At 71.2% G+C, this 56,680-nt stretch carries 52 protein-coding genes and 3 pseudogenes (1 of these 55 only partly in view); 24 read left to right on the plus strand and 31 right to left on the minus strand.

Going from position 1 to position 56,680, the window contains the following annotated elements; genetic code table 11:
- From EAO75_RS26085 to EAO75_RS46055, 3 genes are all read left to right on the plus strand, one after another.
- On the plus strand, positions 1–1,975 hold a 1,975-nt coding region (locus tag EAO75_RS26085), incomplete at its 5' end, for a SpoIIE family protein phosphatase (RefSeq protein WP_147998077.1).
- Positions 1,972–3,057: a sugar ABC transporter substrate-binding protein gene (locus tag EAO75_RS26090; RefSeq protein ID WP_147997453.1), complete on the plus strand. Its 1,086-nt coding sequence runs from the start codon at positions 1,972–1,974 to the stop codon at positions 3,055–3,057. The genes EAO75_RS26085 and EAO75_RS26090, both read left to right, overlap by 4 nt.
- Positions 3,058–3,124: 67 nt before the next feature.
- Entirely contained in the window at positions 3,125–3,301 is a 177-nt protein-coding gene (locus EAO75_RS46055) for a hypothetical protein (protein ID WP_187284574.1), read from the plus strand.
- Between the two features lie 13 nt (positions 3,302–3,314).
- On the opposite strand, the gene EAO75_RS26095 is transcribed toward EAO75_RS46055, so the two are convergent.
- A complete protein-coding gene (locus tag EAO75_RS26095; RefSeq protein WP_147997454.1) occupies positions 3,315–4,538 on the minus strand; it encodes a TolB family protein in 1,224 nt (407 codons plus the stop codon).
- Positions 4,539–4,721: 183 nt separating this feature from the next.
- Here EAO75_RS26095 and EAO75_RS26100 point away from each other — a divergent pair, with 183 nt between their 5' ends.
- A complete protein-coding gene (locus tag EAO75_RS26100; protein ID WP_147997455.1) occupies positions 4,722–4,994 on the plus strand; it encodes a hypothetical protein in 273 nt (90 codons plus the stop codon).
- Between the two features lie 97 nt (positions 4,995–5,091).
- Here EAO75_RS26100 and EAO75_RS26105 read toward each other — a convergent pair whose 3' ends face one another.
- The 3 genes and pseudogenes from EAO75_RS26105 to EAO75_RS26115 all read right to left on the minus strand — a co-directional run bounded on the left by EAO75_RS26105 (position 5,092) and on the right by EAO75_RS26115 (position 8,428).
- Positions 5,092–5,829, minus strand: coding sequence for a hypothetical protein (locus EAO75_RS26105; RefSeq protein ID WP_147997456.1), 738 nt, complete (start codon positions 5,827–5,829; stop codon positions 5,092–5,094).
- A 203-nt stretch (positions 5,830–6,032) separates the two neighbouring features.
- Positions 6,033–6,967 (minus strand): annotated as a pseudogene (locus tag EAO75_RS26110) (LysR family transcriptional regulator).
- 162 nt (positions 6,968–7,129) lie between these two features.
- A complete protein-coding gene (locus EAO75_RS26115; RefSeq protein WP_147997457.1) occupies positions 7,130–8,428 on the minus strand; it encodes an SUKH-4 family immunity protein in 1,299 nt (432 codons plus the stop codon).
- 277 nt (positions 8,429–8,705) lie between these two features.
- Here EAO75_RS26115 and EAO75_RS26120 point away from each other — a divergent pair, with 277 nt between their 5' ends.
- The 3 genes from EAO75_RS26120 (at position 8,706) to EAO75_RS26130 (ending at position 14,307) form a co-directional block, all read left to right on the plus strand.
- Positions 8,706–11,006: a glycosyl hydrolase family 95 catalytic domain-containing protein gene (locus tag EAO75_RS26120; protein WP_147997458.1), complete on the plus strand. Its 2,301-nt coding sequence runs from the start codon at positions 8,706–8,708 to the stop codon at positions 11,004–11,006.
- Between the two features lie 36 nt (positions 11,007–11,042).
- Complete coding sequence (locus EAO75_RS26125) at positions 11,043–12,944, plus strand: glycoside hydrolase family 97 protein (protein WP_187284575.1); 1,902 nt, start codon at positions 11,043–11,045, stop codon at positions 12,942–12,944.
- 130 nt (positions 12,945–13,074) lie between these two features.
- A complete protein-coding gene (locus EAO75_RS26130; RefSeq protein WP_147997459.1) occupies positions 13,075–14,307 on the plus strand; it encodes a glycoside hydrolase family 88 protein in 1,233 nt (410 codons plus the stop codon).
- 18 nt (positions 14,308–14,325) lie between these two features.
- Here EAO75_RS26130 and EAO75_RS26135 read toward each other — a convergent pair whose 3' ends face one another.
- Positions 14,326–15,603 (minus strand): alginate lyase family protein, encoded by a 1,278-nt coding sequence (locus tag EAO75_RS26135; RefSeq protein WP_147997460.1) that lies wholly within the window; start codon positions 15,601–15,603, stop codon positions 14,326–14,328.
- A gap of 129 nt (positions 15,604–15,732) precedes the next feature.
- A complete protein-coding gene (locus EAO75_RS46720) occupies positions 15,733–15,933 on the minus strand; it encodes a hypothetical protein (RefSeq protein WP_222723983.1) in 201 nt (66 codons plus the stop codon).
- Positions 15,934–16,325: 392 nt separating this feature from the next.
- Here EAO75_RS46720 and EAO75_RS26145 point away from each other — a divergent pair, with 392 nt between their 5' ends.
- Together EAO75_RS26145 and EAO75_RS26150 are read left to right on the plus strand one after the other, a co-directional pair.
- A complete protein-coding gene (locus EAO75_RS26145) occupies positions 16,326–16,553 on the plus strand; it encodes a hypothetical protein (protein WP_187284576.1) in 228 nt (75 codons plus the stop codon).
- A gap of 50 nt (positions 16,554–16,603) precedes the next feature.
- The gene (locus EAO75_RS26150) at positions 16,604–16,993 is read left to right on the plus strand and encodes a luciferase family protein (protein WP_147997461.1); all 390 of its coding nucleotides are present in this window, start codon (positions 16,604–16,606) and stop codon (positions 16,991–16,993) included.
- A gap of 35 nt (positions 16,994–17,028) precedes the next feature.
- Here EAO75_RS26150 and EAO75_RS26155 read toward each other — a convergent pair whose 3' ends face one another.
- Positions 17,029–17,250: a hypothetical protein gene (locus EAO75_RS26155; RefSeq protein WP_147997462.1), complete on the minus strand. Its 222-nt coding sequence runs from the start codon at positions 17,248–17,250 to the stop codon at positions 17,029–17,031.
- 210 nt (positions 17,251–17,460) lie between these two features.
- On the opposite strand from EAO75_RS26155, the gene EAO75_RS46060 reads away from it, so the two are divergent.
- The gene (locus EAO75_RS46060) at positions 17,461–17,607 is read left to right on the plus strand and encodes a hypothetical protein (protein WP_261989405.1); all 147 of its coding nucleotides are present in this window, start codon (positions 17,461–17,463) and stop codon (positions 17,605–17,607) included.
- A 113-nt stretch (positions 17,608–17,720) separates the two neighbouring features.
- On the plus strand, positions 17,721–18,872 hold the full coding sequence (locus EAO75_RS26160) for a hypothetical protein (RefSeq protein ID WP_147997463.1): 1,152 nt from the start codon (positions 17,721–17,723) through the stop codon (positions 18,870–18,872).
- A 34-nt stretch (positions 18,873–18,906) separates the two neighbouring features.
- Here the strand turns inward: EAO75_RS26160 and EAO75_RS26165 are convergent, their stop codons facing one another.
- From EAO75_RS26165 to EAO75_RS26180, 3 genes are all read right to left on the minus strand, one after another.
- Entirely contained in the window at positions 18,907–20,442 is a 1,536-nt protein-coding gene (locus EAO75_RS26165; protein ID WP_147997464.1) for a serine/threonine-protein kinase, read from the minus strand.
- Positions 20,439–21,263, minus strand: a complete 825-nt coding sequence (locus EAO75_RS26170; RefSeq protein WP_147997465.1) for a serine/threonine protein kinase — start codon at positions 21,261–21,263, stop codon at positions 20,439–20,441. Before EAO75_RS26170 ends, EAO75_RS26165 begins: the two co-directional genes overlap by 4 nt.
- A 659-nt stretch (positions 21,264–21,922) precedes the next feature.
- On the minus strand, positions 21,923–22,531 hold the full coding sequence (locus EAO75_RS26180) for a TetR/AcrR family transcriptional regulator (RefSeq protein ID WP_261989406.1): 609 nt from the start codon (positions 22,529–22,531) through the stop codon (positions 21,923–21,925).
- Between the two features lie 100 nt (positions 22,532–22,631).
- Between EAO75_RS26180 and EAO75_RS26185 the strand changes: the two genes are divergently transcribed.
- Positions 22,632–23,069, plus strand: coding sequence for a nuclear transport factor 2 family protein (locus EAO75_RS26185; RefSeq protein ID WP_147997467.1), 438 nt, complete (start codon positions 22,632–22,634; stop codon positions 23,067–23,069).
- A complete protein-coding gene (locus EAO75_RS26190) occupies positions 23,066–23,944 on the plus strand; it encodes an NAD(P)H-binding protein (protein WP_147997468.1) in 879 nt (292 codons plus the stop codon). The genes EAO75_RS26185 and EAO75_RS26190 overlap by 4 nt, the downstream gene beginning before the upstream one ends.
- A gap of 137 nt (positions 23,945–24,081) precedes the next feature.
- Here the strand turns inward: EAO75_RS26190 and EAO75_RS26195 are convergent, their stop codons facing one another.
- From EAO75_RS26195 to EAO75_RS47605, 4 genes and pseudogenes are all read right to left on the minus strand, one after another.
- On the minus strand, positions 24,082–24,531 hold the full coding sequence (locus tag EAO75_RS26195) for an SRPBCC family protein (protein WP_147997469.1): 450 nt from the start codon (positions 24,529–24,531) through the stop codon (positions 24,082–24,084).
- Positions 24,532–24,657: 126 nt separating this feature from the next.
- On the minus strand, positions 24,658–25,071 hold the full coding sequence (locus EAO75_RS26200) for an alpha/beta fold hydrolase (protein WP_261989407.1): 414 nt from the start codon (positions 25,069–25,071) through the stop codon (positions 24,658–24,660).
- A 25-nt stretch (positions 25,072–25,096) separates the two neighbouring features.
- The gene (locus tag EAO75_RS26205) at positions 25,097–25,597 is read right to left on the minus strand and encodes a DinB family protein (RefSeq protein WP_147997470.1); all 501 of its coding nucleotides are present in this window, start codon (positions 25,595–25,597) and stop codon (positions 25,097–25,099) included.
- Positions 25,598–25,645: 48 nt separating this feature from the next.
- A pseudogene (locus EAO75_RS47605) lies at positions 25,646–25,783 on the minus strand (SAM-dependent methyltransferase); the annotation flags it as partial.
- Between the two features lie 139 nt (positions 25,784–25,922).
- Here EAO75_RS47605 and EAO75_RS26215 point away from each other — a divergent pair.
- A pseudogene (locus tag EAO75_RS26215) lies at positions 25,923–26,478 on the plus strand (XRE family transcriptional regulator).
- A gap of 66 nt (positions 26,479–26,544) precedes the next feature.
- On the opposite strand, the gene adh reads toward EAO75_RS26215, so the two are convergent.
- From adh to xylB, 7 genes are all read right to left on the minus strand, one after another.
- The gene (gene adh / locus EAO75_RS26220) at positions 26,545–28,068 is read right to left on the minus strand and encodes an aldehyde dehydrogenase (protein WP_147997471.1); all 1,524 of its coding nucleotides are present in this window, start codon (positions 28,066–28,068) and stop codon (positions 26,545–26,547) included.
- A 121-nt stretch (positions 28,069–28,189) separates the two neighbouring features.
- Positions 28,190–29,503: a GAF domain-containing protein gene (locus tag EAO75_RS26225; protein ID WP_187284577.1), complete on the minus strand. Its 1,314-nt coding sequence runs from the start codon at positions 29,501–29,503 to the stop codon at positions 28,190–28,192.
- Between the two features lie 83 nt (positions 29,504–29,586).
- Positions 29,587–30,186, minus strand: a complete 600-nt coding sequence (locus EAO75_RS26230) for an N-acetylmuramoyl-L-alanine amidase (RefSeq protein ID WP_147997472.1) — start codon at positions 30,184–30,186, stop codon at positions 29,587–29,589.
- Between the two features lie 75 nt (positions 30,187–30,261).
- Positions 30,262–31,272, minus strand: a complete 1,011-nt coding sequence (locus tag EAO75_RS26235; protein ID WP_147997473.1) for an acetamidase/formamidase family protein — start codon at positions 31,270–31,272, stop codon at positions 30,262–30,264.
- The gene (locus EAO75_RS26240) at positions 31,269–32,765 is read right to left on the minus strand and encodes an APC family permease (RefSeq protein WP_147997474.1); all 1,497 of its coding nucleotides are present in this window, start codon (positions 32,763–32,765) and stop codon (positions 31,269–31,271) included. Before EAO75_RS26240 ends, EAO75_RS26235 begins: the two co-directional genes overlap by 4 nt.
- A gap of 313 nt (positions 32,766–33,078) precedes the next feature.
- On the minus strand, positions 33,079–34,287 hold the full coding sequence (locus tag EAO75_RS26245) for an ROK family transcriptional regulator (RefSeq protein ID WP_147997475.1): 1,209 nt from the start codon (positions 34,285–34,287) through the stop codon (positions 33,079–33,081).
- Between the two features lie 14 nt (positions 34,288–34,301).
- Complete coding sequence (gene xylB / locus EAO75_RS26250) at positions 34,302–35,747, minus strand: xylulokinase (RefSeq protein ID WP_147997476.1); 1,446 nt, start codon at positions 35,745–35,747, stop codon at positions 34,302–34,304.
- A gap of 170 nt (positions 35,748–35,917) precedes the next feature.
- Here xylB and xylA point away from each other — a divergent pair, with 170 nt between their 5' ends.
- Positions 35,918–37,084 carry a xylose isomerase gene (xylA, locus tag EAO75_RS26255; protein WP_147997477.1) on the plus strand — a complete coding sequence of 389 codons (1,167 nt, stop codon included), beginning with the start codon at positions 35,918–35,920 and terminating at the stop codon, positions 37,082–37,084.
- A 533-nt stretch (positions 37,085–37,617) separates the two neighbouring features.
- Entirely contained in the window at positions 37,618–37,839 is a 222-nt protein-coding gene (locus tag EAO75_RS47610) for a hypothetical protein (RefSeq protein ID WP_147998079.1), read from the plus strand.
- Positions 37,840–37,927: 88 nt separating this feature from the next.
- Here EAO75_RS47610 and EAO75_RS26265 read toward each other — a convergent pair whose 3' ends face one another.
- From EAO75_RS26265 to EAO75_RS26275, 3 genes are all read right to left on the minus strand, one after another.
- On the minus strand, positions 37,928–39,274 hold the full coding sequence (locus tag EAO75_RS26265; protein WP_147997478.1) for an esterase-like activity of phytase family protein: 1,347 nt from the start codon (positions 39,272–39,274) through the stop codon (positions 37,928–37,930).
- A 253-nt stretch (positions 39,275–39,527) separates the two neighbouring features.
- Positions 39,528–40,811, minus strand: coding sequence for an SWF or SNF family helicase (locus tag EAO75_RS26270; RefSeq protein ID WP_147997479.1), 1,284 nt, complete (start codon positions 40,809–40,811; stop codon positions 39,528–39,530).
- Positions 40,808–43,660 carry a DEAD/DEAH box helicase gene (locus tag EAO75_RS26275; RefSeq protein ID WP_147997480.1) on the minus strand — a complete coding sequence of 951 codons (2,853 nt, stop codon included), beginning with the start codon at positions 43,658–43,660 and terminating at the stop codon, positions 40,808–40,810. Before EAO75_RS26275 ends, EAO75_RS26270 begins: the two co-directional genes overlap by 4 nt.
- A 302-nt stretch (positions 43,661–43,962) precedes the next feature.
- On the opposite strand from EAO75_RS26275, the gene EAO75_RS26280 reads away from it, so the two are divergent.
- Positions 43,963–44,145, plus strand: coding sequence for a hypothetical protein (locus EAO75_RS26280; RefSeq protein WP_147997481.1), 183 nt, complete (start codon positions 43,963–43,965; stop codon positions 44,143–44,145).
- Positions 44,146–44,148: 3 nt separating this feature from the next.
- On the opposite strand, the gene EAO75_RS26285 is transcribed toward EAO75_RS26280, so the two are convergent.
- From EAO75_RS26285 to EAO75_RS26300, 4 genes are all read right to left on the minus strand, one after another.
- A complete protein-coding gene (locus EAO75_RS26285) occupies positions 44,149–45,543 on the minus strand; it encodes a tannase/feruloyl esterase family alpha/beta hydrolase (protein WP_147997482.1) in 1,395 nt (464 codons plus the stop codon).
- A 337-nt stretch (positions 45,544–45,880) separates the two neighbouring features.
- Positions 45,881–46,822 carry a hypothetical protein gene (locus EAO75_RS26290; RefSeq protein ID WP_147997483.1) on the minus strand — a complete coding sequence of 314 codons (942 nt, stop codon included), beginning with the start codon at positions 46,820–46,822 and terminating at the stop codon, positions 45,881–45,883.
- A gap of 137 nt (positions 46,823–46,959) precedes the next feature.
- On the minus strand, positions 46,960–47,256 hold the full coding sequence (locus tag EAO75_RS26295) for a hypothetical protein (protein WP_147997484.1): 297 nt from the start codon (positions 47,254–47,256) through the stop codon (positions 46,960–46,962).
- Positions 47,257–47,465: 209 nt separating this feature from the next.
- Positions 47,466–48,074: a class I SAM-dependent methyltransferase gene (locus tag EAO75_RS26300; RefSeq protein ID WP_187284579.1), complete on the minus strand. Its 609-nt coding sequence runs from the start codon at positions 48,072–48,074 to the stop codon at positions 47,466–47,468.
- 143 nt (positions 48,075–48,217) lie between these two features.
- Here EAO75_RS26300 and EAO75_RS26305 point away from each other — a divergent pair, with 143 nt between their 5' ends.
- The 5 genes from EAO75_RS26305 to EAO75_RS26325 all read left to right on the plus strand — a co-directional run bounded on the left by EAO75_RS26305 (position 48,218) and on the right by EAO75_RS26325 (position 53,201).
- Positions 48,218–48,991, plus strand: a complete 774-nt coding sequence (locus tag EAO75_RS26305) for an MHYT domain-containing protein (protein ID WP_147997486.1) — start codon at positions 48,218–48,220, stop codon at positions 48,989–48,991.
- Positions 48,992–49,055: 64 nt separating this feature from the next.
- The gene (locus EAO75_RS26310) at positions 49,056–51,596 is read left to right on the plus strand and encodes a nitrate- and nitrite sensing domain-containing protein (RefSeq protein WP_147997487.1); all 2,541 of its coding nucleotides are present in this window, start codon (positions 49,056–49,058) and stop codon (positions 51,594–51,596) included.
- Complete coding sequence (locus EAO75_RS26315) at positions 51,593–52,030, plus strand: roadblock/LC7 domain-containing protein (protein ID WP_147997488.1); 438 nt, start codon at positions 51,593–51,595, stop codon at positions 52,028–52,030. The genes EAO75_RS26310 and EAO75_RS26315 overlap by 4 nt, the downstream gene beginning before the upstream one ends.
- Positions 52,031–52,052: 22 nt before the next feature.
- Positions 52,053–52,466: a DUF742 domain-containing protein gene (locus EAO75_RS26320; RefSeq protein WP_147997489.1), complete on the plus strand. Its 414-nt coding sequence runs from the start codon at positions 52,053–52,055 to the stop codon at positions 52,464–52,466.
- A gap of 129 nt (positions 52,467–52,595) precedes the next feature.
- The gene (locus EAO75_RS26325) at positions 52,596–53,201 is read left to right on the plus strand and encodes a GTP-binding protein (RefSeq protein ID WP_147997490.1); all 606 of its coding nucleotides are present in this window, start codon (positions 52,596–52,598) and stop codon (positions 53,199–53,201) included.
- A 50-nt stretch (positions 53,202–53,251) separates the two neighbouring features.
- Here EAO75_RS26325 and EAO75_RS26330 read toward each other — a convergent pair whose 3' ends face one another.
- A complete protein-coding gene (locus EAO75_RS26330; protein ID WP_147997491.1) occupies positions 53,252–53,680 on the minus strand; it encodes a PPOX class F420-dependent oxidoreductase in 429 nt (142 codons plus the stop codon).
- A gap of 97 nt (positions 53,681–53,777) precedes the next feature.
- Between EAO75_RS26330 and EAO75_RS26335 the strand changes: the two genes are divergently transcribed.
- Together EAO75_RS26335 and EAO75_RS26340 are read left to right on the plus strand one after the other, a co-directional pair.
- The gene (locus EAO75_RS26335; protein WP_147997492.1) at positions 53,778–54,191 is read left to right on the plus strand and encodes a roadblock/LC7 domain-containing protein; all 414 of its coding nucleotides are present in this window, start codon (positions 53,778–53,780) and stop codon (positions 54,189–54,191) included.
- Between the two features lie 126 nt (positions 54,192–54,317).
- Entirely contained in the window at positions 54,318–55,229 is a 912-nt protein-coding gene (locus EAO75_RS26340; protein WP_147997493.1) for a DUF6397 family protein, read from the plus strand.
- Here the strand turns inward: EAO75_RS26340 and EAO75_RS26345 are convergent.
- Positions 55,216–56,085, minus strand: a complete 870-nt coding sequence (locus EAO75_RS26345) for an acyl-CoA thioesterase (RefSeq protein WP_147997494.1) — start codon at positions 56,083–56,085, stop codon at positions 55,216–55,218. The genes EAO75_RS26340 and EAO75_RS26345 overlap by 14 nt on opposite strands.
- 19 nt (positions 56,086–56,104) lie before the next feature.
- A protein-coding gene (locus EAO75_RS26350; protein ID WP_147997495.1) for a DEAD/DEAH box helicase crosses the window boundary here: on the minus strand, positions 56,105–56,680 show its 3' portion. The gene runs 1,938 nt beyond the window's last position; the window shows 576 of its 2,514 coding nt (coding positions 1,939–2,514); its start codon lies beyond the right edge, outside the window; the stop codon is at positions 56,105–56,107.

The following is a 56,680-nucleotide window of genomic DNA, read 5'->3' on the forward strand; positions in this document are numbered from 1 at the left end:
GGCCCTTCGCGTCGCGCAGCACGCAGGCGACCGCGCCGGCGTACCGCTCCAGGAAGCGCTGTTGCCCGTCGTCGAAGCCGTCGGCGGAGGCTCCCACGACGACGAGGCAGCCCAGTCGCGCGCCTTCCCCGAGGACATGCCCGCCCTGATGTCCGTCCTGGAGCCGAACCTGCACCCGGTGCGCCGACGCGAGCTGGAATTCCGCGTCCGGCGCCCCGCCGGCGAGGTGATCTGGCTGAGCCTGAGCTGCCGGGTGCTCGCGGGCGCCGCCGACGAGCCGGGGCAACTGCTGGGCGTGGTGACGGCGACGCAGGTCAGGAGCCGCAGCGCCGACGACGTGTCCCGGATCCAGTGGCTCACCGCAGCCCTCGACGACGCGGCGACGGTCGGCGACGTCGGACGGGTCGCGCTCGCCGCGCTGCGCGAACCCCTGGGCGCCGACCGGGTGGCGCTCGCCGACGTACGCGACGAACGGCTGATGGTCACCCTGCTCGACCCGCCGGAGCAGGACGCCTGGCCGGAGCTGTGGCGCGCCCAGTGGCGCTCGGAGTGGCCCGACGCACCGGTCAGCGCCCTGCCCACCCTGCGGCTGGCCCTGCGGGACGGCCGGATGGACCTGTGGCCCGCCGGCACCGCCCTCGAACCGGGACTCGAAGGCGTCGGCCCCGGAGGCCTGGCCGTCCTGCCGCTCCCTGCCAAGGGCAGCGTCGCCGGTGTGTGCCTGGTCGGCTGGGACCGGCCGCACGAGTTCATCCCCGAGGAGCGGTCCCTGCTGACCGCCACCGCGGCACTGATCGGGCAGGCCCTCAAACGGGCGCACGCCCATGACGCCGAGCAGGAACTCGCGACGATGCTCCAGCGCAGTCTGCTGCCGCGCCGGCTGCCCGAACTGCCCGGCGGCACGGCCGTCGCCCGCTATCTGCCCGCCCGCCGCGGCCTCCAGGTGGGCGGCGACTGGTACGACGTCATCGCGCTGTCCGAGGACCGGGTCGCGCTGGTCATCGGCGACGTGCAGGGACACAGCGCCGGAGCGGCGACGATCATGGGGCAGATGCGCACCGCGGTCAGGGCGTACGCGGTGGAGGGCCACCCGCCCGACGTGGTCGTGTCGCACGCCAACCGCCTCCTCGTCGGCATGGAGACCGACCTCTTCGCCACCTGCTGCTACGTCGAACTGGACATGGAGGAGGGCACCACCCTCTTCGTCCGTGCCGGACACCTCTCGCCGCTGCTGCGCCATCCCGACGGCACCACCGAGGAGGTGCTGGTCGAGGGCGGGCCCCCGCTGGGCGTTCTCGCCGACGCCGAGTTCCCCCTGACCTCGGTCGCGCTGAGCCCCGGCACGGTGCTCGCCATGGTCACCGACGGCCTGGTCGAGGCGGCCGATCTGCCCCTGGACGCCGGCATGGAACGCACCCGCGTCGCGCTCGCCGCGGCCGATCCCGAGGACCCGGCGCGGATGGCCGACGCGCTGCTCGGTGACGGCCGCCGGCGCGAGGACGACGTGGCGCTGCTGCTGCTGCGCTACGACGGCATGAAGACCAAGCCGATCCGGGCCGGCTGGGTGGTGTGGCGGCTGCCCGACGCCGTCATGCACGCCCGCCGCTTCACGGCGCGCACCCTGCGCCGCTGGCACGTCCAGGAAGCCGCCGACGCGGTACTGCTCGTCGTGTCCGAACTCGTCACCAACGCCCTGGTGCACACCCAGGGATCGGTCCGCCTCGACCTGGTGCTGCGCGGGAACCGGGTCCGGGTCAGCGTGAGCGACTCCTCGCCGCGCGCGCCCGCGAAGCCCGTGATCGTGGACTGGGAGTCGACCGGCGGCCGGGGCCTGCTGCTGGTCGAAGCGGTGTCGGACGCCAGCGGCACCGTCCCGGTGGCCGGCGGGAAGCAGGTGTGGAGCGAGATCACGGTGCCGGAGGGCGAAACCGGTCACCGCGAACGTGAGGCTGTGAACGGAGGGGAGCTGCGATGAGGGCACATACGCTGCACACCGCCGTCGCGGCACTCGTCGCCGGACTGCTGGCGGTGTCCCTGGCCGGCTGTGGCGGAGACGGCGAGGCGGACACGGAGAGCTTCTCGGTGGGCCTGCTGCTCCCGAACACGGTGACGCCCCGCTGGGAGCACTCCGACAAGCCGCTGATCGAGAAGCGGCTCAAGGAGCTGTGCGCCGGCTGCACGATGGTGTACGCCAACGCCGAGAACGACGCCGCGAGACAGCGCCAGCAGATGATCTCCATGATCACCAACGGTGCGAAGGTCCTGATCCTCGACCCCGCCGACAGCAAGGCGCTGCGCTCCTCGATCATGGAGGCGGACCGGGCGGGCGTCCCMGTCATCGCCTACGACCGGCTCGCCGACGGCCCGATCTCCGGCTTCGTCAGTTTCGACGGTGCGAAGGTCGGCAGGCTTCAGGGCCAGGCGCTCCTGAGAGCCATGGCGCAGCGGGGGGACGGCTCGAACGTCGTGATGATGAACGGCGACCCGAGCAGCGCCAACGCGGAGTGGTTCCGCAGGGGCGCGATGTCCGTCCTCGCGGGCGGGGCGAAGATCGCCAGGTCGTACGAGACCACCGGCTGGAGCCCGGAGAACGCCCACGCGAACATGTCGGCCGCGATCTCCGCGCTGGGAGCGGACCGCATCGACGGCGTCCTGGCGGCCAACGACGCCATCGCCGCGGGGGTCATCTCGGCCTTCAAGAAGGCGGGCGTCAAGCGGCTCCCGCCGATCACCGGCCAGGACGCCGACCTCGAGGCCGTGCGGCGCCTCGTCAAGGGCGAGCAGTACATGACGGTGTACAAACCGTTCGAGAAGGAGGCCGCCGCGGCCGCCGCCATGGCGGTCGCCCTGGGGCGGGGCGAGGACGTCCGCGACGTCTCGACGACGCAGACCGACAGCCCCACGCACAAAGACATCCCGTCCATTCTGCTCACGCCGACGCTGGTGACGGTCGGCGACATCGAGAAGACCGTCATCCACGACGGCGTGTTCACCGTCCAGCAGATCTGTCCCCCGAGACTGCGCCCCGGCTGCGGACGGGTCGGCCTCATCGGATGAGGGGACGGCTGGTCGGCGCGCCGCCCCGGGCGCAGCATGGGAGGGGAACGAGCAACGGAGGTCAGCCATGAAGACCGGAGCATCGGACTACGACCGCTGGCTGTACTCTCACACCCCCTCGCAGGCCGAGGGCGAACGCGACGAGACCAATGAGCGATCGGCCGTTGAGCGCCACCCGGACGTCCCCAGGACCGAGCCGTCCCAGGCCGAGGGCGAGCGGACGGACGACAACAGGTCCGCGTGAGGGGCACCCCGGCTCAGCGCAGGGACCGCACGAACACGTCCCCGATCAGGTTCGTGTCGTCGGGCACCAGGCCGGGGTAGTACGAGTCGAAGACGGCCGTCGACTCGTCCGCGCTCAGCGCAGCCCGCCCCACCGTGACGGGCGCGCCGTCCTGCCCCGGGGAAAGCAACTCCTCCTGGCCGGTGTGCGTGTCGCGCAGGACCAGCCCCAGCGTCCGGCGGTCCGCGTCCGCCGTGTTCAGCAGCACCCTCGCGCCGTTCACGGACAGGTCGGACACCTGGGTGAGATCGGTGGGGGAGAGGCCGTCGTAACGCTGGAGCGTGCGCTTGCGCAGATCACGGACGAAGCCGTTCCAGCCGTTGTTCGGATCGTCGCCGGGGACCAGATTGCCGGCCGTCGAGCTGAACCCGACCTTGGAGCCGTCGGCGCTCAGCACCGGACCGATCGCCGACCTGTCGGCCGGCGCGCCGTCGTGAGTCGCGTCGGCCTGCACGGTCCGGCCGGTCACCCGGTCGTACACCAGGATGTCGCCCTGGTCGTCGTCGGCCGGCCCCGAATAGCCCTCCAGATAGGCGACCTTGCGGCCGTCGGCGCTCATCGAGATCTGCTGGCACTGATGGAACTTCTTCGAACCGTCCGAGGGCCGGCTGACCCGCCACACCTGCCCCGTGCGGCGGTCCAGGAGCATCACCCGGCAGGCGAAGGCCCCGTGCTCGTCGACGGCGGGCCGGGCGACGAAGGCGACGTACCGCCCGTTCGCGCTGATCGGGGCGATGCCGTACGACACGTGGTAGTCCTCGGCGAGCGCGGGCGCAAGGCGTTCGATCCGTCCGGTGCGCAGGTCCATCACGTGGATGGAGGACGTGGCGGTCGCGGCCGAGTACGAGGTGAAGGTCAGGTGGCGCCCGGACTCGGACAGCTGCGGAGTCGACGTCGTCCCGCCCGGCACCACCACCCGCGTCAGCGGGGCGTCGGGAGCCGTCCGGTAGTAGACGCTGTACGACACGTCGGTGCCGGGGGCCAGATTCGTCGCCCCCGAGGCGAAGGCGACGACCCGCCCGTCCGCGCTGACCACCGCCTCCACCGAGTGTCCGTTGCCGCCCGTCCCGTCGGGAGCCACGCTGATCCGTTCGGTGCGCGGGACCTGTTCGTCGCCGGCCGCACCCGTGGGCCCGGACAGTGAGGTGAGTGCGGCGGTCACAGCGGCGGTCACGGCGATGCGTAAGCGAGGTCTCATCAGAGGGCTCCCCTTCGGTTCCGGTCCCGGGACGACGTCAGTCGGGATGAAAGCGCGGCGGCCGCGAAGGGTCAATGCCGCAAAGCCGCTTCCATGACGGAGCTTTCAGTGGAGCCCACCGTGGATCTTTCCGCGCCGATCAGCGATACTCTGAACGTGTTCAAAAAAAAGGGGGAGCACATCATGCGTGACACGAACGCGGCAGCCCAGGACGACACACCGGCCACCGCCCTGGGGCCGACCGCCCTCGTCCTCGGCGCCTTCTCCATCATCGGGGGCTTCGTCTTCTTCCCGTTCGCGTGGATCGCCGGGCCTCTTGCCGTGACCTTCGGGGTGGCGGGCATCCACTACGCCCGTCAGGGCATCGGCCGGATGTGGACCGCCACGCTCGGCACCGCCCTGGGTGCGGCCGGACTGACCGGCATGATCAGTCTCATTGGCGGGCTCGCCGCCTAGGGCAGGGCGCGTTGGCCTCGCGAGGCAGGAGCGGCGGGGCGAGGCAGGAGTGGCGGGGCGGGAACTCCCGCGGTGCGGGAACTCCCGCGGTGCGGTTCTATCGCGGTCGCATCAGGTGCAGGTCCTCACCCCATGCGTCCAGCACCGCCCCGTGCCCGGCCCGCCGGGCCGCTGCCTCGACCTGGGCGAAGAGGCGGCGCTGTGTGGGCACGTCGCCCGTACCCGAGATGTGGTCCGCGGCGACGAGCAGGTGACCGGTGTCCCAGCCGGGCAGCGGGAATCGGGCGAGTTCCCACTCCAGGTACCTGTTGTAGGGGCGCGGACGACGGTCCAGCGCGAAGAGCAGCTCCAGCAGGAACCGGATGCTGTCGGCGGCGTCGAGGCGGGCCGCGAGCGCATGTCCGTCGCGGTCGTTCTTGACCGAGCGGTAGAGGGAGTTGGCGTAGGCATCAAGCCACCCGCCCGCCTCCCGGAAGGCTTCGCCGGCGTCGAGTCGTGCCTTGTCGGCCACGATCCGGGTGATGACTCCGTCGAGCCGGTCGAGCACGATCCGGGCCCGGGCGAGGGCGTACCGCTCGAAGCCGGGCATTCCGGCGGCGCGGAATTCGTCGAGGGAGACGATGACGAGGTCGAGTGCTGGGGTGCGGTGCCCTGCGAACCGGGTGAGGCCCGTCGTCGCACCGTCGGCGAGGATGACGTACAGGTCGTGGTCGGAGTGCTCGGTGGCCATGCCCTCGTGGGCCCGGGAGCCCTTGAGGACAAGGCCGACGACAGCTGCATCGGCGGCGGCGAGTTCGACGAACGCGTCGTAGGAGAGGGGTTCCTGAGCAGTCACTGCGTGATCTCCGGTGTTGTGGTGACGGGTATGCCGACCGGGCGGCCCGACTCACCGGGTCGCCCGCACCGTCTGCGGCGGCGCATGGCCGTCGCCCGGAAGATCAACGCACGTGCGGACTCTATCGGCGGGCCCGCTGAGCGGCCCGGTTTTTGGCGCCTACGACGCTCACTGCGCCGAAATCTGCTTGCCCGAGGGCCTGTTCAGCGCCGCCGGGCCCATGCCGGTGTCCAGATCTCGCCGTTCGGAGGATCGTGGTGCACGGAAGTGAGGTACGCGCGCAATGGGGTGAGCGCCGGGTGTGGATTGTCCGCGTGCCAGAGCAGTGAGTGCGGGTAGACCGGGGTCGGGTCGCGCAGGGGGATCAGGCGCATGTCGTAGCCGGCGGGCCAGACGAGGGGCGTCTGGGTGCCGAGGAAGGTCGCCAGTGTCGAGGAGGCCGCGATCGTGTCGATGAGCGCCTCCACCCCGAAGTTGGGGCCGGTCGCCTCGATGGTCAGCCCGAAGTCGGCGGCCATCGCCTCGTAGTACGCGGTCCACTCCGTGCCGGGGACGTTGCCCGGCATCCAGATCCGGTGGCCGGCCAGCTGGGCGGGCGTGACGGCGGCGGCCCCGGCGAACACGTGGGCGGGCCCGGTGAACAGGTGCAGTAGCTCGTCGTGGACCGGGCTGATCTCGATGCCGTCGGGGATCCGCTGCCCCGGCATGGTGACGGCCCGGAAGGTGGCGTCGATGATGCCGTCCCGGACGGCGGAGATGGCCTCCTCCGCGCCGGGCAGCGTCACGACGTCGAGGGCGATCCCGGGATGCGCGCGGTGGAACTCCCGCAGCACCCCGGCCAGCGCGCCCGCCGGCCCACCACGTCGACGCGCAGGGCACGGCTGCCGGGCCGCACGGACTCCCTCGCCCGCTCCTCGGCCTGGAGCAGGGACCGGGCATGGGACAGGAACGCCTGCCCGTCGATGGTGAGCTCGGCACCCCGCGGGGTGCGGGTCAGCAACCGCACCCCGAGCTCCCGCTCCAGCGCCGCGACCCGTTTGGACACCGCCTGCTGGGTGAGGGCCAGATCCACGGCGGCCTTCTGGAACTGGCCGGCTTCGGCGACGGCGACGAAGGTTCGTACGGCGTTGAGGTCCACATCGGCCAACGTATCTGTACAACACCATGTTGTGATTCAGCGGCTCGTCGGTTGTTCGATGTGCCTGGTCACCTGTTCGCGGATGGGAGGTGACGCAGTGATGTCCCCGGCTGATCAACTCTGCGTTGTGCAGCTGGCGGTGCCGCCCAGACCTCGGCGGCCCTAGAACCCGTCCACCCCGAGCTCGGTGATGCCCGCGTACAGCCAGCTCCACATCTCGCCGCTGGGTGTCCCGCGGTCGAACAGGCCCGGGGCCAGGTCGTCCATCTCCTCCAGGAACAGTTCCGCCACCGCGTCCTGGCCGCCCTCCACCGGATAGGGGTGCCAACAGGCGTTGCTGTAGCGGTAGACGGCCTCCAGGACGCGCGTGAAGACGTCGAGGTCCGGGGCGAGCGGCACCAGCGCCTTGCCCCTGGTGCTGCCCACGCGGGTCCAGATGTGCACGGACCCGTCGTGGCGGTGCAGGTACAGCTCGCCGTGCTCGAACGCGCCGAAGCCGATCAGATCCGACGCGGACACGCCGCCGGGCAGGCCGTCCTCGGACAGGTCACCGTCGGCCGGGGGCCGTATGGCACCGGCCGGCCGGGCCTCGTACTCGGCCCCATGGCACACCCACACCGTGGGCAGGCCGATGTCCGACAAGTGCCGCCTGGTTCCCGGGTGTTCGAGGCCCGCGGGGAGATCGCCCCCGGGTATGCGCACCACGTACCGCTCCCCGAAGGCGTCGTCCACCCGGGCCGGGGTGAGCGGGCCCGCCGGCCGCCGCAGCTCCGGTTCGGCATCGGGCAGAGCCTCCTCGGACGAGGCGCTGTCGATCCCCTCGCCCCGAGGCCAGTCCCGCAGCACGTCGGAGTCGGTCTCGATCACCGCTATGCCATGCGTGTCCTGGACGAGATACCTGGTCCTGCCGCCCTCGACGGCGACCGCGGCCGCGCTCTCCCAGCTCTCCGGAGCGGTCAGATCCCAGTCGTGCAGGTCGGGCGCGGCAAGTGCCTCCCGCGACAACCCCGCATCGGGCAGGGCCCCTTCGCCCCGGACCGCGACTCTCCGGCCGGTCTCCGCGTCGAGCCACAGCGGTCCGCGCCAGTCGACGACCTCGACGAGCTCCCGCCCCTCGTACAGGCGTCGGTGCACCTGGTGGTAGTCGCCGTTCAGGCTCGGGTGGGCCACGAACCAGTTGACCGGCCGCCACCACGCCCACACCGTCCGCCATGGCATCCCCGGCTCGGCCTTCGCGATCCCCTCGGCGTACTCCTCGTGGCCGGTCGCCTTCGCCGCGAAATGCAGCCACGCGGCGAATTCGGCGGGCGTCACCGCCGCGTCGCCGAATATCGCCTCGGCCTGGAGGAAGACCTCGCGCCCCACGCCGTCAGCGGCAGCAATGCCGGCGCGCACCGCCGCTCGGTCGGCGGCCAACAGGCGTGCGGGGTCGGCCAGTACGTCATCCAGCTCCTCGATCATGCCGGCATCCTGTCACCCGCCACTGACATCGCCCCTCGGTCCCCGAGCGACGTGCGGAGCTCCCGCCCCCTCGATGTCTCACCACTGACCTCCTCAATACATCGGAGGAGTCAAGAGCTTGGACAAGGTTCGCTGACATGGGTGTGGAGGTCATGGCTTTTCCTCGGCCCAACGTGCCCCATTCCTGGTGCTGTTGAGGTCATTGACAGGTGCATCAAGCCTGCTAGGTTCCGCGATACACCCGATGTATCGATGATCCGTCAGGTCTGGAGGACGCATGACCTCACAGCCGGAGAGACGTTCGCAGGTGGCCCGCCGAGTCGTACTCGGTACCGCGTTGGGCGGCGCGGCAGCGGCGGCCCTGCCCGCAGCGGCCCACGCGGAAGAGCCCTCGAAACCGGGCAGGCGCCCCTGGCGACTGAACGACACCATGACCACCGACAGCGCCTGGTCGAGCTTCCTGCGCGGCCAGGATCTGCTGTGGACCAAGCTGCCCACCCGCTGGTACGAGGGGCCGTTCCTCGGTGACGGGCTGCTCGGCAGCATGATCTACCAGGAACCGGGCGCCAACCGGATCCGTTTCACCGTGCAGCACGGCCGGGTACAGGACCACCGGCCCGCGTTCGGCAGCGGCTGGGGCACCTGCCGGCTGCCCGTCGGACACGTCACACTCGATCCGGTCGGCACCATCACCGCCGTGAACTGGCGGCTGAGCCTGTGGAACGCCGAACTCACCGGCACCGTCACCACCACCGTCGGCACGCTCACCCTTGCCGCCGTCATCCACGACGAGGTCCTGGCCCTGCGCGCGAAGGCCGACGGCGGCGAACGGGTCGTCTGGACCTTCCACCCCGAGGAGGCCATCAGCCCGCGCAAGATCAGCGAGGCGCCGCCCGCCGGCTACACCCCCAACCCGCCCTGGACCACGCGGACCGCCCCCGACGGCACCGAGCAGGTCCTCCAACCCCTCACCGGCGGCGGCCAGACCGCCACCGCATACCGCCACGACGGCGACGACCTGCTGGTCGGCGTCGGACACAGCTTCCCCTCCGGCACCGCCGCCGAGGCCGACTCACTGCGCAACCTGCGGCGCGCGGCGTCGTACGGCAGCCTGCGGCGACGGCACATCCGCTGGTGGCGCGACTTCTACCGCAAGAGCTTCATCTCGTTCCCCGACCAGCGGCTCCAGAGCTTCCACTGGATCCAGCTCTACAAGGTCGCCTCCGCCAGCCGCGCGAACGGCCCCGTCATGGCCACCGCCGGCCCCTGGCTGGAACCCACGCCCTGGCCCGCGGTCTGGTGGAACCTCAACCTCCAGCTGGAGTACTGGCTCATCCACGGCTCCAACCACCTGGAACTCGACGCGCTCGCCACCACCCTGCGCCAGAACCAGGAACAGCTCATCGCCAACGTGCCCGCCGCCTACCGCGCCGACAGCTCCGGAGTCGGCCGCAGCTCCGACATGTTCGCCAACCGGGGCGTGCCCGAGATAGGCACCGGTGGCGAGGCCGGCAACCTCACCTGGGCGCTGCACAACGCCTGGCTGTCCTACCGCCACTCCATGGACAAGTCCCTGCTGCGCGACACGATCTACCCGGTGCTGCGCAGGGCGATCAACTACTACCTGCACTTCCTCACCCCGGGCAGCGACGGCAAGCGGCACCTGCCGAGCACCCTGTCGCCCGAGTACCCCGTCGTGCCCCCGCGGGACACCAACTACGACCTGGCCCTGATCCGCTGGGGCTGCCGGACGCTCATCGAGTCGGCCGAAATCCTCGGCATCGACGACGAGTTGATCCCGCGCTGGCGGGAGGTGCCGGCCAGGCTCACCCCGTACCCGGTCGACGAAAACGGCTTCATGATCGGCGCCGACACCCCGTACGCCCAGTCCCACCGGCACTACTCGCACCTGCTCATGGTCTACCCGCTGTACCTCGTCAACTGGGACCAGCCCGAGAACCGCGACCTCATCGCGAAGTCGGTGGTCCACTGGCACGCCCTGACCGGCGCCCACCGCGGCTACAGCTACACCGGCGCCGCCTCGATGTACGCGATGACCGGCGACGGCGACACCGCCCTGTCCTATCTGCGGAAGTTCTTCGACCCCACCACCCGTTACCCCTGCCAGGCCAACACCCACTACACCGAGGCCGGTCCGGTTATCGAGACGCCGCTGTCCGCCTCGCAGTCGCTGCACGACATGTTCTGCCAGAGCTGGGGCGGCGTGATCCGCGTCTTCCCGGCCGTCCCCACCGACTGGGCGGACGTGACCCTGCACGACTTCCGCACCCAGGGCGCCTTCCTGGTCAGCGCCGTCCGCAAGGCCGGGACCACGAGGTTCATCCGGATCAGGAGCCTGGCGGGCGAACCGCTCCACCTACGCCACGGCCTCACCGGCACCCTCACCGTGCTCCTCGACGACGGCACCCCCGCCCGCACCCGCGACCTGGGCGACGGCACCCTCGCCATCGACCTGCCCAAGGGCCGCGAGGTCCTGGTCCACTCCGGCTCCCGCCCCGACCTCGTCATCGCGCCCGTCGCCGTCAGTGAACCGGGCCCCGCCTGGGGACTGCCGTAACCACCGTCGGACCGCACGCACCACAAGGAGGTTCACATGGCGGTTCCCCTCAGGACCGCGGTCGCCGCGCTCTGCGCCGGGCTGGTGGCCACACTTCTCACGACCGGGCCCGCACGGGCCGACCAACGCGAGCGCATCTGGACGGTGTCCGGCCCCGGCCGTGCCGCCGCACACGAACCACGGGCGCGGATAGCCCTGGACGCCACGACCGGCACCGTAAGCCTGGCGGTGACCCGCGCCGGCCGTACGGTCGTCGAACCGTCGCCCGTCGGCATCGTCACCGAACAGGCCGACCTCTCCAAGGACTTGCGCTTCCTGCGCCGCAGCGACCGGCTCGTCGACGAGAGGTACCGGGCGAAGTCCGGCAAGCGACTGGACCGCCGTGTCCGCATGAGCGAGACCCGCCTGTCGTTCGCCACCTCCGCGGGCGCCCGGCTCGACCTCGTCGTCCGCGCCGCAGCTGACGGCGTCGCCTACCGGTACGTCCTGCCGGGCGGATACGGCGACGTCCTCGGCGAGAGCTCCGCGTTCAACCTGCCGCCGGACGCGAGCGCGTGGCTCGGCGCCTACCGGGTCGACAACGAGGGCCAGTTCGTGCGGTACACCGCTGCCACGGCACCCACCGGCGAGTACTCGGACCAGGCGCTGTTCGAGACCGACGGCGGCTACACCCTGCTCGCCGAGTCCGACCTCACCGGCGGCTACTCCGGCGCCCGGCTCGCCCACGACCAGGGCACCGGCACCTACCGCATCAAGCTCGCCGACGACCGGATCGACACCGACGGCCCCCTCGCCACCCCCTGGCGGGCGATGGTCACCGGCGACCTCGCCACCGTCACCCGGTCCACCTTCACCGACGACCTGGCCCCCGCCTCCAAGGTCCCCGACGCCTCCTGGATCAGGCCCGGCACCGTGCTGTGGACCTGGCTCGCCGGCGGCCGCCCGGCAGGCCAGAGCCTCACGGCGCAGAAGGCCTACGTCGACTACGCGGCCGAGCGGAACTGGCCGTACGAGGCCGTCGACGCGGGCTGGTACTTCAAGAGCGACGCGTGGGACACCACCGACCCCGCCTGGCAGACCACCAGCTGGATGCCCGAACTCGTCGAGTACGCGCGGGCCAAGGGCGTCGGCATCATCGTCTGGATCCACCAGCGCGACCTCGACACTCCCGAGGAACGCGCCCGTTGGCTGCCCACCCTGGAGCGGTGGGGCGTCAAGGGAGTCAAGATCGACTTCATGAACTCCGAGGCGCAGCCCATGCTCCGGTGGTACGACAGCATCCTCGCGGAGACGGCCGCCCACCACCTCCTGGTGGACTTCCACGGCTCCACCATCCCCAAGGGCATCCAGCGCACCTGGCCGCACGTCATGACCCTGGAGGGCGTCGCCGGAGAGGAGAAGCGCACCAATACCGCCGCCCATCTGACCACCCTGCCCTTCACCCGCAACGTCATCGGCTCCATGGACTTCACCCCCGGCGCCTTCCAGCGCGTCGGGCTGCGCCCCAACTCGGACGCGGCCGAGGTCGGGCTCACCGTGGCCTACGAGTCGGGCCTGCAGATGTTCGCCGGCACGCCCGAGTCGTACGACGAACGGCCGCTCGCCCGCGCCTACTTCGACCAGGTTCCGGCGGCCTGGGACGACACCCGGCTGCTCGACGGGCGGCCCGGTGAGGAAGCCGTGCTCGCCCGGCGCAGCGGGGACCGCTGGTTCATCGGCGGCGTGTACGCCGGAGCCGCCCGAACCGCCGAGGTACCGCTGACCATCGGACCGGGGCGGTGGCTGGTCGAGACGGTCGAGGACGGCGCCGACGGGCTCGTTCAGGAGCGGAGGGTGCTGCGGGGCGGTGACACCCTCGGGGTGGACATCGTCGCGGGCGGCGGCTTCGCCGCGATCGCCTGCGCGTGGCGTCCGGGAATCACCACCTGTCACCGCTGAGCGCGACCGCACTCGCCACATTCACGTCGTTCACACTGATGAACAATGCTCACGTGGGTGTACAGCGTCGAGTCTCTCGTGCAAGGCTCGGTCAACTCCGTTATCCCGTTGACCAGTTGGAGGGACGAGCATGAGTGTTTCCCGGCGTACTGTGCTGGCCACGGCTGCCGGTGCCGCGGCGATGGGTGTCGCCTCGGCGCCGGCCGTGGCCGCGGACGTGACCGCCGGCAGGGCACCGGCCCCGACCCTGCGCAAGCTGCGCGCGGCGGCCGACTACGCCGTCGACAAGCTCCACGCGGTCGCACCGAACGTGACCGCGTTCCCGGTAGGCACGAAGTTCGAGAAGTGGACCTACTCGCAGAACGGCGACTGGGTCGGCGGCTTCTGGCCCGGCACCCTGTGGATGGCCTGGCTGCACAGCGGGGACGACGCCTTCCGCGCCGGGGCGCTCGCCTCGGCGCAGAAGCTGGCCCCTCGCCAGTACGACACCGGTACGCACGACCTCGGATTCCTCTTCTACCCGTCATGGGTCACCGCCTGGCGGCTGACGGGTGACGACGCCTGGCGGACGGGCGCCCTGCGGGCGGCCGACTCCCTGATCCAGCGGTACAACCCGCGCGGACGCTTCATCAGAGCGTGGGGCGCCCTGAATGACGAGAGAAACGCCGGCCGGGTCATCATCGACACGATGATGAACCTCGACCTGCTGGCCTTCGCGAGCAGTCAGACCGGCGACGCGAAGTACCTGGACATCGCCGTGGCGCACGCCAGGACCGCCCAACGGGTCTTCCTGCGCCCGGACGGATCGACCCCGCACGTGTACGACTTCGACCCGGCGAGCGGCGCCCCGATCGGCCCGGGCACCGTGCAGGGTTACAGCCCCACCTCGTGCTGGTCGCGCGGACAGGCGTGGGGACTGTACGGGTTCACCACCATGTACCGGCGCACCGGGAACGCCGAGTTCCTCGCCACGGCTCGCAGGCTCGCGGACTTCGCGGTGGGGGCGCTGACCCCGGACCACGTCCCCGTGTGGGACTACGGCGCCCCGCAACAGCCGTACGACATCAAGGACGCGTCGGCCGGCGCGATCATGGCGTGCGGCCTGCTCGACCTGGCCGCGGCCACCGGCCGGCAGTCCTACCGCGAGGTGGCGCTGCGGCTGCTCACCGCGCTGGCCGAGACCTGTCTGACGAGGAACTCGGCCCGCGCGGACGCGATCGTCGCCCGGTGCACGCGCAACCGGCCGAGCGAGGACGGCGTCGAGATCTCCCTGCCCTATGCCGACTACTACCTGCTGGAGGGCATCCTGCGCGTGCTCCGGCCGCAGGACGTGGACCGGGCGATCGACCTGTCCACGGTCTGATCGCCCGGACACCACTGGTCAGCCCGCGATCGAGTCCAGCTGTTCCGCCGCCGGGCGCAGGACCCACAGGTCACCGCCCGGCGGCTCTTCCAGCAGCGGTACGGCCCGTTGCGCCTGCCTGTCTCCGGCGTCCGCGGCCGCGTGGACGACGTCGGTCGCCGCGTAGCGCCGGAATTCCAGCTCCGGGTGCGGCCAGGTGGCGGCGCCCGTCGCGGCGGGCAGCAGATAGTCCACCGCCTTGAACAGGCTCTGCCCGTCCGGCCCTTCGTAGGCCCACAGGTTCACGCCGACATTCCGGCCGATGGCCGCGAGCCGGGTGTAGGCGACCAGGTCGAACGTGGAGTAGTGCCAGCTCCTGGTCCGGGTCAGCTCCTGGGGCTGGCTTCCGTCGGACGCGATCTGCGGCGCGATGCGCTTGTGCCGGGTGTCCAGGACCGTACGGCGGGCCAGGTCCCTTTCGCCGGTCGCGTAGGCGAGGGCGGCGAGCTGCATGTCGTAGAAGGTGCCGTGGTTGTTGGTGGCGGCTGCCTCCTGCTTGCCGAAGTCGCTGTTCCTGAGCCAGTCGCGGAAATCGGTGTTCCACTTGGCCATGGCGGTACGGTCCTTCGCCGTCCAGCCGGGGGCGCCGGCCTCCAGCAGGGCGAGCGCGTCGAGGACGCTGGTGTACGACTGCGAGAAGTCGATGATGCCGATGGCGCGGCCGTCGTACTTGCACGGGATGAACTGGGCGTGGTTCAGGTTCGGGTTCATCCTCGTGGCCGGATCGAGGAACCAGGTGCGCAGCACCTGCCCGGCCTTCTCGGCGTACCGCTTGTCGCCGGTGTAGTACCAGGCGAGGGAGAGGTCGTAGGCGGAGTCGAAGGTCTTCTCGACGTCCTGGCGGTCGGTGCCGGAGTCGACCTCGGGGTTGCGCTCGCCGTCGCGTTGTACATACGGGCAGCCCCAGGGGTTGTCCGCGGTCGGGGCCTTGGAGGGCCACCAGTACGGGGCCTGACTGAGGTAGTCGTGGACGTCGCCGCCGGGGGCCGGCCGGGGTTTGTCGACGACGGTCCACGGCCCCAGGTTCAGCCATTTGTCGGCGCGGGTCTTCAACGCCCCTACTGCCTGGCGGAGTTGGGCGTCGCCGCGATCGAGGCGGATCTTCGTCTGCTGGAGCCGGGCACCGTCCAGGACGGCGGTGTGCGGGACGCGAGGCGGGTTGGGCGCCTGCGTCCGGGCCGTGGCGGCGGGGACGGCGCCCGCCGTGAACGCGGCCAGGGCCACCAGCAGGACGACCGGTCGGGGTTGTGCACTCATGTCCGTCCTCCCATGCTGAGATCTTCATGTATATGAACGATGTTCAGATGTGCGTGCGAGCTGGTCGCGAGCATGGCATGGCCGTCGGGAGGGGGAAAGGGGTGTGCGCCGGTTTGTTGGTGCGGACCTTCAGCCGCGATCACCGCCGCTCATCGGTGCGTTGACGGCCACCACGAACATCGACAGCGCCTGGAAGAGGCGGTCCGCCTCGGTGCGCGCCCGCTGCCCGGCGATCCGGCCGTCCGCCTGCGCGCGGGTCACGGTGCTCGTGTAGCGGGCCGCCTCGGCCAGCCCGCTGAACAACGGCAGGACCGCCGACCCGGTGAACACGCTCGAGTGCACCTCGACCGTCACGTCGACGAAGCCGGCGTCCAGCAGCAGGTTGCGCGAGCGCCCTGCGGGCCTGTGTCAACGCCCGCTCCGTCTCGCCCAGTTCGTGGATCACCTTGTCGGCCCGGTAGCCGTCCAACGAGGCGTCCGCCGACGGCAGTTCGTACGCGGCGGCGTTCCGGAAGTCCGCCGTGGGCCAACGCAAATGCGAGCGACGGCGATCATGCGCTCACTCGAGTCCACGAACTGCGCGCCGCCCTGATCCGTCCCGACAGCCACGTCGCCTGGGCAGGCACCGACCGGGACGACGCACTGCTGAGCGCGGGCGCGGGCGCGGACCGGGCCGTCGCCGCTGCCGTGGCGCAAGGTCCCCGAGGGGCCCTGTCACTCCCGTGAACTCCCCGTCGATGCCGGCCCGTGAACTCACCCTCTCCGTACGGACCTTGCATCGGGTGTTCGAGGCGGCCGTCGCCGGACACGTGCGCGGCAGCCGGCTGGAAGGGGCCCGGCTCGAACTCCTCATCCGGGCCTTCAAGAGCCGGAACGGCCATACACCCGCCGAGCTCGCCCGCCCCGGTGTCGAAACGGGATCCGGACAATCACCCGTGCGGAAGGGTTAAGGGATCCTCACCTCCTGGTGGCCGTGCGGTGAGGGGTTCATGATGGGCGCATGACGTTGGCCGCGCGAGCCTTCGCGCAATTGGCGACCTGGCCCGACCTCACCGAGGTCGAACCGAGCTGCGGAACCGGCCGGGCACTGGCCGCAGCCCACGGCGAGATCGCCCACTTCCATTCCGACCAGAACCTCGACCTCTGCCTCACGGCGCGGGTCATCCGGCGGTTCGAGGAGCACCTCGGGGCCGCGACCGCGGTCCGGATGGTCCCCGGCTCGCACTGGGTGACGCTGCGCCTGGAGGTGGTGGCCGACTTCGACCTGCTGATGACCTTGGTGAGCCTGGCTCTGCGCGCTCATCAGTCATGGCCGCTGCCCGATCACCAGCACCTGGCCCGATGCAATGATCAACGCGTCGCGGTGGTTGCACGCCAGAGTCTCCGCTAGGGCTGACCGACCTGACGGGGCTGATTGCGTCCCCGTTACCCGTTACGCTGCCAGCCGTCCGGCCCGCTCCCGCGCCACTCGATCAGCCCGGACTGGCGCACCCAGTCGTCGTCGACGTCGTCCAAGCCCGCCAGGCGCAGGAACTCGACCACGTCGAGCAGCCCGTACGCCATGCCCAGGAACCGGTCGTTGACGCGGACCCGTCGCCCACCGTCCTCGGCGAGGGGGTATACGACGATCGGCTGCGCGCTGGCCATGGGACCAGGGTGCGGCCGACAACGGGCGGGCGCATGCCGAGCGCCGCGCCGACACGGCCGCAGCCGTCACCCTGACAATTGTCAGGAGCGCAGGCAGCGGCCCTCTCTCTAGGGTTCGGGTTGTCTTCCCGGCCCCGGCCGCACCTTGGGGGCACCCTCCACAGACAGGATGAGACGGCATTTCATGCGGCGCACGCGGCAAGATCAGCGGTGCGACCCGGGCCCTTCACCGTCCGCTCCGCCGGACAGAGCCTGACCACGCCGTTCCGGCGCGCCAGCACCGACCCGCAGTACCAGTTCCGGGTCTGCGGCTCGCTGATCTCCGACAGCCGGGTCCACTGCTCCAACTGGTGGTAGACCCCGCGGTCCCCGCGTTCCCTGCCCGCTCCGACCGCGCACCCGCGAAAGGCATGACCATGCGCAGACCTCAACCTCGCGCCGATCAACTCGATCCACCTCAGGGAATACCGGTGAGGCGCCGTCTTCTCGCTGCCGCCGCCGCGCTGCTGCTGGTCGGCGGCGTGGCAGGGTCCGCCGCCGCCGACGCCCCGGCCGCGCGTCCGTCGAAGGCCGCCGCGTCCGTCCAGGTGCCCGACGGCGTCACCGCCTCGGCCGCCGTCTTCGACCGGCAGACCGGCACCTTCACCGAGCAGCTCAACACGAGCGCCCGCTTCCGGTCCGCCTCCGTCGTCAAACTGCTGCTGGCGCTGGACTTCCTGTGGAACCGGGGCCCCGACTACACCGTGCCCGCCGCCGACCGGGCCCTGTTGGAGCCGATGCTCCGCAGCAGCAACGACGACGCGGCCTCCCACTACTGGGAGGTGAACGGCGGGTCGGCGATCATCACCCGTATGGTCGGCCGTCTCGGCCTGAGTGACACGACACCGCCGCCCGCCGACTACGAGGGCTACTGGGGCTACACCTCGCTCTCCGCCCGCGACACGGTGAAGATCTACCGCTACCTCCTGGACTCGGCGCCGGGCCCGGTACGCGACTTCGTCATGGGCAACCTGCGCCAGTCCACGCGCTGCGCCTCGGACCACTTCGACCAGCACTTCGGCGTCGCCGGGGCGTTCGAGAAGCCGTGGGCGGTGAAGCAGGGCTGGTCGGGCTCGTACGAGGAGGGCACGTGCGGTTCGACGGGCGCGGCGAGCGCGTCGCGTTCCGCGGGTCCGGCTCCGGCGCCGGCCGCCGCGGCGGACGTGGACCTGACCCGGCCCGCACTGCACAGCACGGGGACGGTGGGCGCCGGTGACCGGTTCGTCGTCGCTGTCTTCACGCTGCATCCGGTCGGTACGTCGTACGGGAAGGCGTACACGGACATCGGCCGGCTGACCCGCTCGCTGAACGTTCCGGGGGCGGCACGGCCCGCGGGGTGGTGGTACGGCACGTGGAGCAACCATGTGAACGTCCGACCCGATGCGTCCACGGGGAAAGCGCCGATCACCCAACTCCCGGCGGGTGTCGAGGTGTTGGTGGGATGCCAGGCGAGGGGGCAGAAGGTCGAGGTGCCGCCGTACTCCAACGACTGGTGGGCCTACCTGCCTCAGTACGGCGGCTGGATCTCCAACATCTACATCAGCTCGCCCGACAACCGGCTGCCGGATGTGAAGGACTGCTGAACGCCGGGTCGGTGATCGCCGGCGAGCCGTTTCCTCACCGCTCGTAGGCGGCGAGGAAGCGGAGCACCTTGTCGACGTGCGGCTTGACGCGCTGGGGGACTCCGCGCTCCTCGATGACGGTGCGATCGCTCGTGCGGTAGCCGGCCGCGATCAGCGCGGGGAGGTCCTCGGCGGGCAGGTGGGCCTTTTTGAACTGCTGGTCGAGCCAGCACACGTACAGGCTCATCGTTGAGATCGCGTCCGCCGGCGACCGGTAGTCCTTGTCCCCGTCGCCGTCACCGTCCACCGCCCAGGCCCGGAACACCGACGGCGTCCACATGGCGATGCCGTACTCCTCGGCCTCCGGGCGGGCCGCATTCGGGTCGAACCCGCTCTCCGCCTTCACCATCGCGGCGAGGAACACGGGCGTGACCTCTTCGTCGGTGCAGCGCCGGGCGGCGTTGACGAGGACGGGGCGCAGGTCCTCGGGTACGTCGGAGTCCTCCGGGATCTCTCCCGGGGCCGCGATGGGCGTGGCGGTGACGGTGGAGGGAGTGCCGCGCCCCGGGTCGTCACCGCCGTCGCCGCCCCCGAGCAGCGCGAACCCGATGGCGGCGGCGGCCGCGACCCCGAGGAACGACAACGCGGCGATCGGCAGCGTCCGGCGTCGGCCACGCGCGCCGGAGAGCCCTTCGATCCGGGTCGCGAGGCTCGCGGCGCTGTGGGGGAGCCGCGTCGCGTGGTCCGGTGCCAGGCAGTCCCCGATGAGTCGGCGCCAGCCCTCGTCGAGCCCGGCGTCGAGTCGCAGCGGCGTGGTGCCGCGGGCGTAGGCCTGGGCGGCGAGTGAGCGGGCGCGAGCGGTGGCGCCGGGGAACGGGTGGAGGCCACCGGTGAGCACCTGGTGGGCGAGGACGCCGAAGGCCCAGATGTCGGCGGTCGGCCGCACCACCGTCCCGTCCGCTCCGGTGCGCTGGGACCACCACTCGGGCGGCAGGTGGTCGAGGGTGCCGAGCGGCGGCAAGTGGGCGTGGGTGCCGTCGAGTTCGGTGGCGAGACCGAAGTCGGCGAGCCAGACCTCGCCGTCCGGGCCGAGCAGCACATTGGCGGGTTTGAGGTCGCCGTGCACCCAGCCGGCGCCGTGCATATGGGCCAGCCCGGCGGCGACACCGCGCAGGATCCGCACGGCTTCCGGTACCGGCCTGCCGGTCTCGGCCGAGTCCAGCGTCTGGTGCAGGCTGGCCTCGGCGCGGTCCATGACGAGCGCGATCGCGCCGTCCAGCGCGGGCAGGTCCGGAGCGTCGACGGTGCACACGGCGCGGGTCCGTACGAGGTGCGGATGGTCCGCCTCGGCGCTGAACCGCACCTCGCGCGCGACGAGTTCGCCGAGTGCGGCACGCTGGCCGGGTGCCAGGGCGCCGGTCGGCAGCACCTTCACCGCCGCCGTCGCGCCGTCGGCGACGGAGCGGGCCTCGTACACGGTGCCCCACCCGCCAGACCCGATGACCGCACCCAACTCCCAGCCCTCGACGCGGAAACCCGCAGGCAGGCGTGGTGCTCCGAGGGCGCCCTCCTCGGCGCCTGACGAGGTCACGCGCCGGTCCCCTCACGGACGGTCCCCTGGGAAACGGTCCCCTGCGTCAGGGTCCGCTTGCGGGGCGGCAGCAGGGCGAGATGCTCCTCCCGCACCAGGCCGAAGCGCAGCGCGAGGGAGGCGAGCCGGGTGCGTTTGGCGCCGGTACGGCCGTTGCCGTCCGCTCCCGGCTCCTCGCCGAGATCCAGGCGCAGCTTCGCGAAGGCCAGGTAGTCGATGTGGTAGTTCACGGCTGAGCGGGTCAGATCACGGCAGCTCTCCAGCGGACGCAGCCGCTCCGCGATGTCCCCGGCACCCGGCAAGGCGCTGTCCGACAGGTCGCGCAGCCGCGGCTCGCACAGTGCCACCAGAACCAGGAAGTACTTGGCCGTCACGTCGAGCGCGTAGGGATGCACGGTCTGCTCCCCGGCACCGGGCGCGGACCGCTCGTCCAGATAGGCGTGCTGCGGGGCGAACACCTTGAAGTCGGCGGTCCCGTTCAGCGCGGGCAGGACGACCCGGGAGAACTCGAAGGGCACCGGCGCTCCGAGCCGCCCGGGCGCGACGGTGATGTACTCGCCGGCACCCTCCAGGTTCTCCACCACATACGCGGTGTCACGACTGAAGTTCGACAGCCGCCAGTAGTCCTCGGCCGCCTCGAGCCGCCCCGCACGCCGGGAGATCCCGGGGTCGGGCAGGACGATGGCGACGCCGCCTCCGCCGGGCAGCCCGCGCCCGAAGTCGGCCACGTCGCCCGGTCCCATGTGCAGCAGTTCGGGCTTGCCCGCGCCGACGTCGTCCGGCTGCGCCGGACCGGGCGGCTGGACAATGATCGTTTCCATGCCGGCTCTCCCCCGATGTGGTCGCCAGGATTCTACGGGCGGTTCCGGTGGCCGCCTGCCCGGCGCATGGTGCGTGGTAAGTGGTACGTGGTACGTGGTGTGTGTGGTGCGTGGATTGGTGCCAGTGCTTCCGTCGACGGCGGATGGTCAGTCCGCCCCGGTCGCTACGACACCGAGAGCATCACCGGTCACAGGAGCCGCCGCAACCACCTGTGCCGGTTCTGTGACCCTGGAACCATCCCGGCCCTGTTGACCTGCGGCTTTGCGAGTGCCTGGGATGCCGTGGCAGGCCAGTGCGCCTCGGTACCGGGCGTTCGGGCCGGCCCGGACGAGCGTCCGGGTGGCCCACGGGGCTGTGGGTGAGGCCGTACATCACCCACCGAGTTCGCGCCCACCGGCCGTGCGAGGGAATGAGCCCGCGGTGACCTTCGATGCCGACGAACTCTACGGGAGGCGCTGTCCCGACGACGACTCACCGCACAAGAACTTCTGCTTCACCATCGCCACTTGGTACGACCAGCACCTGATGCTCGACGCGCTGGACGGCGGCGTCACACACTACGACCCGAACGGCTGGGACCACGGTGCCGGATGGAAGGGACCCGCCGCCGGATCCCTCCCCGCGCCGGCCCTACTCCTCGGGCTGATCGCCGAGTCGATCAGCTCCGGCCGGAGGGATCCGGGGGAGAGGTCACGACCTTGCGGGCGTAGGTGGCCAGTTGGGCCCGTAGCCGCTCGCGCGGTACGCCCTCCTGGCCGGCCAAGCGCTCGACGAGGTCGGCCCGGACGGCGGCGAGCAGGGCGTGGGCGGTGAAGTCGGGGTCCGTCAGTCCGGGGATCTGCTCCAGCACCGACCGGAGCAGCCCGTGCCAGAGTCCGTAGTGCTCCGCCTGGTACGGGCTCGTACTCCCGCTCTCCTCCAAGGCCAGTACGAGGCGACGGTTGTCGAGCTTGAAGCACAGGAGGGCGTCGAGCAGAGCGGGCACTCGCTCCTGCGCCGGGGTGGTGGGCCCTAGGGGCGGCGGGCCCGCCTCCACGGCCTCGCGGACCGGCTCGAGCCGGTCCGCGTACAGCGCGCGGAGCAGCCCGGCGCGGTCGCCGAAGGCACGGAAGACAGTCCCCTTGCCGACCCCCGCCGCCGCCGCGATGTCGGCCATCGTGAGGTCTTCCGGGCTCTCGGAGCCGGTGAAAAGGCCGTCGGCGGCCTCCAGGACGGCCTGCCGGTTGCGGGCGGCGTCCTTGCGGGCTCTGCGCTCGGGCTCGGGCACGCGGTTTCTCCCATTCCACCGATTGAAAAACGGACCCGGGGTCCGTATCGTTGAAGTGAAGCGGACCCAGGGTCCGCATTCTATGAGACGGAGGATACCCATGTCTGTACCCGTATCGCTCCCTGCGGCGGATCTGTACCGCTACAGCCTGCGACTCCTGCTCGACAAGGACATTCCCGGCTGGATCGGCCTGTGGGCCGAGGACGGGGTCATGGAGTTCCCGTTCGCACCTCCCGGCTGGCCCGCACGGCTGGAGGGGAGGGAGGCCATCGCCGACTACATGCGCCCGTACCCCGACCACATCGACCTCCACGACTTCCCCGAGGCCGACCTGAGGATCCACCGGACCTCCGACCCGCAGACCATCGTGGTCGAGATGCGCGGAATCGGCAGGCAGGTGGAGACCGACCGCCCCTTCGACATGAGGTACATCGCCGTCGTCACCGTCGAGGAGGGCCGTTTCACCTCCTACCGTGACTACTGGAACCCGCTCGCCGTCCTCGAACCCGGCATCGACTTCACCGGGAGCAGCCGATGACGTCCACCGGCGCAACCTCTGCCATCAGCACCACTTCTGTCACCGGCACCACGCTCGTGATCGGTGCGACCGGGACAACCGGCAGCCGCACCGCCGCCCATCTGGCGGCCGCCGGTCACGCGGTCAAGGCGGCCAGCCGCAAGGCCTCACCGATGACCGGAGCCGACCCCGTCCGCTTCGACTGGTACGACCCCGACACCCACGCCGCAGCCCTCGACGGCGTAGACCGCGTCTACGTGATCCCACCCGTCGGCGACCCCGACCCCGCGGCGGTCGTCCTGCCCTTCCTGCGCCGGGCCCGAGCCGCCGACGTCCGGCGCGCCGTGCTGCTCAGCGCCTCCTCCATCCCGGAGGGCGGGCCGGCCGTGGGGCTGGTGCACCAGGCACTGCCGGGCATCTTCGACGAGTGGGCGGTGCTGCGGCCGTCCTGGTTCATGCAGAACTTCACCGGCGAACACGTGCACGCCGCCGGCATCCGGACCGACGGCATCATCCGCACGGCCACTGGGAACGGCCGCGTCGGCTTCGTCGACGCCGAGGACATCGCAGCCGTGGCCGCCCACGCCCTCACCGACGTCCACGCCCCCAACACCGATCTCGTGCTCACGGGACCCGAGGCCCTCAGCTACGACGACATCGCCACGGTCATCACCGAGGCCACCGGCCGCCCGGTGACCCACCGGCCGCTGTCCTACGAGGAGATGCGCGACCGACTGGCCGCGCTGATGCCCGAAGAATTCGCCGCGATGCTGGCAGACATGGACCGGGCCATCGCCCAGGGAGCGGAGGACCGGGTCACCGACTCCGTCCACCGCATCACCGGGCGGCCGGCGGGGAGCTTCCGGGGCCTTGTGGAGCGGGAGTTGTGCTGGTGAGCTGGAGGGGGCTCGGCTGATCAACGCGGTTCACCTTGACCAGCCCCGCATCTGAGGGGTCGAGAGGTCGCCTTTGGGTGCCGATCCTTCGCGATGCCCGGGCGGGCCCTGGCCGAATGCTCGCTGCGGCGTAGGCATCACTGGGCCGGCTTGCACTCCTCGGCGTAGTGGGCCAGCGCTTCCGCCATGCCCTGCATGAACTTCTGTAGGTAGCGCGGCATCACCCAGCCCAATAGCCGGCTCGTCTCGTACGTGCCGTACCAGTGGATGACCGTGCCGGAGCTCGCGGTCGGCTTCAGCTCGATGCGCGCGTGATAATTGCGCATCGACGAATTGAACGCGTCTTCGTAGGCCAAGAGGCGTTGCTCGACCTTCTCCGTCAGCCGCTCTCCGGTCAGGGTGCGTCCCGTCCGGAACGCCCGGACGGCACCGACGCCGTCGTCGCCGCCGGGGTCGAGGTCGACCGACCGTGTCGTGTCCAGACTGTCCACCTTGGACCACAGCGGCCAGCTTGCGGCGTCGACCAGCAGCTTCCAGACGACTTCCGGCGCGGCAGTGGTGGTCACTGTGACGTCGTATTTGTGCACGGTGAAGGGCTCCTGTGAGTGGATGGGGGTGGCTGGTGGCGTCCCCGGCCAAGAGGACGCGGTCTACGCGGTGGTGGACAGCGGGGCTGGTGCCGAGCGACGTCCCGCGCTGCCGTGGCGGCGTGGTCATCCGTCGAGGAAACGCAACAGCTCGGCGGTGACGAACTGGGGGTTCTCCTCGACGAGCCAGTGCCCGGCGTGCGGCACGTCCACCGCCCGCACGATGTTGGTCATGCGCGGGGACACAGTGCGTCGGATCGAGTTGAGCTGCCCTTGGGCGGTCATGAGCAGGGCCGGGACACGTGTCGGTGCTGCTTCCACGGTGTCGCGGACGTCTTTGTCGAGGGCGCGGTAGAGCTCGAAGCCGCCCGACAGGACCTTGGGCCGGCTGTACGTTCGTGCGTACTCGTCGATCTCGGCGCCGGTGAACGGGGACCGGTCAGAGGCGCCACCGAACGCTGTGCCACCGAGCATGATGGTTGCCGCCGTGTGCGCGGACGGAAGGAAGCGGCGCGCCAACGGCCGTGGTGTTGTGATCATGTGTTCCCGTCCTGGAGATGGTGGGTCAGCGACCGGTCGCGCCGTCGATGAGTTCGCGGAGGATATCCGCGTGGCCCGCGTGTCGGCCGGTCTCCTCGATCATGTGGGTGAGTGCCCAACGGATGCTGGGAGCGGGGCGGCCCGGCTGCGGTCGGGGGACCGGCGCGCCGAGATCGGGGCACCCGTCGAGAACGTCGTCGGCGCGCTTGACCGCGTCCCGATATCGGGCGACGACATCGGTCACGCTGTCCGCCGGTGCAGCCTGGAATGTCGCCTGCCAGTCGGTGATGTCATCCCCGAGGAACATCGAGCGCTCGACGAAAGTCAGGTGGTTGAGCAGGCCGAGCAGGTTCGTGCCTGACGGCACTGCCGCTGTTCGCACCTGCGGTTCGCCGGCGCCCTCGACCTTCGCGGCGATCGAGGTCCGGAAGTAGTTGAGGAACCCGCGCAGGACCTCGGTCTCGCTGCTTCCGGTCCGGGGCGGCGGGGTGTCGCGGCGGCGGTTGCGGCGCGTGGTGTTGGGCACCGTGGTCTCCCTTCATTGACGGGGGCGGGAGCGGCGCCGGCCGCCGTGTCAGGCGGTGCGGCGGATGAGAAGGACGTGGTCGGTGACCTCGGCGATACGCCCGTCCGGTCCGGACGCGATCCGCCGGGGTGCGTCGGCTTGCTCGACTGTCCATGTCTGCAGGGCCAGGTCGATACCCGCGGCGACTTACCGCCGGCGTCGGGCCCGGGGCTGCGGGTGCCGGGATCCTGGTGCTCATCAAGGCTCCGTGTGTCGGTATGCACAGAGTCTTGCCGGGCACCCCACGACCTGGCACGAAATCTTGCGGTAACGGCAAGATGGCCTGATGGATCGCAAGACGGACGGCGAAGTGCTCGACGCGGTGGGGCCGCGCCTTCGTGCGCTGCGTCGTGCGCGCGGCATCACCCTCGCCGACCTCGCGGCGACGACCGGCGTGTCGGAGAGCACTCTGTCCCGGCTGGAGAGCGGGCAGCGCCGGCCGAGCCTGGAATTGCTGCTGCCGCTGGCCCGTACCTATGACGTCCCGTTGGACGACCTCGTGGGCGCCCCGCGCCATGGCGACCCCCGGATACACCTCAAGCCGATCAGGCGGTTCGGGATGACGTTCGTGCCCCTGTCCCGGCGACCGGGTGGGGTGCACGCGTTCAAGATGCTTCGAATGGCTTTACGTGCTGGGCGGACGCCTGCGGCTCGTGATCGGCGAGCGCGACCTGACGCTGGCGCCCGGTGAGGCAGCCGAGTTCGACACGTCCTTGCCCCACTGGCTGGGCAGCGCCGACGGCGGCGTGGTTGAGCTTCTCATCCTGTTCGGCCTGCAAGGGGTGCGGGCGCACGTACGCACCGACCCTCATCGACCGCCGCAGGCCGGGAGTCGGCGGTGAGATCAGCGGGCGCTGCGAAGGGCGCCTGACGGGCATACACCCAGGTCAGGCGCCCTTTTTCGGTCTCTAGAAGAAGCCCAGCTTCTTCGGCGCGTACGACACCAGAAGATTCTTGGTCTGCTGGTAGTGCTCCAGCATCATCTTGTGCGTCTCACGGCCGATGCCCGACCCCTTGTAGCCGCCGAACGCCGCGTGCGCCGGGTACGCGTGGTAGCAGTTCGTCCACACACGGCCCGCCTGGATCGCGCGGCCCGCGCGGTACGCGGTGTTGATGTCCCGCGTCCACACGCCCGCCCCGAGGCCGTACAGCGTGTCGTTGGCGATCTTGATGGCGTCGTCGAAGTCGTCGAAGGACGTCACCGAGACGACCGGTCCGAAGATCTCCTCCTGGAAGATCCGCATGCGGTTGTCGCCCTCGAAGATGGTCGGCTGGACGTAGTAGCCGCCCTTCAACTCGCCGTCGTGCTCGATGCGTTCGCCACCCGTGAGAACCCGGGCGCCTTCCTGCCGGCCGATGTCGAGGTAGGAGAGGATCTTCTCCAACTGGTCGTTGGAGGCCTGGGCGCCGATCATCGTGTCCGTGTCGAGCGGGTGGCCGGTCTTGATCTGCTCCGTCCGGGCGATCGCCGCCTCCATGAACTCGGCGTAGTGGCCCCGCTGGACCAGCGCCCGGGACGGGCACGTGCACACTTCGCCCTGGTTGAGCGCGAACATCGTGAACCCCTCGAGCGCCTTGTCCCGGAAGTCGTCGTTCGCCGCCCAGACATCGTCGAAGAAAATGTTCGGGGACTTGCCGCCGAGTTCGAGGGTGACCGGGGTGATGTTCTCGGAGGCGTACTGCATGATCAGCCGGCCGGTCGTCGTCTCACCGGTGAACGCCACTTTGGCCACCCGGGGGCTGGACGCCAGCGGCTTTCCCGCCTCCACACCGAAGCCGTTCACGATGTTGAGCACGCCGGGCGGGAGCAGATCGGCGACCAGGCTCAGCCAGTAGTGAATGGACGCCGGGGTCTGCTCGGCCGGCTTGAGCACGACCGCGTTGCCCGCCGCCAGCGCCGGAGCGAGTTTCCACGTCGCCATGAGGATCGGGAAGTTCCACGGGATGATCTGCGCGACCACGCCCAACGGCTCATGGAAGTGGTACGCCACCGTGTCGTCGTCGACCTCGCCGAGCGACCCCTCCTGCGCCCTGATCGCGCCCGCGAAGTAGCGGAAGTGGTCGATGGCCAGCGGAATGTCCGCCGCCAGCGTCTCCCGTACCGGCTTGCCGTTCTCCCAGCTCTCGGCGACGGCCAGCTTCTCCAGGTTCGCCTCCATCCGGTCGGCGATCTTCAGCAGGATGTCGGCGCGTTCGGTCACCGACGTCCGGCCCCACGCCGGGGCGGCCGCGTGCGCCGCGTCCAACGCCCGCTCCACGTCCTGCGCCGTGCCCCGCGCGATCTCGGTGAACGGCTGCCCATTCACCGGCGTCGGGTTCTCGAAGTACTGCCCCCGGATCGGCGGCACGTACTCACCGCCGATGAAGTGGTCGTAGCGCGCCTGGTAGGAGACGATCGCACCCTCGGTGCCGGGCGCCGCGTAACGGGTCATACTGCTCTGCCTCCCGAAGAAGCGCTGCCCGCCGTTGGGCAGCTCTCGGCGCGAGGCTAGGCACGGAGAGGTTGCAAGTACGTTGCGTGCGCCGGGGATTCCATCAGTGTCGGTGGATCGGTCAGCGTGTCGGACGGCGCTCCCGCGCGGGCGGTGCCGTGAGTTCGGACTCCAGCGCGGCCAGCCGCGACCGCACCGCCGACGTCGGACGCACGACCGCGAGCGCCCGCCATATGTCGAGGTCGTCCTCGCCCCACGGCGCGTGCGCCCAGTCGGCCAACAGGTCGGGGTCGCGGCGGGCGATCAACGCCGTGCGCAGACCGTCGGCGAGCAGCCGCCTGAGCCGCACCACCGCGGGTGCCTGGGAGCCGGGCAGCAGCGGACCCGCGTACACCGCAGCCGCGCCCGTGATCGCGCCCGTCTCCAGGCGGCGCTCGACGACCGACACATCCGACTCGACCGGCACCGTGAGCCGGTACGGCCGCGAGGCGAGCAGGCCGGGCCCGAGTATCCGGCGCAGCCGAGCCAGTTCCGCCCGCAGGGTCACGGGCGTGACCGACTCGTCCTCGTACAACGCGCACAGCAACTCGTCACCGGTCAGCCCCTCCGGGTGGCGGGCCAGCAGCACCAGGATCTCGCTGTGCCTGCGACTGAGCCGGACGCGGCGGCCACCGATACGCAGCGTCGCCTCGTCGCGGCCAAGCGCCGACAGCTCTGGCCTGTCCGCGGCGGGCAACTGCGGAGCGAGCAGTGCCAGATGGGACTCCGCGGCACGCGCCACCGCCTGCACGAACCCCAGACTGTGCGGATGCGCGAGCCCGTCACCGCCGGTGATGTCCACCGCGCCGAGCACCCGCCCGGTCCGCGGATCGTGCACCGGCGCCGCCGCACAGGTCCAGGGCTGCACCTGGCGGATGAAGTGCTCGGCCGCGAACACCTGCACCGGCCGGTCCACGGCGACCGCCGTACCCGGCGCGTTCGTCCCGACCGCGCTCTCCGCCCACCGCGCACCCGGCACGAAGTTCATGTGCCCTGCCCTGCGCCGGGTCGTCGCATCGCCCTCCACCCACAGCAGCCTGCCGTGCTCGTCGCACACCGCGAGGAGATGCTCCCCGTCGACGGCGAACGTGCCCAGCAGCTCCCGGAACAGCGGCATCACCCGTGCCAGCGGATGCTCCGCGCGGTAGGCGCCGAGATCGCCGTCCGCGAGTTCCACGCACGCCGTGCCGTCCGGACCGACACCGGCCCGAGCGGAGCGCCGCCACGAGTCGGCCACCACGGCACGCACCGGCTTCGGCACGGTGCCCACTTCGGTGAACGTCTCATGCGCACGGCGCAGCGCGCGTACGCGCTCGGCAGGGTCGGCCCCCGCTTCGAGAGCCACCCACGGATCGGTCAACTCGGCCTCCCCGGAAAGCAATGCGGCTGGGGACATCGTCACTCCGGGTACGCGCGCGGACAACCTTTTCGACGAGGGGCACCCGAACGACGGCCCGATGGGCGCAGATGTGCGAGCCCTCAGGCGGCGTTGACCAGGCGTATGTAGTGCGTCCAGTCCCAGTGCGGACCGGGATCGGTGTGGTCGGTTCCGGGCACCTCGTAGTGCCCGATGATGTGCGCCCGGTCCTTCGGTATGCCGTACCTGGCGCAGATCACCGCCGTGAGGCGGGCGGACGTCTCGTACAGGACGTCGGTGAAGTATTCGGGCCGGTCGATCCAGCCCTCGTGCTCGATGCCGATGCTGCGCATGTTGTGGTCCCAGTCCCCGGCGTGCCAGGCGATGTCGGCCTCGCGAACGCACTGGGTGGTGTGCCCGTCGGCCGACCGGACGACGTAGTGGGCGGACACCCGCTTCTTGGGGTTTTCGAAGAGGAACACGGAGTTGGGGTAGCTGGTCTGTGTCATGTGGATGATCACGCGATCGACGGGATGGGACGTAGGACGGTTCGCCACCGTGTAGTTGGCGGTGCTCGCCGGCTGCCACTCGGCGAGCGGATAGTCCGGCCCCGGGATGTGGGCTCCGGCCCGCCATTCGGGGAGCAGGGCGTACGGGACGGCGGCGAGGGCGGTGCCTTGCAGGATCTGCCGTCGGGTGAAGCGTGGTCTTGCGCGTTCCAAGAGGGGAATTGCCTTTCAGCGTTGGTGATTGTCCGTCGGGGCGGACGTCGGACGTCGGACAGCGGACGCAGGCGCTCAGCGCAGTGTCGCCGCCGTCTCCCGCAGCCGCGCGTGCACACCGCGGTGTGTCTCGCCCGCCGGCAGCCACTGCTTGCGGATCTTGGCCACGCACGTGTAGTTGGTGTCGCACACGTTGGCCAGCGGTGACTCGACGGCCTGGGTCGCGAACTGGTACGCGTCCAGCTCACTGAACCCGTAGTCGCGCACGAGCCACTGCACCAGGTCGAGCTGGGATATCCGGAACGCGTCCTCCAACGGCCGCGCCGAGCCCGTCGAGATGATGTGCGTGTCCGACTCGATGCGCGGCCACGGTGTGGCGAGCCCCTTGAGCAGCTCGACGATCACCACGGTGTTCATCGCGCACTCGACCGCGACCCCACAGGTCTCGCCCTCTCCCTGCCGGGCGTGCCCGTCGCCGAGGCTGAGCAGCGCGCCCTCGACGTTCACCCCGAGATAGCAGGTGACGCCCGCCCGCATCTCCGGCGTGTCCATGTTCCCGCCGTGCGCGTCGGGCACCAGCGCCGAGCGCACCTCCAGATTGGCGGGAGCCACCCCGACGGTGCCGTGCATAGGGTCCATGGGCAGCTCGGCCTCGATGTCACTGTCGTGGGCCCGGAACAACGCCGTACGTCGGTCCCGGTCGAGCTGCCAGATCCAGACGGTCTCCGGCAGGGGCGGCTGGAGCGTGGCCGTGGTGTGCGTCGAGGTGAGCGCGCCGAACAACGGAACCGTGGTCGACGCCGCCCAGTCCCGGGCCGGTTCGATCGACACGAAGTGCACTGCGACCGTGTCACCGGGCTGCGCGCCCTCGATGTGGAAGGGCCCCGTCTGCGGGTTGAGGTACGGGAACTCGCATACCTCGGACACCAGGTCCTTCTCCGACCGCACCCGTCCGGCGAAGCAGTCCTCGGTGTACAGGTCGAGGACCGTGCCGGGCGCGATGCGCGCCACGGGCGGGGCGCCGCCGAACGTCCAGGCGAACTCGCCGGGTTCGGGTCGCACGGTCAGGATCCGCGGGTCGCTCATCGCTGCACTGCTCCGTTCTGAGGAAGGCCGGTGGGGGAGGGGTCGTCGAGATGGACGCGGGCGGTCTCGGCTATGCGCCCGGGATGGCGTCGCATCAGCACGACCAGGACCACGACCCCGGTCGCCATCCACACCCCGACCACCGATCCCGCGTAGGACACGGGCGCGGTCAGCTCGGAGACGAAGTCGAAGACGGGCAGCCCCGCGGCGGTCAGCAGTGCGGGCACGAACGCGACGATGCCCAGGAGGGGCAGAAGGAGATGCCGCACGGGCTTGAGCGCCTCACGCCTGCGGCGCAGGAAGTAACCGGCACAGGCGAGGTTCACCATGATGTACACGCCGATCACGACCGTGACGATCACCGTGGCCAGCAGCAGGAACGCCGTCACGGGATCGTAGGCGAACCCCAGCCCCAGCACGGCTGTGACCGCGATGACGCTCTGTACGGCGATACCGGCGACGGGCGAGCGGTACTTGGGGTGCAGTATCGCCAGGAAGCGGGGCAGGACGCGGATGCGGGCGAGGGCGAACGCGGTCCGGGTGGAGACGTTGGCACACGCGTTGGCGTTGGCGATGGCCGAGTTCACCACGGCCAGGAACACCAGCACCCAGAACATTCCGAACGACGCCCGGGCCACACCCTCCCAGGAGGCGGCACCGGACGCGCCGAACTCCTCGAAGCGGTCCGGGCCGTAGTACACGCTCATGGCGTAGGTGGTGAGCACGTAGAACAGGCCGATGGCGAGGGCCGAGCCCAGCACCGCGCGGTGCATCGTGCGGCGTGGGTCCCGCGTCTCCTCGGCCAGCGGGGCCGCGGCCTCGAACCCGGCGAACGCGAGCACCGTGTAGACCGACCCGGCGAACACGCCGGTGACGCCCCCGTAGCCCTCAGCGGTGTGCGACGTCCCGAACACCGACAGCGTGTTGTCCCCGCCCGCCTTGCCGATCAGCCAGATGGCGAACACCAGCAGGACGAGCACCTCGAAGACACCGAGGATCGTGCCGAACCGCGCCGAGGCACGCACCCCCACATACCCGGAGACAGCTATGACCGCGGCACCCGCGAGCGCCCACGGCCACCACAGGTCCGCCGGATAGGAGGACCACTCCTGATGCAGCGTGCCCGCCGTGGTGAAGCCCAGTTGCAGCAGGAGCAGGGGCGGGACCAGCGCCTCGACGAACACATAGCCCCAGCCCACGAGGAAGCCGACGGCGGGATGCAGCCCCTGTGCCACGTACGTGGACACCGAGCCCGCGGCCGGCAGCTCCCGCGCCAGCTCGGCGACACACGACGCCGTGAACAGGCATGCCACCAACGCGATCAGCACCGACAGCGGCAGGCTCCCGCCCGCGAACGCCGCGCCCGACGGAATGGACGCCGCGACCGCCGCGGCCGGCGCCATGGCCGTGATGCTCTGGAACAGGACCTCGCGCAATCCGATCGCGTCGCGCCGCAACCCCGTGGCCCCGAGCTCCGCAGTTTCCCCCGACATGTGAATCCCCCTCATTCACGCCGATGCGTCACGCGTCGTCGTGACTCGACGGCTGCGCCTCGCGTGAATCACGGTACGGCGCTGGCGGGTTGGGCAGAAGAGCGCGCCTGGTTTCCGTGGACAGCCGCGGTCTTGTGGATAACTCCCTCACTCACACGAGTGAACTCGCCCTGGAGTAAGGCCCGTTCGCGTCCTGAGAGCAGGCCCGACCGTGCCCCGAGAGCAGACCGTCCATGCCCTGGGATCAGGCCCGTCCGAGGCCTGTGCTCCGGCCCGTCCGCGTCCTGGAATCCTGCCGATCCGAGGCCTGCGATCAGCCCCGCTCCGCCACCACCACCGGATCGTCCAGCACCCCGCGCACCACGGAGTGCGCAGCCCCCAGCAACGGCCCCTCGGGCCCCAGCCGAGACACCGACACCGGGCACGCCGGCCCCGCGGTGCGCCGGTCCAGCTCGGCCTCCAGCGACGGCAGCAACCAGGGCGCGAGCCCGGCCAGCGCGCCGCCCAGCACCACGCTCTCGGGGTCCAGCAGATTGACCGCGCCCGTCAGCGCGATACCGAGCGCCGTTCCTGCGTCCCGCAGAGCGCGCCGTACGTCCTCGTCGCCCTCCGCGGCACGCCTGGCCAGCAGCCCGACGCGGTCCTCGCCGGGCTCCAGCCCTGCCGCCCGCAGCACTGCCTCCTCGCCGGCGTACTGCTCCAGACATCCGCGCCCCCCGCACGGGCACTCGGGGCCGTACGGCTCGACGGGCACATGGCCCAACTCGCCCGCGAAACCACGCGTTCCACGCAGCAGCATCCCGTCCACCACGACCGCGGCACCGATGCCGATCTCCGCCGACACGTGCAGGAAGTCACGCGGTGTGCCGTCACCGAGCCAGAGTTCGGCGAGGCCGCCGAAGTCGGCCTCGTTGCCCACGGTCAGCGGGTAGTCCGTCCGGAGCAGGTCGGCCAGGTCCGTGTCGCGCCAGTCGAGGTTGGGGGCGCGCACGACGGTACGGGCGTCGCGCGCCACGAGACCCGGCACGGCGACCGCCAGGCCGGCGGGCCAGAGCCCCTCGCGCTCGGCCTCGGAGACGACCCGGCGCACCAGCTCGTCGAGTTCCTCGATCACCGGTTCGGGGTCCCGGCCCCGGTTCGCGCCGTGCCGTACCGCCCTGGACCGCACCTCGCCACGCAGATCGACCGCGCACACGGCGAGATGGTCGACGCCGATCTCGGCGCCTATCCCGGCCGGACCACGCCCGCTGACGGCGAGCGCCGACCCGGGACGGCCCACCCGGCCGGGCCGCTCGGGACCGAGTTCCTCCAGCAGCCCCGAGCGGATCAGCTCGTCGACGAGAGTGGACACCGCCGCACGCGTCAGCCCGATACGGGAGGCGACGGCGGCCCGGGAGAGCGGACCCTCGGCGCTGACGGTGTGCATCACCCGGGCGAGATTGCGTCGGCGCATGCCCTGCTGCGTGTTGGGCAGCGCGCGCCCGGCGCCGGTCGGGTGGGCCTCGTGCAGCGGTGCGGTCATGCCTCCGTCAGTCCTCAGTGAGCTTCGGTGGCCCGCGCCAGTAGCGGGGCCGCGTCGGAGAGTACCCCGCTGATCCTGGCCAGCGTCTCCTCGTCCCGCTCCACGGCGTCCAGGACCGGCCCGCGCGTGGTGTTCCAGCGCCGGGCCACCGCGGCCGGATCCTCGCCGGTCAGCAGGCCGGCGGCCTGGGCGGCCGCGCCGAGCGCGACCAGTTCCTTGGCCTCGGGGACCTGCACCGGGCGCCCCGACAGCCGTCGTACGGTCTGCTGCCAGGCGGTGCCCCGGGCGCCGCCGCCGATCAGCATCAGCGGGGCGGATCGGTCCGCGTCGTCGTCCAGGACCAGGTCCAGGGCGCCGAGCAGCGCGTGCACGGCACCGTCGTAGGCGGCTTGGAGGAGCTGGCCTGCGGTGGTGTCGTGGCGCAGGCCGTGCAGGATGCCGGAGGCGTTCGGCAGGTTCGGCGTGCGCTCGCCGTCCAGGTAGGGCAGCAGTGTGAGGCCGGTGGTGGGTTCCACGGCCTCGCGGTCGAGGCCCAGCAGGGTCGCGAGGCGGTCGACGGCCAGGGTGCAGTTCAGGGTGCAGGCCAGCGGCAGCCAGTCGCCGTGCGCGTCGGCGAAGCCCGCCACGGTGCCGGTCGGATCGGCCGGGCGCCGCTTGGACACGGCGTACACCGTGCCGGACGTACCCAGGCTCAGCACGGGCGTGCCCGGCCTCAGACCGAGGCCCAGCGCGGCGGCGGCGTTGTCCCCGGTCCCGGGCGCGACGAGGGTGCCCTTGGAGAACGGCAGGTCGTGGCTGTCGCGGACGGTGCCCGCGATCTCACCGGGCCGGACCACGCGGGGCAGCATCGCCGGGTCGAGCCCCACGTGCGCGAGGATCTCCTCGTCGTACGACTCCGTCCCGGACGCCCACCAGCCCGTGCCGGAGACGTCGCCGCGGTCGGTGGTGCCCTGTCCCGTGAGGCGTTCGGTCAGGTAGTCGTGGGGGAGGCGTACGGCCCGGGTGGCGCGGACGGACTCGGGCTCGTTCTCGGCGAGCCAGGCCCACTTCGTGACCGTGAAGGAGGCGGCCGGAACCGAGCCCGTGCGCTCGGCCCAGAACTTCGCGCCGCCCAGCTCCTCGGTCAGCCGGCGGGCCTGCGGGGCCGAGCGCACGTCGTTCCAGAGCAGCGCCGGACGTACCGGCTCGCCCCGGTCGTCCAGCGTGACCAGGCCGTGCTGCTGCCCGCCGATCGACACTGCGGCGGCCTCGTGAGCGGCGTCGCCGCACTGGCGCAGTGCCTCGCACAGGGCTTCCCACCACTGGCGCGGGTCGCTCTCGCGGCCGGCCCCTGAGGACACCGTGTGCGCTGCCTGGCCGCTCGCGACGACCTGCCCGGTCGAGGCGTCGACGACCAGGGCCTTCGTGGACTGGGTGGACGTGTCCACGCCGACGACGAGCGGACCCTCGGCTGCTGACATCGGGCTCTCCCTTTTCCGCGGCTCTGCGGGTCGAAGCGATCAGGCGACAAGGACGTGGGTGACTGAGACATCGGGTGACAAAGACATCTTGTCTCTTCCCAGGGATGCGAGCGCATACTAATTTGTAAACGGCCATGACGAAATAGTCGTACGCACCAAGGAGCCGCGGCATGAGCTACCAGCCCACCCCCGAAGACAGGTTCACCTTCGGCCTGTGGACCGTCGGCTGGCAGGGACGGGACCCCTTCGGCGACGCCACCCGCCGTGCCCTCGACCCGGTCGAGACGGTGCAGCGCCTGGCCGAGCTCGGCGCCCACGGCGTCACCTTCCACGACGACGACCTGATTCCCTTCGGGTCCTCCGACACCGAGCGCGAGGGGCACATCAAGCGCTTCCGCGAGGCGCTCGACGCGACCGGCATGGCCGTTCCGATGGCCACCACCAACCTCTTCACGCACCCCGTCTTCAAGGACGGCGCGTTCACGGCCAACGACCGCGACGTGCGCCGTTACGCCCTGCGCAAGACGATCCGCAACATCGACCTGGCCGCCGAGCTGGGTGCCAGGACGTACGTCGCCTGGGGCGGCCGCGAGGGCGCGGAGTCCGGGGCCGCCAAGGACGTGCGCGCGGCTCTCGACCGCATGAAGGAGGCCTTCGACCTCCTCGGCGAGTACGTCACCTCCCAGGGCTACGACCTGCGCTTCGCAATCGAGCCCAAGCCGAACGAGCCGCGCGGCGACATCCTGCTCCCCACGGTCGGCCACGCGCTGGCGTTCATCGAGCGCCTGGAGCGCCCCGAGCTGTACGGCGTCAACCCCGAGGTCGGCCACGAGCAGATGGCCGGGCTCAACTTCCCGCACGGCATCGCGCAGGCGCTGTGGGCGGGCAAGCTCTTCCACATCGACCTCAACGGCCAGTCCGGCATCAAGTACGACCAGGACCTGCGCTTCGGCGCCGGTGACCTGCGTGCCGCCTTCTGGCTGGTCGACCTCCTGGAGAGCGCCGGCTACGCGGGGCCGCGCCACTTCGACTTCAAGCCGCCGCGGACCGAGGACCTCGACGGGGTGTGGGCGTCGGCCGCGGGCTGCATGCGCAACTACCTCATCCTGAAGGAGCGTTCGGCCGCCTTCCGTGCAGACCCGGAGGTCCAGGAGGCCCTGCGTGCCTCGCGGCTCAACGAACTGGCTCAGCCGACGGCCGCCGACGGCCTCAAGACGCTGCTCGCCGACCGCACGGCCTTCGAGGAGTTCGACGTCGAGGCGGTCGCCGCGCGCGGGATGGCGTTCGAGCGTCTCGACCAGCTGGCCATGGACCACCTTCTGGGTGCCCGCGGCTGAGAACCACGCGCGCGTGCCCGACCGCGTGTGACTGCAGGTCGACAGACCCGGTCACACGCGGAACGGCTCGATGATCGCTCTGGGCGCGGAATGTTCCGGAATCATGCAATCCATGGCTTGAACCCGTATTAACTCCCCCGTGGGGGTCGCGCCCCGCCCCGGACGCGGCGACTCTGGACGGTATGGCCATGCCGCCCGTACCTCCTCAGCCGCCAGGACCGCCGGGTGACACGCCGCCTCCGGGCGGCGGTTTCGGACCGCCTCCCGAGGGCTTCGGCCCCGGGCAGGGGACGGGAGGGAGCCATGGGACCACAGGGGGCTATGGGTCCCCAGGCAGTTACGGGGCGACCGGGGGATATGGGACCCCGGGAGGCTACGGACCCCCTCCGGGGGACAACGACCCGCCCCCGTACGGCGGTTGGCCCCCTCCGGAGCAACCGGACGGAGGCGGCGGACCGGGCCGACGGCGCAATCCCCTCCTCATCCTGCTCGCCGCGATCGTGGTCGTCGGAACCGTTGTGGCCGTGGTTCTGATGGTCTCGGGCAGCGACGACTCGCCCGACGAGAACCCGCCCGCACAGCGCAGCACGAGCGGTTCACCCAGGCCGTCCTTCAGCATCCCGACCGAGCTGCCCAGCAAGCTGCCGAGCGAACTTCCGACGTCACTGCCGTCGGGCTTCCCCACCGAACTGCCGAGCGGCTTTCCGAGCGACCTGGAGTCGCTGCTCCCGTCGCTGGCGGATGAACTGCCCTAGAGCATGCGGCGGGGAGCGGCACGCGCGCGTACCGCTCCCCGGCGGCCACGCACACCTGCCGCTGCGAACCAGGTGCCCTGATCGGCCGTCAGATGCCGTGCTGCAGGCGCACGTAGACCACGGACGTCTCGATACCGCTGTCGACGAGCCGGCCCTGGGCGTCGAACGCGTCCGCGCCGTCCGTCATCCCGAAGTCGTTGTCGTTGATCAGGGCCAGCGTGTCGCGGTCCACGCGCGCGACGCCCTCGATCTTCCCGGGCACACCGGCGACCTTGCCCAGGTCGACGACCAGCCGCTTGGACAGCACCGGCACGCCCGACGCCGCAGGGTCGTCGAGCTGTTCCAGCGACGGGGACGTCGTGTCGTCGTCCCAGCGGCTGCCGAGGATGTTCGCCGCACGGTCCAGACGCACCAGCTGGAGCCGCGCGGCCTTGTCGGTCCGCTCCTCGACCAGCAGCCGGTTCCCGCCCACGGCCACGACCGACGAGATCTTCAGCTCGGAGGTGTCGTCCTCGCTCGGGTCCACCACGTTCACCGGGTCGAAGCGGTACGCGTACTCCGCGGTGACCGCCTTCTTCTTCGGCGAGAAGCGCAGAAGCCGCGTGGTGCGCGACGCCTCGCCGGCATCCGTGTCCGGCAGGGACAGCGGGCTCTGCACGGCGATCACCAGATCGCCGCAGGGCAGTTGGGCGAGCCCCTCGAAGCCGCGGTTGACCTTCCGGTTCAGCAGGACGGAGGGCAGTGCCTCCACGACCCGGTAGTCCGCGCCGGTGAGGCCGAGTCCCTCGGGCACATAGCGCGTGAGGACCTTCCCGCGCGCGGACACGTGCACCAGGGAGGGCCCGTACTCGTCGACGAGCCAGAAACTCCCGTCGGCGGCCCGCACGATGCCCTCGGTGTCCAGCCCGTTGGGGTTGTACGTCAGCGGAGTCCGCGCGTCATACGTGTACGGCGCCTCGTCGCGCCCCTTCTGGTTCGCCAGCCCGGTGACGGGCTTTCCGGACGCGGTCGTGATCGGGATCGCGTCGAGCACCTTCACGGTGTCTCCCGTCACCCGGATCTTCACGATCGCCGGATCGAAGCCCGGCACGGGGAAGGTACGGCGCTTCGTGCCGTCCACCTTGATCTGGCCGTTGGGGCCGCGGTCGGTGACCGTCCAGAACTCGCCCTTGCGGCCGGCAGGGTAGATGTCGCTGCCTATCCCGCCCAGATCGACCCCCCGGTCGTTGTCCACGCTGCCGGGCAGCAACGCGTTGCTGAACGCGCCGAGCGGGATGTCGCCGAGCGTGGCCGTACGCACGACGTGCGCGTCGCCGTGCCCGTCCCCGGCGCCGATGGCGGGCCCGGCGGCCACGAGCGCCGCGATCACGGCGAGGGGGACGCCCCCGGCGACGAAACGGTGGGCGCGGCGCCGGCCTGTGGCGTGCGGGGACATTCGGGCCTCCTGAGGACCAAGTTCGCTGACAGCGGCCAGATTTGGAGCCCGCGAGGAACGCCGCACGACCGCAGGGTGAACGCGGAACGACGGGCGCTCGTCGAGCCGAAGTCGCCGTCAGCGAACTGGCCCGGCGGACACGCCCGTTCGCCCGGCGCCACTGGGCGGGATGACAGCCGACGGTTCGGGCCGCCCCTCAACCGGGCCTGCCCCACCACTGGCGATCACCCCTCCTGCCCCACCACAGGCCGTCCTACGGCTGCTCCTCGTCCGCGTGCCGCACCGTGGCCAACGCCGTCGCCGGATCCTGCGTCGGACCTCCCGCGGGCGTCCAGCGGCCCCGTTCCTTGCGGTAGGGCCACCAGCGTCCGTCCCGGCCGAGGCGCAGCTGACCGGGCGCACCCACGACCGTCCACCGGTTGCCCTTCGCCCGCAGAGCCGGCCGTTCCTCCTCGTCCCAGGCCGACTCCAGGGCGGCACGCGCGCGTGCGAGCGATTCACCCTCCACGGTCCACTCCTCGTCGAGCACGGACAGTGCGGCGACACCGCCGAGGTGCCAGGCGCGTACGGCCGCCGTCAGCCCCTCCCGGCCGCGCCCCGAACCGTCGGCCAGCCGCTCGGCCACGCCCGCGTGCGGGGAGCCGGCGGCAAGGCGGACCGCGTCGTGTTCGAGCCGCAACTCCGTTTCGGTGAAGTGCTGTTCCGGATCTGCCCGCAGCGCCTCCGCGAGCAGACGGTGTGCCTCCGCCGCGGTGCGGGCAGCCAGGAACTCCAGCGCGGCCGGGTCCACGCCGGGCCCGGGAGGGGTCTCGGTGTCCAGGGAGGGCGGTACTCCCGGCTCGGCCGGCAGTTCGGGGAGCGCGGGCAGCGAAGGCAGGATGCCACCCATCGCATACGCCTCCGCGGCGTCCACACCGTCCGGCTCGAACCGATCGGACCGTGCGGGTCGGCTGGGGACGGGGGCGGTGCTGCGGGCCTGGAGGTCGTCCAGGAGGGCGCGTTCGCTCCGTCCGCGCATCAGCAGCAGGATGAAGGGATCCTGGTCCAGCAGGCGTGCCACCTGGTAGCAGAGGGCCGCCGTGTGCCCACAGTGGTCCCAGGCGCCGCAGCCGCACTCCGGCTCCAGATCGCCCATGCCCGGCAGCAGCTCGATACCCGTGGCGGCCGCGTCCTCCACCAGGTGCGGCGGCATCTCGCGGTCCAGCAGTGCGGCGACGTGCCCGGCCCGCTCCACCGCCATGTCCAGGAACCGGTCCCACTGGTCCGCGGTCAGCTCCTCAAGGAGCACGTCGGCCCGGTGAGCCGTGCGGTCGCGGCCCTGCACCACGGCCGTGATGCGCCCCGGGCGTACCGACACCGCACCGACCGCTCCGGCGCGCGCGAGCCTGCGGCCCGCCTTGAGCTGCCCGGAATCCAGCGCCGTCTCCTCAAGCGCCCTGAGCCAGGCCTGACCCCACCACGTCTGCGCGAACCCCCTCCCGTGCGCGGGCGCCAGCGCCGCGAACGTCCGCTCAAAGTCACCGTCGTACCGAGTCATCGCGCGCCCCCTCGCAGTTCCACCAGATCGGCCAGCTCCGCGTCCGTCAGCTCCGTGAGCCCTGCCTCGCCCGCGCCGAGCACCGCGTCGGCGAGCTCCCGTTTGCGGTTCAGCATGTCGGCGATGCGGTCCTCGATCGTTCCCTCGGCGATCAGCCGATGCACCTGCACGGGCCGGGTCTGGCCGATGCGGTACGCACGGTCGGTGGCCTGCGCCTCGACGGCCGGGTTCCACCAGCGGTCGTAGTGCACGACGTGTTCCGCGCGGGTGAGGTTCAGGCCGGTGCCCGCGGCCTTCAACGACAGCAGGAAGACGGGCACTTCACCACTCTGGAAGCGCCCCACCAGGGCCTCGCGCTCGGCGACGGGCATGCCGCCGTGCAGGAACTGCGAGGGCACACCGCGAGCGGCCAGATGCTGTTCGATGAGGCGTCCCATCTGCACGTACTGAGTGAAGATCAACACGCTCGCGTCCTCGGCGAGGATGGTGTCGAGCAGTTCGTCCAGCAGTTCCAGCTTCCCCGAGCGCCCGTTGATCCTCGGTCGCTCCTCCTTGAGGTACTGCGCCGGGTGGTTGCAGATCTGCTTCAGGCCCGTCAGGAGCTTCACGACCAGGCCGCGTCGCGCCATGCTGTCCGCTTCGGAGATCGCCGCCAGAGTCTCGCGGACCACGGCCTCGTACAGGCCCGCCTGTTCCGCGGTGAGGGACACGGCACGATCGGTCTCCGTCTTCGGCGGGAGCTCCGGCGCGATGCCCGGGTCCGACTTGCGTCGGCGCAGCAGGAACGGGCGCACGAGCCGGGTGAGCCGTTCCGCGGCGGCCGGGTCCTGCCCACCCTCGACGGCCTGGGCGTAGCGCGTGCGGAACGTGCCGAGACGGCCGAGCAGGCCCGGGGTCGTCCAGTCGAGGATCGCCCACAGTTCGGACAGGTTGTTCTCCACCGGGGTGCCGGTGAGCGCCACACGCGCGCGTGCGCCGATCGAACGCAGCTCCCGGGCGGTCGCCGAGTAGGGGTTCTTCACATGCTGGGCCTCGTCCGCCACGACCATGCCCCACGGCACTGCTGCCAGCCGGCGCGCGTCCAGGCGCATCGTGCCGTACGTGGTGATCACGAACTCCCCGTCCGCCACCGAGTCCAGGTCGCGCCGCGCCCCGTGGAAGCGGCGCACGCGCGTGCCGGGCGCGAACTTCTCGATCTCCCGCTGCCAGTTGCCCATCAGGGACGTCGGACACACCACCAGCGTCGGACCGGCGCAGGAGGCGTCGGACTGCCGGTGAAGATGGAGCGCGATCAGCGTGATCGTCTTGCCGAGTCCCATGTCGTCGGCCAGGCAGCAGCCCAGGCCCAGGGATGTCATCCGGGCCAGCCAGCTCAGGCCCCGACGCTGGTAGTCCCGCAGTGTGGCCGCGAGCTCGGCCGGCTGGCCCACCGGCTCCTGCGCCTCGGGGTCGGCCAGGCGCTCGCGCAGTGCCGCGAGCCAGCCCGTGGGCCGGACTTCGACCTGGCGGCCGTCCACCTCGGTGGAGCCCGTCAGAGCGGCGCTCAGCGCGTCGACGGGCGTCACCTTGCGGTCCTGCTGCGCGTGGGCGCGGCGCACCTCCTGAGGGTCGACGAGAACCCACTGACCGCGCAGCCGCACCACCGGGCGATTCGCCTCCGCCAGGCGGTCCAGCTCCTCACGCGTGAGCCGCTGGTCGCCCAGCGCGAACGACCAGTTGAACGCGAGCAGCGCGTCGGCGGACAGGAAGGTCGGCGTGCCGGACGAGAGCCCGCCCGGCGCGGAATCGTCGTCCGGCGGACCGATCACCGCGCGGGCGGTCAGTTCGCGCGCCAGCTGCTTCGGCCAGTGCACGTCCACGCCGGCACCGGCGAGGACCCGAGCGCCCTCCCTCAAGAGGTCGGTCACCTCCTCGTCGGCGAGGTCCACGGCGGCCGGTACGGCCGCCGACAGCAGCGGCGTGAGCGGAGCCCAGGCCCGCGCCGCACGGCGCAGCGCCAGCAGGGCGTCCATCCGCGCGCGCGGGCCGAAGGCATCGGATCCCGCCCAAACGTCGGCGGCGTCCGCGACCAGCGTCGGGTCACTCACGCTGTGCACCTGGAGCACCGCCCGGAACGACAGTGCAGCGTCGCCCTGCGCCGCCTCGGCGAGCCCGGGAACCTCGAGCCGCAGGGAGAGCCGTACGCCCGCGTCGTGGCCCGCGGCGACATCGGCGGCCCACGCGCGCAGCGCGGGCGCGTGCTGCGGCTCCTGTGCCGCGTAAGCGGGCTCTCCTGTCACAAGCGCGGCAGCGGGAGAGCGGGGAAGAGTGTCGGCGACCGCGTCCAGGAAGGCCCGCACCAGCCGCTCCGGATCCGGCAGCCTCAGCGGCTCCACGCCGTCCAGCGGCACCGCGTGCGCTTCGGGCGGCATGGCTGCGGCGAGGGCGCGGACGCGTTCCACGTCCTCCGGGCGCAGGGGACCTGCGCGCCAGGCGTCGTGGTCGTCCGACGACAGCCCAGGCAACAACAGTCCGCGTGCCACGAGTTGCAGGGCCAGCACGGTGGCGGAGCCCCAGAAGGCGCCCGCTCGGTGCGCCTGGGTGGCGGTACGCGCACGCGTGAGTGCGGGCAGGGCGGCACGCAGCGGGAGCAGAACGGCCGGCACGCTCACCAGTTCCACACCGTCCTCGCCGGGCAGGACGACGTCCAGCGCTTCGACGGATCCGGACGCGACGAGCGCAACGGCGCCGCCGTCAGCTCGCCAGAACGCGACCCGGCCGGTGCGCGCCGGATCGCCGGGTACGAAAACCGCACAGCACCGGGCCAGTTCGGAGATCTCGGACGGTGTCGCCTCGGGAAGCCTCGGCACAGCTCTGCAGCGCTCCTCAAATTTGACTACTCTGTTTGGAGTGGCCGAGGGTACAGCATTCGACGGTCCACCCGGCGCGACGATTCTGTGACCTGGGTCACTCTTGACGGGTGTGGGTATCCCTCCTGTGCGGAGTCCGGGGCGCCGGCCGAGCGTCGACCGCACCTCGGCCGTCCACGGACCTCTGCGACCAGTAGGGGCCGCACCTCAGGGTCGTCTCAGGGTCGCGGTTCGGAACCGCAGGGAGCGCGGGTCCGTTTTGAGGACAGAGAGCGGCAGTGGCCGCGAAGGAGGCGACGCACATGTCGAAGAACGCGAAGATCGCCGCGGGAGGTGTGGCAGCCGGGCTCATCCTGCTGATCTGGCTGCCCTGGTGGGCCGCGCTCCTGATAGTCCTGGGAGTCCCGGCCGCCGCGTACCTCACGCTCGACCCGTCCCAGCGGCGCAGGCTGCGCCGTGCCACGCGCAAGGAGATCGGTCGCTGACGATCACCCGGCCGCCGGTGCGACAGGGGCGGACAGCGTGCAGGAATTGAGCGCATCGCCGCTCGCGGGCTTCTCGACGGTACGGTCCGCGGGCGGTCGGGCGCCTCGCTCCACCCAGGAGACCAGCGCGTCGAACGCCGACCGGTAACAGGGCAGGATCGGCCGGAGCCGGTCCGGATACGTGTCGTACAGCCCGTCGACGTGCGTGCCGCCCGTGATCGTGTAGTAGCGGTGGAGCCGGCCCCGCCCGCTCGCGTCGATCATGCGCGCGTACACGTCGGAGTCGACTGCCTTCGGCAGCAGCGCGTCCAGATCACCGTGCAACGTGATCAGCGGGCGGCCGATACGCCCGGTCAGAGCGACCCGGGCCACGGCACGGTGGACGGACGCGGGGCGCGACGCGTAGTCGTACGTGGCATCGGCCGGGCACGGCGACAGGATCTGCGCCGGGGTGGTTCCGGCGGTCGGACCGGGACAGCCGGTGTCGTACGCCGGGTCGAACTCGGCGCGGTAGATCTTCTGGGTGACTCCCCAGTAGGCCTGCTCGTGGTACGGCCACAGAAACTCCGAGCCGCGCGCGAAGCCCACCGCGTACAGGTCCTCGTCCCGAGCGGAGCCGAGCATCCGCGCCACTGCCGTAGGCAGGGAGGTGAGCAGGTTGGGGCCGTCCGTGGTCCACAGGGCGCCCTCCCAGTCCACCCCGCCGTCGTAGAGCTCGGGATGGTTCTCCAGCTGCCAGCGCGTCAGATAGCCGCCGTTGGAGATGCCGGTCATGTAGGTACGACGGGGGGTGTGCCCGTAGCGCTGGGCCACCGCCTTGCGGGCGGCGCGGGTGAGCTGGGTGGTCCGCGCGTTCCACTCGGCGACCGCGTCACCGGGCCGTTTGCCGTCCCGGTAGAAGTCGGCACCGCTGTTGCCCTTGTCGGTCGCGGCGTAGGCGTAGCCCAGCGCGAGCACCTGGTCGGAGATCGCCGTGTCCGTGGCGTACTGCTTGCGGGTGCCAGGGGCCCCGGTGACGACCAGCCCGCCGTTCCAGCGGTCCGGCAGCCGGATCACGAACTGCGCGTCGTGACGCCATCCGTGTGTGGCGTTGAACCGGGAGGAGTCGGGGAAGTAGCCGTCGATCTGGATCCCCGGAACCCCGGRCGGGGTTCGGGTACCCCGCGCCGTCAGCCCGGCCTGGTCGGCCATGTCGGTGAAGGGCGTACCGGCGAGTGCCGCCGTCGTCAGGTCCGGGAGACAGGCGCTCTGCTGGAAGGCCGCGCCCGGCACGCTTACGCGGTCCTGGCGGGCGCAGTGCTGGTCGTCAACTGTCGCGGCCCTTGCGGGAGTCGGCCCGCTCACGGCAGCGGCCAGCAGCGTGGCGGCGGCGAACGGAACAGCCCGGGACAGGCGCATGAGGGCCTCCTGGCAGCAGGGAGACGGGGCATCGGAGAGAGCGGAACCCCGAGAGCTGCCTCATGGTGCGTGTCCGGTTCCGTGCCAGCCATGGGCTGGGCCCACATGGATCGCTGCCGTGGGGTGGGGGCTCGGGACAGGGGTGCCGGAGCTGGAGGGGCTCATGGTCCCGCCGCGGTGAGGCTGATGGCCAGGTGGCCCTGGGCTGAGGCACCTCTGAACCCGTGCACCGGCGCTCGGCGCTCCGGGTTCCGTCTGCGCCTGTATCGCTGCCGCCGCTCTTGGGGCCCTCAAGGCGTGGGGCAGGCGGCGCCGACGCGTCACCCCGCGCGTCGGCTCAGAGCGGTCGTACGGCCATCTTGTCGAGCGCTTCCAGCAGCCCAGGCAGCTCCGGTCCGCGGCCGACGGGCAGGACCTCGCCGGGCTCGTCGTCCAGGAGTACGAACGCGATGTCGTCGGTCCTGGCGACGAGCGACCAGCCGGGACCGTCCGCGCGCAGGGTCCGGGCGTCGCCGGGTGCGAAGGAGGACCGGACGCGGCCGAGGGGTGGCGGGGAGTCGACGTACGCGCGTGCCTCCGCGAGGACTCGCCGGATGCCGCTGTGGCCGCCCTGGGCCTCGGCCTGCTCGCCCGTCTCGACCTTCTCGGGGTCCGCGGCCTGCTCGGCTGAGCCCGTGCCCTCGCTCCCCTCCGCGTCCGCGGACGCGGCGGAATCCGAATCCGGCGAGCCGCCCACCGTCGACGTACCGCTTGTCGACGCAACTCCCACCGTCGCGAACTGGGTGTCGTCGATCTGCTCCCGCCAGGTCGCCCACTGCAGGGCGATCTCGTCGGCGCCCAGGCGTCGCTGAGCCGGGCCCCACACGCTCGTGTCCGGCGGGGTCAGCGGCGGACCGTCCGCGATGTCGGGGGCGGGATCGTGCGGCGCCGGCACATTGGGCGCGGCGACGGCGACCGCCAGCGGCCACCCGGGCAGGCCGGCCACGACCGTACGTTCGTCGGGTGACAGGTCGTACTCCATGCCGCAGTCCCACGACGCGATGGCGACGGCGACCAGGGAGACGTCGTCGATGACGACCGTCCATCGGGCGCCGTCGCCGTCCTGGCCGAGTACCAGGCCGTAGCCGTCGGCGAGCGGCGCGAGGCCGAGCGCCGCGCAGGCCTCCGGATAGTCGTCGCCCAGCACGCTCGGAAACTTCGCCGGCGTCAGCAACACCGCCGTGAGCACGTAGAGCGCATCGTCCGCGGCGGCGACGGCCTCCTCATCCGTCCCGGCCATCCCAGCCTCCCCATCGGTTCGTCCATCGGCGCGCACCCTAGTGCGACCGGAAGCAGCTTGTCACGACTCCCAGGGATACCCGGAGCTGCAGTTTTCCGGCCGGACGGGGCGAAACGACCGCGATTTCGCCAACGCTGTCAGGCTGCCGGGAGTCCGAGGAGGGCCCGGGCCACCGTCTGCGGCGACTCGTCGCGCTCCCGGGCGAGCGCGATGACGGCGCGGCACGCGAGCTCATTCACCCCGAAGGACAGGGCCTCCGGGGACACCCAGCCTGCCGCCTCGTCGATCTGATCCTGGTCGTCCTCCGCGCAGGCCGACACATAGACGGCGGCGGCCTCGAACAGGTTGTGCCTCTGCCTGTCCCGGCCGGTGTCCGGTTCCGCGCGAAAGGCATCAAGGAGTCTCACCCACGTTTTGCGCACCCTGCCCCACATGCTGACCACCTTCCCCCTCTGTGTGGTGCCATGGTTGATCGTTCATCTGGTGCTATTCAACGTAGAGTTGGAGTCCCGGCGGCAGAAGGGGGACGACGCGGTGAAGGGCTCGCAGCGGCTCGAACAGTTCACGCGGGCGTTCGCCCTGACGGTCCCTCCAAGCCCGTGCGCCCCCTCGCACCTCTGTTGCCCATTCAGCGCCTGAGCCGTCAGGCCTCCCGTACAGCCAGCGCCAGGAAGCGGTCGTCCTCGTCGACGTACGACGTCATGCGCCACCCGGAACCGGCAAGCAGCGGCCGGAGGTTGGGCTCGGCGCGCAGGTCGGCGGGCGTGATCCGGCGGCCCTGGCGGGCCGCGAGCGCAGCCCTGCCGATCGGATGGAACAACGCGAGCGTGCCGCCGGGACGCACCACACGGGCCAGCTCCCGCAGGTTCTCCGCAGGGCGGGGCAGATGCGCGATGAGGCCGGCCGCGAACACGGCGTCGAGAGACTCCGACCGCAACGGCAGCGCGGCCACGTCGGCGAGCAGCAGCTGTCCGTCCGCGTCGCGTCCGGCCCGTATGGCGGCCGCCAGCATCGCCGGGGTCAGATCGGCCCCCAGGACCACTCCCGAGGGCCCCACGGCGTCACGCAGCGACGGCAGGGCGCGTCCGGTGCCACAGCCCGCGTCGAGCACGCGAGCCCCCTCGCGCAGCCCGAGCTCGGCGACCGCGGCCGCGTAGGCGGGCCCGTCGTCGGGGAACCGGCTGTCCCAGTCGGCGGCGCGGGCGGTGAAGAACTCCTGCACATGCGTGTGGTCGTCGCTCATGCTCCGCATGATCCCTCACCGGCACGGATGACACCGCTGTGCACACGTTCGAGCGTGACGCGGTCGTTCCGGTGCATCTCCGCGTCATATTCCAACAGTTTTCGAAATGCGCCCCCTGCGTGCGCCCCTGCCCCGGCTAGCGTCCCGGGGTCATGGGACACCTGGACCACGCCGCCCTCGGCTGGCTGACCCCCCTGCTGTCGTACGTGATGGCCTGCACCGGCGCCGCGCTCGGACTGCGCTGCACGGTCCGCGCGCTCGGTGCCACCGGCCGATCGCGCCGCAACTGGCTCGTCACCGCCGCCTCGGCGATCGGAACCGGCATCTGGACCATGCACTTCGTGGCCATGCTGGGCTTCAGCGTCAGCGGCACCGGCATCCGCTACGACGTGCCGCTCACCATCCTGAGCCTGCTCGTCGCCATGGTCGTCGTCTGTGCCGGCGTCTTCGCGGTCGGTTACAGCCGTGACCGGACCCGCGCGCTCTTCCTGGGCGGGCTCACCACCGGGCTCGGCGTCGCGAGCATGCACTACCTCGGCATGGCCGCCGTACGACTGCATGGGGACGTCACCTACGACCCCCTGCTCGTCGGGCTCTCCGTGCTGATCGCCGTGGTCGCTGCGACGGCGGCCCTGTGGGCGGCGCTCAACATCAAGTCGCCCGTCGCCGTCACCATCGCCTCGCTGATCATGGGCGCGGCGGTCAGCAGCATGCACTACACCGGCATGTTCGCGGTCGCCGTCGACGTCACGCCTTCCGACGAGGTCCTGCCCGGGGCCACGGCGATGCAGTTCATCTTCCCCCTCGCCGTCGGCCTCGGGTCCTACCTCTTCCTGACCTCCGCCTTCGTCGCGCTGTCACCCACGACGGGGGAGCGCGAGGCGTCCACCGCGGCCCAGAGATCGGCCGAGAGTGTCGCCGGTTAGCGACGGCACCGGACCGCGAGGGCCCGGGAAGCACGCCCCCGAACCACTTCCGAGCGAGGAGGCCATGCGCACACCCCGTAGGACCACCGCATCCGGCGCCGAGGCGCCGTCCCCGCCACCGGTGCGCGGCCGCCGCGCCCATGCCGGACCACCGGCCTATGAAGGGCCTGAGCAGCCGCCGGACGGGCCACCGGACGACCCGTCCACGCCGGCCACGCGCGCGCAGCACTGGCACATACGGCCGCGCACAGTCCGCGCTAAGATCATCTGCCTGCTGATGGTGCCCGTCGTCTCGTTGCTCGCCCTGTGGGCCTACGCCACCGTCACCACAGCCCAGGACGTCGCCGGGCTGCGCCAGCTGCAGCTCGTCGACTCCGAGATCAGGGAACCCGTCGCCGTCGCCGTGGCCGCCCTCCAGGCCGAACGGGCGGCCGCCGTGCGGTACGCCACCGACCCGTCGGACGGGCGGCGCGACGATTTGAGGGAGCGGGCTCAGGACACGGACAGGGCGGTCGCGCGGCTGAGGCTCGGGGACCGCGACACGGTTGCCGACAGCGGGGAGTTCCCCTCCGGGGTGGCCGGCCGACTTGAGGCCTTCGTAGGCGGCGCGGAGCAGCTGAGCACCGTCCGTAGTGCCGCGCTCGAACGCCGATCGGGCTGGAACGAGGTCTACGGCCGGTACACCGCGACCATTGCGACCGCGTTCCAGGTCGACGGCGCGCTCACCGGCATCCAGGACGCCGAACTCGGCTCCGACGCGCGCGTACTGCTCGAATTCGCCCGCGCGGGTGAGGCGTTGGCCCGCGAAGACGTTGTGTTGGACAGTGCACGCCTCGCCGGACGCCTCGACGGAGAGCGGCTGCGGCTGTTCACGGGCGCCGTCGACACCCGCCGTACGCTCACCGAGTCCGCCGTCGCCGACCTGCGCGGCCCGGAACGCGCGGCCTGGCAGAGCCTCGCCGCCGGCGGCGACTACGCGACCGTGGCGGCCGTCGAGGACAGGGTCCTCGCCGCGTCGCCCGGCGCGGGCGCCATCGACACGGCGCCGGATGCCGCCTGGAACACGGCACACGCACGCGTACAGGGCGCAATGCGGGCCATCGAGCAGGACGCAGGGCGCGATGTCGCGGAGCGCGCCGACCCCTTCGCCCGCGGCCTGCTCACCCCGGCCGGTGCCGCGGTCCTCCTCGGCCTGGTCGCCGTCGCCGCCTCGCTCGTGATCTCCGTACGCATCGGCCGCGGCCTCGTCGTCGAGCTGGTGAGCCTGCGCAACAGCGCCCTGGAGATCGCCCGGCGCAAACTCCCCGAAGCCATGCGGAAGCTGCGCGCCGGTGAGGAGATCGACATCCGCGCAGAGGCTCCGCCCGGACCACCCGCCGAGGACGAGGCCGGTCAGGTCGGCGAGGCTCTCGGCACCGTCCACCGGGCCGCCCTCAGGGCCGCCGTGGAGCGCGCCGAGCTCGCCAGCGGCATCTCCGGGGTCTTCGTCAACCTCGCGCGCCGCAGCCAGGTGCTCGTGCACCGCCAACTCAGCCTGCTGGACAGCATGGAACGGCGCTCCGACGACCCGAACGAACTGAGCGACCTGTTCCGGCTCGACCACCTCACCACCCGCATGCGACGGCACGCGGAGAGCCTGATCATCCTCTCCGGGGCGGCGCCCGGACGGGCCTGGCGGATGCCGGTCTCCCTGACCGACGTGGTGCGCGCGGCCGTCTCCGAAGTCGAGGACTACGCGCGCGTGGAGGTACGTCAGCTCCCCGAGGCGTCCGTCATCGGCGCGGCCGTCGCCGACCTCACCCACCTGCTGGCCGAACTCGTCGAGAACGCCGCCCAGTTCTCGCCTCCCCACACGCGCGTGCGCATCACCGGCGAGCCCGTCGGCAACGGATACGCCGTCGAGGTCGAGGACCGTGGGTTGGGGATGGGCAAGGAGACCCTGGCGGAGGCCAACCGGCGCATCGAACAGTCCGAGGCACTCGACCTGTTCGACAGCGACCGACTCGGCCTATTCGTGGTCAGCAGGCTCGCGGCCCGGCACGGCATCAAGGTGCACCTGCGCACCTCGCCCTACGGCGGCACGACCGCGGTCGTCCTGCTGCCCACCGTCCTGCTGCACAGCGCTTCGGCGGAACGTTCCCCCGCCGCGACGGCGGACGCCCAGCGGCCGACGGAGCACGAGTACGCGCGCGTGCCCGCACCCGACCGGCATCAGGAGCCCGTCCAGGCGGCCGCCGACCGGCCGGCGCTGGTTGCTCCCGCGACGGTCGCGACGGCCGCCGCGGAGACCAGGAACCACACCGCACCCCCCGGAGTCACCACCTTGAGACTGCACCGTCCACCACACGACTCCGAAGCCTCCGACGACCTCCCGCGCCGCGTACGCCAGGCGAGCCTCGCGCCCCAACTGCGGGAGGGACGCCCCGAGGAACACGCGGGGCCGACCGCGACGCACGAAGACGACCGGCGCACCCCCGAAGTCGTCAGGGACCGCATGACGGCCTACCGCGACGGCTGGGCGCGCGGCGGTGGCAGGCGGCCCGGTCGCGGCGGCGACCCCGAATCCGCACCGCACGGCGACAGCACCGAAGGAGACCCCGCATGATCCAGGATCCGAGCATGAGAGCCGCCCAGCACTCCGGCGAACTCGACTGGCTACTGGACGACTTGGTGGTGCGCGTGAGCGAGGTGCGGCACGCCGTCGTGCTGTCCAACGACGGACTCGCCGTCGGCGCGTCCTCCGATCTGCGCCGCGAGGACGCCGAACATCTCGCCGCGGTCGCCTCCGGCTTCCACAGCCTGGCCAAGGGCACGGGCCGGCACTTCGGCGCCGGCGGGGTCCGCCAGACCATGGTGGAAATGGACGACGCCTTCCTGTTCGTCGCGGCCGCGGGCGACGGCTCCTGCATCGCCGTGCTCAGCGCCGTGACCGCCGACATCGGACTCGTGGCGTACGAGATGGCGCGGCTGGTCAAGCGGGTCGGTGAGCATCTCTGCACGCCGACGCGGGCCGCCGCGCGACCGCCCGCCGCGCGATGAGCCGGAAGGGCGGTCCGCGCACATGACCGACGACACGAGGGACGCCCCGCATGAGCAGGGCAGCCAGTGGTACGACGGCGAGGCCGGGCCCCTGGTCCGCCCGTACGCCGTTACGGGCGGACGTACCAAGTCGGGCCCCTCCGGGGTGCGTTTCGACCTGATCGCCCTCGTCACGCTGGCCGGCACCGCACGGGGCACCGACGACGACACCGCCCTCGGGCCGGAGCATCGGGCCCTCATCGAGCTGTGCCGGCCCGAGACGCAGTCGGTCGCGGAACTCGCCGCGGGCGCAGATCTCCCCGTGGGCGTAGTCAGGGTGCTCCTCGGCGACCTCCTGGAGCGGGGCCATGTCACCGTCAGCCGTCCGATACCGCCCGCGCAGCTGCCCGACGAACGGATTCTGCGCGAGGTGATCGAAGGACTGCGAGCGCTGTAGATGCGGTCAAAAAGCGATCCAACCCAACGAAGGGCAGCCCCAGTTGCCATGATGCTGACTTCGCACGGCGACATGCCGACTGCGCACAGCGACGTCCATCGATGCCAGTACACCCGAGAGAAGTGATCCATGGTCTCCGAGCACTCCGACGCCTCCGACGGCGACACGTCGGCCCTGGCGCTCAAGATACTTGTCGCCGGCGGGTTCGGCGTGGGCAAGACCACCCTGGTGGGCGCGGTCAGCGAGATCAGACCGCTGCGCACCGAGGAAATGCTCAGCGAGGCCGGACAACTGGTGGACGACACCGGCGGTGTGGACCAGAAGGTCACCACGACCGTCGCCATGGACTTCGGACGCATCACCATCCGGTCAGGCCTGTCGCTGTACCTGTTCGGCACCCCGGGGCAGGACCGCTTCTGGTTCCTGTGGGACGAGCTGTCGCAGGGAGCCCTGGGCGCGGTGGTCCTCGCGGACACCCGGCGCCTGGAGGACTGCTTCCCCGCCGTGGACTACTTCGAGCACCGGCACATCCCGTTCGTCGTGGCCGTCAACTGCTTCACGGGTGCCCGGACGTACGGAGCCGGCGACGTCTCACGCGCCCTCGACCTCGACGGCGGAACACCGGTCGTGCTCTGCGACGCCCGGGATCGTGACTCGGGGAAGGAGGTGCTGATCCGACTCGTGGAGTACGCCGGGCGGATGCACACCGCCCGGCTGCTCAACTCCGTCGGCTGACCGGATTCGACCGTGCCCGCGTCGGGGGTCGACCGGCCGTCGGACCGCTGCTAGTCGGCGACGTCCTGCTCGGCGAGCACCTTGTCGATCGTGACGCGGATGAGGAGTTCACCGGGGACGCCGTTGCGGGCGCCGAACTCCTCCGCGCGCTCCTCACCCATGTAACGCGCGCCGATCCGACCGGCCCAGTGCCTCAGCTCCTCAAGATCCTCCGAGACCCGGGCACGGCCCTGGATCACCACGAAGGAGTACGGCGGCCGGTCGTCGTCCACACACAGCGCCACCCGGCCGTCCCGCACCAGATTGCGACCCTTCACGCTCGAACTGGCGGTGTTGAACACCAACTCGTCCCCGTCGAGCACGAACCAGATCGGTGTCACATGCGGACTCCCGTCGGCCCGCACGGTCGACAGCTTTCCCGTGCGCGTGCCGTGCGAGACGAACGCCCGCCATTCCTCATCGGTCATCTTCTTCGCCATGCCCCCATCCTCCTTGCCCGAGGGCCGGATCGTCGGGAAGGGTGGCGAAGAGATCCTCCGGTGCAGGGGGGAGACATCTACACGGGGAGACCGGATCATGGCTCAGAACCAGGGGCTCGACTGGCTGCTGGACGATCTGACAAAACGCGTCGACCACGTACGACACGCGCTGGTGCTGTCGAATGACGGTCTGGTGACCGGTGCGAGCACGGGCCTGCGGCGTGAGGACGCCGAGCACCTCGCCGCCGTCTCGTCAGGGCTGCACAGCCTCGCCAAGGGGTCGGGACGGCACTTCGGCGCGGGCAGAGTGCGTCAGACGATGGTGGAGTTCGACGACGCCGTGCTGTTCGTCACCGCGGCGGGCACCGGCAGCTGTCTGTGCGTGCTCAGCGCCGCGGAGGCCGACATCGGCCAGATCGCCTACGAGATGACCCTGCTCGTCAACCGGGTCGGCGAGCACCTCGACGTGGACGCCCGACAGCCCGAACGGGCACCACTCACAGACCTCTGACCTGCCGTTTCGCCTTCCCCCGCGAAGTTATCCACAGGCTCGCCACGAGAATCGGCGGACCGGCTACGGTTTTGTCACGGCGAGCGCACGGAGCGTGAGCCACTGACTTCACGGGGGAGATCGACCATGTCGGGCGACACCATCACGAACACGCACCGCTCCGCCTGCACGCCGAGTCACGCGGCCCGGGAACTGGGCCTGAAGCGAGGGGAGTTGGAGCTCGCCGTCCATCTCGGGCTCATCCGGACGGTGCCGGACGAGGGAGGCGGGGGCCGACGCGTCCCACGGTCCGAGATCGACCGGGTGGGTTCGGGGGACGGCTTCCCCGACTCCCTGCTGGACCGTGTCCACGTCGTCGGCACGACAGAGGGCGCGGACGTCATGGACGTGCCCGTCGGCAGGTTCACGCGTCTCGCCCGCCTGGGCCTGGTGGTGCCGGTGAAGTGGTATCTGAACCGCTATCGGGCCGTGGTCTGGCTGTATCTGGCCGAGGAGTTGAAGCGGTTCGCCGCCGACGAGAACCACGCCTCGCTGCTGAACGACCGCCGTATGCCCGAAGGACTGCGCGCCATGCTGGACTCGGGGGTGGACCTGCGCCCGCGCAACTGGCGCGGGCGTCACCGTGGATTCCTGCTGCGCCAGGCGGAGGACCCGTGGGAGAGCGCAGGCGCGCTGGCCGCCTTCCTCGATCCCGTCCAGATCGCGGAGATCGTCCCGGACCCCTATGAACGCTCCCACCTGAACCGCTTCCGGCCGGGGCCACCCGCATCCGGCGCCCCGGGTTCGCCCTCCTCCCTCATCGCCGAGAGGATCATGACGGCGGACGACCCGGACGAGATCAGCCTGCTACGGGCCGACCTGACGGCGGTCCTGGCGGAAGCTCGGGAAACGCGGCCCGCGCCCCGTCCAACGGCCGAGCGGGCCCCCGCGCCGGCACACCCCCGGCACATCGGGCCGCCCCGCCCGCAGGAGCCGGAGCCGCCACGTGGCCTGCTGAGCCGGCTCCGGCGCAGAACTCCTCGGACTACAGCGCCCTGAACAGTCCCTCCTGGACGACGGACACGAGCAGGCGTCCCTCCAGGTCGTAGATCCGCCCACGGGCGAGGCCCCGTCCACCGGTCGCGATCGGCGACTCCTGGTCGTACAGGAACCACTCGTCCGCGCGGAACGGCCGGTGGAACCACATGGCGTGGTCCAGCGACGCGATGTCGAAACTCCGCGGGCCCCACAGGGGTTCGACGGGGATACGGACGGCGTCCAGGAGGGTCATGTCGCTGGCGTAGGTCAGCGCGCAGGTGTGCACGACCGGGTCGTCGCCCAGCGGCCCGACCGCGCGCATCCACACCGCACTGCGCGGCTCGGCGTCCTTGACCTCAGCTTCGGTCCAGCGCAGCCGGTCGACATAGCGGATGTCGAAGGGCTGACGCCGGGCCATCCGCTCCAACTGCTCCGGCAGCGTGCCCAGATGCTCCCGGATCTCGTCGGTGACCGTCGGCAGCGACTCCGGGTCCGGGACCTTCCGCGCCGGCGGCAGCTGGTGGTCGAAGCTCCCCTGCTCAGGCTTGTGAAAGGAGGCGGTGAGATTGAAGATCGTGCGGCCCTGCTGCACGGCGGTGACCCGGCGGGTCGTGAACGACCTGCCGTCCCGCACCCGTTCGACCTGGTACACGATCGGCACACCCGGCCGTCCCGGCCGCAGGAAGTACGCGTGCAGCGAGTGCACGGGACGATCGCCTTCCGTGGTGCGCGCGGCGGCGACCAGCGCCTGGCCGGCCACCTGGCCGCCGAAGACCCGCTGCAGGGACTCGTGCGGGCTGCGGCCCCGGAAGATGTTGACCTCGATCTGCTCCAGGTCGAGCAGGTCGACGAGCCTCTCGGCCGGGTTGGTCGTCATGGGTGGGATTCTCCTGTGCTCACAGCTGGCCTACGTCGGTGACCTGAACCACGGCGCGGCCCTCCGTGTCGGAGGCGGCGAGGTCGATCTCCGCGCTGATGCCCCAGTCATGGTCGTCGTTCGGGTCGTCGAAGATCTGCCGGACCCGCCACAGACGGTTCGCCGGCTCCTCCTCGATGACCAGGAGCTTCGGGCCGCGGGCGTCGGGTCCGGTGCCGAGATCGTCGTACTCGTCCCAGTACTTGTCCATCGCCTCGCCCCACGCGTCCGCGTCCCAGCCGGCGTCGGCGTCCATCTCGCCCAGCTCCTCCACCTGGTCGAGGGCGGCGAGCTCGACACGGCGGAACATGGCGTTGCGGACGAGGACGCGGAAGGCGCGGGCGTTGTTGGTGACCGGCTTGACCTCGTCGGCCTTCTCCTGGGCCTCCTCGGCGGTCATCTCCTCCGGGTTGGCGAGCTGCTCCCACTCGTCGAGCAGGCTGGAGTCGACCTGGCGGACCATCTCGCCGAGCCACTCGATCAGGTCCTGGAGGTCCTCGGACTTGAGGTCGTCGGGGATGTTGTGGTCGAGGGTCTTGTAGGCGCCGGCGAGGTA

This window comes from Streptomyces sp. UW30 (assembly GCF_008042075.1).
Taxonomy (GTDB): Bacteria; Actinomycetota; Actinomycetes; order Streptomycetales; family Streptomycetaceae; genus Streptomyces.

Bases quoted from the DNA above. Each gene is read 5' to 3' on its own strand.
- EAO75_RS26185 (WP_147997467.1), top strand. From the start codon at position 22,632: ATGTCTGTACCCGTATCGCTCCCTGCGGCGGATCTGTACCGCTACAGC.
- EAO75_RS26200 (WP_261989407.1), bottom strand. From the start codon at position 25,071: ATGATCACAACACCACGGCCGTTGGCGCGCCGCTTCCTTCCGTCCGCG.
- adh (WP_147997471.1), bottom strand. From the start codon at position 28,068: ATGACCCGTTACGCGGCGCCCGGCACCGAGGGTGCGATCGTCTCCTAC.
- EAO75_RS26170 (WP_147997465.1), bottom strand. From the start codon at position 21,263: ATGGAAACGATCATTGTCCAGCCGCCCGGTCCGGCGCAGCCGGACGAC.
- EAO75_RS26235 (WP_147997473.1), bottom strand. From the start codon at position 31,272: ATGAGCGACCCGCGGATCCTGACCGTGCGACCCGAACCCGGCGAGTTC.
- EAO75_RS26100 (WP_147997455.1), top strand. From the start codon at position 4,722: ATGCGTGACACGAACGCGGCAGCCCAGGACGACACACCGGCCACCGCC.
- EAO75_RS26130 (WP_147997459.1), top strand. From the start codon at position 13,075: ATGAGTGTTTCCCGGCGTACTGTGCTGGCCACGGCTGCCGGTGCCGCG.
- EAO75_RS26115 (WP_147997457.1), bottom strand. From the start codon at position 8,428: ATGATCGAGGAGCTGGATGACGTACTGGCCGACCCCGCACGCCTGTTG.
- EAO75_RS26120 (WP_147997458.1), top strand. From the start codon at position 8,706: ATGACCTCACAGCCGGAGAGACGTTCGCAGGTGGCCCGCCGAGTCGTA.
- EAO75_RS26310 (WP_147997487.1), top strand. From the start codon at position 49,056: ATGCGCACACCCCGTAGGACCACCGCATCCGGCGCCGAGGCGCCGTCC.
- EAO75_RS26300 (WP_187284579.1), bottom strand. From the start codon at position 48,074: ATGCGGAGCATGAGCGACGACCACACGCATGTGCAGGAGTTCTTCACC.
- EAO75_RS26330 (WP_147997491.1), bottom strand. From the start codon at position 53,680: ATGGCGAAGAAGATGACCGATGAGGAATGGCGGGCGTTCGTCTCGCAC.
- xylB (WP_147997476.1), bottom strand. From the start codon at position 35,747: ATGTCAGCAGCCGAGGGTCCGCTCGTCGTCGGCGTGGACACGTCCACC.
- EAO75_RS26325 (WP_147997490.1), top strand. From the start codon at position 52,596: ATGGTCTCCGAGCACTCCGACGCCTCCGACGGCGACACGTCGGCCCTG.
- EAO75_RS26125 (WP_187284575.1), top strand. From the start codon at position 11,043: ATGGCGGTTCCCCTCAGGACCGCGGTCGCCGCGCTCTGCGCCGGGCTG.
- EAO75_RS26340 (WP_147997493.1), top strand. From the start codon at position 54,318: ATGTCGGGCGACACCATCACGAACACGCACCGCTCCGCCTGCACGCCG.
- EAO75_RS26135 (WP_147997460.1), bottom strand. From the start codon at position 15,603: ATGAGTGCACAACCCCGACCGGTCGTCCTGCTGGTGGCCCTGGCCGCG.
- EAO75_RS26245 (WP_147997475.1), bottom strand. From the start codon at position 34,287: ATGACCGCACCGCTGCACGAGGCCCACCCGACCGGCGCCGGGCGCGCG.
- EAO75_RS47610 (WP_147998079.1), top strand. From the start codon at position 37,618: ATGGTCTCGGGCAGCGACGACTCGCCCGACGAGAACCCGCCCGCACAG.
- EAO75_RS26345 (WP_147997494.1), bottom strand. From the start codon at position 56,085: ATGACGACCAACCCGGCCGAGAGGCTCGTCGACCTGCTCGACCTGGAG.
- EAO75_RS26225 (WP_187284577.1), bottom strand. From the start codon at position 29,503: ATGTCCCCAGCCGCATTGCTTTCCGGGGAGGCCGAGTTGACCGATCCG.
- EAO75_RS26315 (WP_147997488.1), top strand. From the start codon at position 51,593: ATGATCCAGGATCCGAGCATGAGAGCCGCCCAGCACTCCGGCGAACTC.
- EAO75_RS26190 (WP_147997468.1), top strand. From the start codon at position 23,066: ATGACGTCCACCGGCGCAACCTCTGCCATCAGCACCACTTCTGTCACC.
- EAO75_RS26265 (WP_147997478.1), bottom strand. From the start codon at position 39,274: ATGTCCCCGCACGCCACAGGCCGGCGCCGCGCCCACCGTTTCGTCGCC.
- EAO75_RS26270 (WP_147997479.1), bottom strand. From the start codon at position 40,811: ATGACTCGGTACGACGGTGACTTTGAGCGGACGTTCGCGGCGCTGGCG.
- EAO75_RS26295 (WP_147997484.1), bottom strand. From the start codon at position 47,256: ATGTGGGGCAGGGTGCGCAAAACGTGGGTGAGACTCCTTGATGCCTTT.
- EAO75_RS26305 (WP_147997486.1), top strand. From the start codon at position 48,218: ATGGGACACCTGGACCACGCCGCCCTCGGCTGGCTGACCCCCCTGCTG.
- EAO75_RS46055 (WP_187284574.1), top strand. From the start codon at position 3,125: ATGAAGACCGGAGCATCGGACTACGACCGCTGGCTGTACTCTCACACC.
- EAO75_RS26280 (WP_147997481.1), top strand. From the start codon at position 43,963: ATGTCGAAGAACGCGAAGATCGCCGCGGGAGGTGTGGCAGCCGGGCTC.
- EAO75_RS26150 (WP_147997461.1), top strand. From the start codon at position 16,604: ATGACGTTGGCCGCGCGAGCCTTCGCGCAATTGGCGACCTGGCCCGAC.
- EAO75_RS26240 (WP_147997474.1), bottom strand. From the start codon at position 32,765: ATGTCGGGGGAAACTGCGGAGCTCGGGGCCACGGGGTTGCGGCGCGAC.
- xylA (WP_147997477.1), top strand. From the start codon at position 35,918: ATGAGCTACCAGCCCACCCCCGAAGACAGGTTCACCTTCGGCCTGTGG.
- EAO75_RS26095 (WP_147997454.1), bottom strand. From the start codon at position 4,538: ATGAGACCTCGCTTACGCATCGCCGTGACCGCCGCTGTGACCGCCGCA.
- EAO75_RS26155 (WP_147997462.1), bottom strand. From the start codon at position 17,250: ATGGCCAGCGCGCAGCCGATCGTCGTATACCCCCTCGCCGAGGACGGT.
- EAO75_RS26335 (WP_147997492.1), top strand. From the start codon at position 53,778: ATGGCTCAGAACCAGGGGCTCGACTGGCTGCTGGACGATCTGACAAAA.
- EAO75_RS26320 (WP_147997489.1), top strand. From the start codon at position 52,053: ATGACCGACGACACGAGGGACGCCCCGCATGAGCAGGGCAGCCAGTGG.
- EAO75_RS26290 (WP_147997483.1), bottom strand. From the start codon at position 46,822: ATGGCCGGGACGGATGAGGAGGCCGTCGCCGCCGCGGACGATGCGCTC.